This is a genomic window from Streptomyces sp. NBC_01454, assembly GCF_036227565.1.
Classification (GTDB): Bacteria; Actinomycetota; Actinomycetes; order Streptomycetales; family Streptomycetaceae; genus Streptomyces.
In genome coordinates this window covers 1646662-1704332 of the sequence record NZ_CP109460.1, presented here as the reverse complement: position 1 = coordinate 1704332, position 57671 = coordinate 1646662, and the positions used below count along the sequence as shown (strand labels likewise).

Genomic DNA, 57671 nt, shown 5'->3' with positions numbered 1-57671 from the left:
CGAAGGCCTCGAACGCCTCCGGCCACTGCGCGTACCCGAAGTAGGACAGTGCCTCCTCCGGCGGCCCGTAGTAGGCGATGGTGCCGCCCGGCGCCAGGATCAGCAGCCGGTCACAGACATCGAGGCTCAGCACGCTGTGGGTGACGACGATGACCGTACGGCCGTCGTCCGCCAGGCCGCGCAGCATATGCATGACGGAGCGGTCCATTCCGGGGTCGAGCCCGGAGGTCGGTTCGTCGAGGAAGAGCAGGGACGGCTTCGTCAGCAGCTCCAGCGCGACGCTCACCCGCTTGCGCTGACCGCCCGAGAGGCTGTGGATCGGCTGGTTCACCCGCTGGTCGAGGCCCAGTTCATGGATCACCTCGTCGACCCGCGCCTGCCGCTCGGCCTTCGCGGTGTCCTCGGGGAAGCGCAGCTCCGCGGCGTAGCCGAGCGCCCGGCGCACGGTCAGCTGCAGATGCAGGATGTCGTCCTGCGGGACCAGCCCGATGCGCTGCCGCAGCTCGGCGTAGTCGCGGTAGAGGTCACGGCCGTCGTAGAGCACCGTGCCCTCGTCCGCGGGGCGCAGCCCGGTCAGCGCGTTGAGCAGCGTCGACTTGCCCGCGCCGCTCGGTCCGACCACGGCGAGCAGCGACTTCTCACCCACCGGGAAGGAGACCTGCTCCAGCAGCGTCTTGCGGCCCTTGTCGACGCGGACGGCCAGGTCCTGGACGTCCAGTGACACCTCGCCGGTGTCGATGAACTCCTGGAGCTCATCGCCGACCAGGGCGAACGCGGAGTGCCCGATGCCGACGATGTCGCCGGGGATCATCGGGGCGCGCTCCACCGGCTGGCCGTTGAGGTAGGTGCCGTTGTGGCTGTCCAGGTCGACGATCTCGAAGCCGTCCGGGCCCGCGCGCAGCTCCGCGTGCCGGCGGGAGACCGTGAGGTCGTCGACGACCAGGTCGCTGTCGGGGGCGCGGCCGATCCGGGTGGTGCGGGCGGCCGGCAGCGGCCGTACCGCGCTGGGGCGGCGGAAGGTACTGGTGCCGGCGGGGTGGGAGACGGCGGAGGGCCGCTCGACCCGGGTCGGCCGGGGCACGACGGAGAGCACCGCGCTCGGCCCGTCGGCGGGGTTGCCGAACCGGATCACACTGCCCGGCCCGACGCCGGACTCGTGCACCCGCCGCCCGTCGGTGTAGGTGCCGTTGGTGCTGTCCTCGTCCTCCACGGTCCAGTGCCCGGCCTTGGTGCGGAGCACCGCGTGATGCCAGGAGACCCGGGCGTCGCTCAGGACGACCTCGCCCTCGGGGTCCCGTCCGACGTGGTAGACGCGGCCGGGGTCCATCACCTGGGTGCTGCCGCCGGACTCGACCACGAGTTCCGGCGCGGTGGACGCATCCTGCCGCTCGGCCATACCAGAATTTTACGGCGGAGGAACCCGCTCCGCCTCTTCGCGCGTCCTCGCCGCGGCCCGCAATGCCCCTGCCCAAAGCGGTATTTCGCGGCGTGATCCACCTTTATCCGAGCGAATACGACCGGTCACTCGCGAGAAAGGGCACAGGTCAACTAGGGTGAGCGATCCGATTGGCCTCACCTGCAAATTCCATGGAAATGCCGGAATTTGTTGCGCTGATCGAAGGAAGTCCTGTCGAACCAGGACGATAAGTACAGCGCAGGGCTGCGTGGTGCCGGCAAACACCGCAGAGCGTCGGCTTTGTAGGACCCAGCCGGCCCGTCCGCCCTTTGTGGTGCGGCGGCGCCGGTCCCTTCTTATTCACCTACCTCCTGAAGGCAAGGCAGAGATGGCACGAGTCTCCCGACAAGACCCCGAGCAGTTCTCCCGTGAAGGCACGCACCCGGTCGACGAGGTGCTCCCGGTCGCCAAGCTCACGCTGTACGGATTCCAGCACGTTCTCGCCTTTTACGCGGGCGCGGTGATCGTCCCGATCGTCGTCGGGAACGCCTTGGGCCTCTCCCATGAAGAGCTGGTCTATCTGATCAATGCGGACCTGCTGACCTGCGGTATCGCCACGATCATCCAGGCCCTGGGCATTTGGAAGATCGGCGCCAGGCTGCCGCTGGTCCAGGGCGTCACCTTCACCGCCGTCTCGCCGATGATCGCGATCGGCCTGGGCGCCGGCGGCGGCACCGCGGGACTGCTCGTCGTCTACGGCGCGGTGATCACGGCAGGCATAGCGACCTTCCTCTTCGCGCCGTTCTTCAGCAAGCTGGTGAAATACTTCCCGCCGATCGTCATCGGCACCATCCTCACCATCATCGGCCTCACGCTGATCCCGCAGGGGCTGCAGGACGCGGCCGGCGGGGCGAAGCTGATCGGACACCCCGGGTACGGCGACCTCAAGAATCTCGGATACGCGCTGGGCACCCTGCTGTTCATCCTGGCCGTGGTCCGCCTGGGCAAGCCCTACCTGAGCAGCCTCGCCGTCCTGCTCGGCCTGGTCGCCGGCACGGCCGTCGCCTGGTGCCTCGGTGACGCGGATTTCGGTGCGGTGAAGAGCGCCGACTGGTTCGGCGTCAGCACGCCGTTCCACTACGGAATGCCGAAGTTCGAACTCTTCCCGATCATCGCCATGGTCGTCGTCATGCTGATCACCATGGTGGAGACCACCGGAGACGTCTACGCCATCGGGGAGATCACCCGTAAGCGGGTCGACAACGCCACCGTCGCCAGCGCCCTGCGCGCGGACGGTATCGCCACCGTGCTCGGCGGCGTGCTCAACTCCTTTCCGTACGTGGCATTTGCCGAGAACATCGGCCTGGTACGGATGTCGAAGGTGATGAGCCGGTTCGTGGTGGTCGCGGCCGGCTGCTTCATGATGGTGATGGGGCTGCTGCCCAAGGCGGGCAGTGTGGTGGCCGCGATTCCGCATCCGGTGCTCGGCGGCGCCGCGATCGCGATGTTCGGCATGGTCGCCACGGTCGGTGTCCAGATCCTGGGCAAGGTGGATCTGCGCGAGGAGCGCAATGCGCTGATCCTGGCCGTCAGTTTCGCCGCCGCGCTGCTGCCCAACGCGGTCGGGCCGTTCTTCCAGCGGATGCCGGAGGACGTCCGGGCGGTCCTCGACAGCGGGATCACCCTGGGCAGCCTGACGGCCGTCCTGCTGAACCTCTTCTTCAACGTCTTCACCCGCCGCAAGACGATGGAGATCGACTGGGACGAGATCGAGGCCGACGAGCCGGACGAGGCACCCCGGCCCATGGACGCCTACGCGCCCACCGACCCGTACGGCCCGGCCGACCCGTACGGCGTCCCGGGCCCGCACACCCAGCACGGCGCCCCGGGCCCGCACACCCCGCAGCAGCCGCACGCCCCGCAGTACCCGCAGCAGCCGCAGGGCCCCCAGTGGGGGGCATCCGGCCACTGAGTCCGCCAACGGCCGCGGGCGGGGCGGGACCTGTCACCAGGTCCCGCCCCGCCCGTTTCCGCTTTCCGTCCGTCGGCCCCTCCGCCCCTCCGCCCCTCCGCGCCCCGCCGCGCACCGTCCCGTCAGTGCGTGGTCACGGTGTTGAACGGCGGTGCCTCGCCCGCGTCCCCGATCAGCTCCCAGAAGTGGTCGACCAGCCGGCGCAGATACGCCGAACGCTCGGCGGCGACCTGCTTGAGGCGGGAGTCGTCGTTACGCGCCACCACGTGCCCCATGTAGCGCTCGGAGAACTCCGCGAACTCCGCATGCATCGTGCGCAGCGCGTCGCCCACCCGGGTCTTGTTCAGTGTGGTGATCGTGACGACCGGGCCGACATGCGACTTCCAGCGCCCGTCGATGGCCGTCCGCAGATGCCCGGCCAGCTCCTCGTTGTGCCCCATCACGCCGATCAGCTTGCGCAGCGACAGCCCGAGCGCGTCCACCAGCGCCTTGGTCTGCCGGTAGTCACCCGTCCACTGCTGCGCCGCCTCGGCCGCATGGTAGCGGGCCGGGTCCATGTCGATCAGCTGCGCCAGCCGCTCCACGCTCAGCTGGCGGGCCATCCGGTGTTCGGCCAGGGTCCGCGGCTCGACACCCATCAGCACCGTCGGCGGGCACCACAGGACGTCGGCCAGGGCGAACAGCTGAGGCTCGGTCGGGAACTGCGCGCCGTACTCCCAGGCCTCGACGAGCTCGGGACGCACCGGCGCTCCGCACGCCGTCATGGCCTGGGCCACCTGAGCCGTGCTCAGGCCCACCCGGGCCCGCGCGGATCTGGCTTCTGCGGGGGAGAAGGGAGTGCTGTACACGTTCGGGACACCTCGCTGCACCCGGCGGACGAAGGGTGCTTGGGGGGGACTGGAGATGGAGGAACATCCAGGAGCGGGCAGATTAACAGATGGTCCATACGTACGAATCTCCAGTTCGCCCTTCGGATTGAAGGCGTGCGGGGCCCTGGAGACCGTGGTGCGGGGGATGTGCGCTATCTGTCCGATTTCACGCCTCAACTCGCTTACCGGGTATAGCCGATGGCTCGTCATTTACCGGGCGGTAGCGATTCTTGAGACCGGGTGGTCGACAGGACGTGATGGGAGCGTGATGCGGGCGACGGGGCGGCATCGACGCGAGCGGCCGGGGTGATCTCGTCGAACGGCGCGGCGCTCACGTCGTGCGGCGCGCGGACCGGGGCCACGGAGCGGGGTGCGCCGCCTCTCATCGGGCGGGCCGTGCCGCCGGTCTCCGGGCGGGGTGTGGCGAGTGGTGCCTCGCGCGGCGCCGCGCCGGCCCGTGGCCGGGGGCGGCGCCGCGGCCGGGCTCAGAACGCGGAGTTGGCGAACCAGCGCGCCAGCAGCTCCTCGTCGCCCGTGGTGTCGACGGTGTCCGCGTCGCGGTCGAGGCGGCCGTACAGGAGGAGCAGCAGGTCCGCGGCGGGTGCCTCGACACCGGCGTCGGCAGAGCCGGCTTCGGCCTGCGGGGCGAGGCCGAAGCCGTCGGGCCCCAGGCGGACCAGCCAGTCGCCGGCCGTGTCCGTGCACCGGAAGCGGAGCGTCTCGCCGTTGCCGCGCAGGTGCGCCACCTTGGGGGCGAAGGAGGCCGCGAACGGCAGATTGACCAGGAACTCGTCCACGCCGTCGGCCGCGAGCACGGGATCGACCACCGCGCGGAGACCGAGGGCGCGCTCGGCGTCGGTGCGGTGCACCAGCGTCTCGAACAGCATCCGCCGCATCCAGAAGCGGGCGTGCTGGTCGACGCCCCAGGCCCACATCGCGGCGTCCGGGTCGGTCCCGGCGAAGGCGTCGGCCGCCTCCGCCGCGCTCGCCGCCAGCCAGTCGGCCCAGCCACGGTCGTCCGTGCCGTCCGTGGGCAGCTGCCAGTCCACCTCGCGGCTGCGCGGCGGCTCCTGGACGCGCCGGCGCAGCAGGCCCGAGAACATCCGCTGCACGTTCCCGGTGTGCCCGACCAGGTCCACCAGCGTCCAGCCGGGGCAGCCCGGCACCGGGACCGAGAGGTCCGCGCCGTCCAGTACCGCCACGAACCGCGCCGTCTCCGTCGCGACGGCGGCGCGGTGCACGGCAGGGGTGACGGCCGTCCGGCCCGGGGTGTCCGAGGTGTTCATGGGTGCCGCTCTTCCGCTCTGTACGGCCCGGCGACCTCACCGGCCGGGCCTCTGCGCGCAGCCTGCCACAACCGGCCGAGGGGGACGGCGGCCGCCCGGATCAGCCGACGTGGACCCGCGGGCGCCGGGCCCGGTCGGGCTCGGCGCGGCGGAGGACCTCCCGGGTGACCGGCGCGACCTCACCGTCACCGAAGACCAGGAAGCGCAGCAGATGGCTGAACGGATGGCCCTCGGTCCAGTTGAAGTAGGCGTGCGGGACCTGGCCGGAGTGCGCGCGCAGCTGCATCAGGACGGCGGCGATGGTGTTGGCCACGCCGGCGCCCTCGACGCGCAGGATCTGCGCCCCGTACCGCTCCTCGCCCGTCACGTGCAGATCCGTGGTGAAGTCCGAGGAGTCCCGGACGGTGACCTCCAGGAACAGCACCGGCCGGCCGTCGGGGATATGGGTCTCCTCGCGCTGGCTGTACTCCTTCTCCTGGTACCCCGCCGCGTCCCGCTCGTTGGGCTCGTTGGCGATGACCCGCAGCGGTCCGGCCGCCATCGCGGCGCCGATCAGCCGCTCGGCCGTCTCGTCGAAGTCGACGTGGACGGCGCGCAGTTCGAAGGCCCGGTGGACACGTGAGGCGAACGAGGTCAGCAGGATGCCGAGGATGAACAGCAGCGCGATCTTCAGGCCGTCGGGCCGCTCGATGACATTGGTGACCAGGGTGTAGCCGAAGACCAGGGTGATCGTGCCGAACCCGAGGGTGGCCGCGCGCAGGCGGCGGTGGCGGGCGGCGACGGTGGAGGCGAAGGACGCCGAGAGCATCAGCACCAGCACGCCGGTGGCATAGGCGCCGCTCTGCGCGTCGACGTCGGCGTCGAAGAAGAAGGTGATGCCGAAGGCCGTGGCCAGGAAGATCAGCACCAGCGGACGCACCGCCCGGGCCCACTCCGGCGCCATGCCGTAACGCGGCAGATAGCGCGGCACGAGGTTGAGCAGTCCCGCCATCGCCGAGGCACCGGCGAACCAGAGGATGGCGATGGTGGAGATGTCGTAGACGGTGCCGAAGGCCTCGCCGAGGTGCTGGTGCGCCAGATAGGCCAGCGCACGCCCGTTGGCCGAACCGCCGGGCTCGAACTCCTTCTGCGGGATGAGCAGGGTGGTCGCCAGGCTCGACAGCAGCAGGAAGCAGCTCATGACCAGCGCCGCGGTGGTCAGCAGCCGGCGGGTGCCGCGGATCCGGCCGGCCGGGCGCGCGGGGGTGTCGGTGGCGTCGCCCTGGATCTGCGGCATGACGGCGACACCGGTCTCGAAGCCGGACATGCCCAGCGCCAGCTTGGGGAAGACCAGCAGCGCCACCCCGACGATCGCCAGCGGCGAGGAGTGCGCGGCGGTCATGGCGCCCCACCAGTTGTCGATCACCACGGGGTGCGACAGCACCTGCCAGGCCGAGGTGGCCAGGACCACGATGTTCAGCGCCAGATAGGTCCCGACCAGGCCGACGGCTATGCCGATCGCCTCACGGAAGCCCTTGAGGAACACCGCGCCCAGGGCGGCCAGCAGCACCAGGGTGATCCACAGGTTCGCGCCGTGCAGCAGCGGAGGGGCGAACGGATTCTCCACCACGTGCGCCGAGGCGTCCGCGGCCGACAGCGTCATCGTGATGATGAAGTCGGTGGCGGCGAACCCCAGCAGCACCAGGACCAGCAGCTTGCCCGCCCACCACGGCAGCAGCCGCTCCAGCATCGCGATCGAACCCTCGCCGTTCGGGCTCTCCTTGGCGACCCTGCGGTACACCGGCAGGGCACCGAACAGGGTCAGCGCGATCAGGACGAGGGTGGCGAACGGCGAGAGCAGCCCGGCCGCCAGCGCGGCGATCCCCGGCTGGTAGCCCAGCGTCGAGAAGTAGTCGACACCCGTGAGGCACATGACGCGCCACCAGGAGTGCCCCTTGTGCTCGGCCGGCGGGGTGCCGTGCGGGCCGGGGTGGCGGGCGGCCTGGCTGCTCAGCCCGTCCAGGAGCCAGGCGCGCCACCGCCGGGAGGTGGTGGCGGGAGTCGTGGGGTCCGCCTGGACAGTGGTGGTCATCTGAGTACGTCCTGCCGGTGATCGGTCGTCGGGTTCGGGCAACGAGCAGCGAGTATGCATCACCGTGCGAACGGTGCCGCGGCCCGCCCCGCACCGGACGGCATCGGCCGCGCGCTCCCGGCGTCAGTGGCGCGTCAGTAACGCGTCAAGAAGCGTCCGCCGCCCGTACGCACGGTGTTAAGGTCCGGGCCGCGGCGCTCCCGCGCGGCGGGCGGCGCGCAGTCTGGCGGCAAGGGTCCACCGCGGGTCCACGGGACCGGACCGGTCCGCCGCAGGGGCCGCAGCAGGAGGTGTTCCCCGTGGCCGTCCTCCACCGGCCGGTGTCCGTGCACCGCCCCCGCTGTCACCTGCCGCTGTCGCGGGCGACGGCGCTCCGCGCGCGCCCGGCCCGCCCGGCGCTGCGCCGCGGCACCCTCGTCCGTGATCTCGCCCTGCCGCTCGGCGCGGTGGGCGCGGCGCTGCTGGTGACCGCCCTGACGCTGGCCGGGCCCGGTGCCCGTGCCCCGGTCGCGCCGGCCGTCTTCGTCCTGCTGACGGTGGCCGTCGCCGCGCTCGCCCGGCCGGTCGCGGTGCCCGGCGTGGCCCTGGTGTCGTGGCTGTTCTACGACGGCTTCGTGCTGAACGGGCACTCCGACCTGGCGTTCCGGGCGCAGGACCGGACGGGTCTGCTGGTGCTCTGCTGCGCCGCTGCCGCGGGCGCGTGCGGGGCCGCCGCCCTGCGCGCCGTCCGGCGCCGCACGGCGGGCTGACCGGTCATGGCGGGGGCGGCGCCCGCCCGTCACCGTCACAGCTCGGGCACGTCGTCCCACTGGTCGAGGATGTCGTCGGCCGACTCCGGGCCGGTGTCCGGCCGGCGGCCGTCGAGGGACTGTTCGGTCCAGATGACCTTGCCGCCGGGGGTGTAGCGGGTACCCCAGCGCTGGGCGAACTGGGCGACGAGGAAGAGCCCGCGGCCGCCCTCGTCCGTGGTGGCGGCCCGGCGCAGATGCGGCGAGGCGCTGGTGCCGTCGGAGACCTCGCAGATCAGGCTCCGGTCGAGCAGCAGGCGGACCCGGATCGGCTGGGTGCCGTAGCGGATGGCGTTGGTGAGCAGCTCGCTGAGGATCAGCTCGGTGGTGAACTGGACCGCCGTCAGGCCCCAGGACGCCAGCATCTCCAGACAGGCCGCCCGGACGGGCGCGACCGCGGCCGGGTCGGAGGGCACCTCCCAGTCGGCGACGCTGCCGGGGCCCAGCAGCCGGGTACGGGCCACCAGCAGGGCGATGTCGTCGCTGGGGTGGTCGGGCAGCATCGCGTCGAGGACCGCCGTACAGGTCTGCTCCGGGGTGCGGTCCGCCCCGGCGGCCAGGGCCGTACGCAGCAGCTCCAGGCCGGCGTCGATGGCGCGGTCACGGTTCTCGACCAGCCCGTCCGTGTACAGCACCAGCCGGGAGCCCTCGCGCAGGGTGAGCTCCGCGGTCTCCACCGGCACGCTGCCGCCCAGGCCCAGCGGCGGGGAGACGGGCACCTCGGGGAACGTGACGGTGCCGTCGGGGCCGATCACGGCCGGCCCGGGGTGGCCTGCCGTGGCCAGGGTGGTCCGGCCGCCCACCGGGTCGTAGATGGCGTACAGACAGCTCGCGCCGGTGATGCCGGGGCGCCCCGCCCCCTCCGGCCCGCCGTCGGCGTCCGCGGGCACACCGCCCGGCCACACCCCCTCGTCGCAGGTGCCGGCCGCCCGCGCCTCGTCGGTGTCGATATGGCTGACCAGTTCGTCCAGATGGCTCAGCAGCTCGTCGGGCGGCAGGTCGAGGGCGGAGAAGTTGTGGACCGCGGTACGCAGCCGGCCCATGGTGGCGGCGGCGTGCAGCCCGTGTCCGACGACATCGCCGACCACCAGCGCCACCCGGGCGCCGGGCAGCGGGATGACGTCGAACCAGTCGCCGCCGACCCCGGCGTGCGCCGGCAGATAGCGGTGGGCCACCTCCAGGGCGGACTGCTCGGGCAGGGTCTGCGGCAGCAGACTGCGCTGCAGGGTGACGGCCGTGGTGTGCTCACGGGTGTAGCGGCGGGCGTTGTCGATGGCGACCGCGGCCCGCGCGGTCAGCTCCTCGGCGAACGCCATGTCCTCCTCCTCGAAGCGGCCGGAGAGGTCGGACCGCCAGAAGTTGGCGACGCCGAGGATCACCCCGCGCGCCTGCAGCGGTACGGCGATCAGCGACCGGATCCCCTGCTCCAGCACGCGCCGGGCGCCCGCCACGTCCTGCCGCCGCCACTCGTACGTCGTGCGCAGGTCCCGCAGGAGAACCGGCCGTCCGCTGGTCAGCACCTCGGCCATCGGGGCGCCGGGCACCGCCGAAATGGCGTCGCCCAGCCGGTAGATCGCCGACTCCTCGGGGACGCCGCAGACCGCCATCCGCCGCAGCCCCGGAGCCGCCCCGGCCACCGGTTCGTCGCCGTGCAGCACGGGTTCCAGCAGTTCGACGGTGACCACATCGGCGAACCGGGGGACCGCGACGGCCGCCAGCTCCTCGGCGGTGCGCCCCACGTCCAGCGTGGTGCCGATCCGCAGCCCCGCGTCGTAGATCAGCTTCAGCCGCTCCTGTGCCACCCCCGCCCGCCCGGCCAGGGCCCGCAGCTCGGTGCTGTCCCGCAGCGTCACCACGGTCCCGGCCGGGCCGCTGCGGGGCGCCGCCGGGCGGACGTTCACCGCGAGCAGCCGGTCGCCGGCCAGATGCACCTCGTCGCTCGCGGTCCGGCCCGAGGTCAGCAGGGCGCTCATCCGCGCCGACAGGTCCAGGTCGGCGACCGGGCGCCGCTCCGCGTCCGCGGGAAGTTCCAGCAGCCGCCGGGCCTCGTCGTTCGCCAGCAGCAGCACCCCGTCATGGCTGATGATCAGTACGCCCTCCCGCACGGCGTGCAGCACCGCGTCGTGGTGGTCGTACATCTCCCGCATCTCGGCCGGATGCAGCCCGTGCGTCTGCCGCCGCAGCCGCTGGCTCACCCATGCCGCCCCGCCGGTGACCAGCAGCAGCGCCCCGGCGGCGGAGCCGAGCAGCAGCGGCAGCTGGTGCACCGTCCACTCGTCCTCCTGGTGGACGCGGATCCCGACGGAGACCAGTCCGGCGATCGAGCCGCTCTTCGCGCGGACCGGCACCGTGGTGCTCACCGCGGGCCCGAGGGACGTGGTGAACGTGGCGGTGTGCGTCCGGCCGTCGAGCGGCGGCCGGACGACGACGTGCTTGCCGATCAGGCGGGGATCGGGGTGGGTCCAGCGGACGCCGTCGGGCCGGAGCACGACGATGAAGTCCACACCGGAGGCCTTGCGGGCCGCCTCCGCCGCGGGCTGCAGGACCGCCGTCGGGTCGGCGGAGCGCATGGCAGCGAGGGTTCCCGGCGCCCGGGCGAAGGTCTCCGCGCCGACGAGCGAACGCTGCCGGGCCGCCTGCGAGCCCGCGCGCTCCGACTGGAGGAAGAGGGCCAGCAGCGCCGCGACGACCAGCAGCACGGTGAGCGCGAGCTGGAGTAGGAACACCTGGCCCGCGACGCTGTGGGTGGTCAGCAGCGAGCGCAGGTGCCGTCCCCGGGAGCGTGACGACCCCGGGGAATCGTCACCTTCTCGCCGGAAGATTCTCCTCATGACCCATATTTAGCATTGTGTCCAGCTATGGGGTGTTCGGCTCTCTCGGCGCCGGGCTGCGGCAAACCGGCACGCAGGAGTCGCCGGACGAGGGCGCGCCCCCCCGTGCGGTGCCGGTCTGCCCCGTGCGGAAAAACCCGTGGCGCCCCTGACGGGTACCGCGCTAGCGTCTGCGGCGTTCGGGACGGCGGCAGGAGCCGCCGTCGTCAGCCGTGCGAGCAACCGGGAGGTGAGGACATTGACGACTGTCACTGCGGTGGGCACTGCCCGCATTCAGGAGTTCATCCACCTCACCCCTGTGGTCTCCGGCTGACTCGATTTCCGCTCTTTTCCGCGCGTGGCGCGCGGCGCCGGGACCCACCCTCTGAAGGGCCATCCCGTTGTTCCCTCTCACTTTCTCCGCTGCGCACCCGCTGTCCGCCTACGGCTGGGACCAGGGGTTCGCGGAGAGTTTCGTTCCCTTTGCCGAGCAGGGGCTCCGCCCCGGCCGGATCGTCCGCGTGGACCGCGGGCGGGTGGATGCCGTCGTGCCGGACGGCGACGGCGTCCGGACCGTGCTGGCCGACACCGCGCCGGTGGCGACCAGCGACCCGATGCGCGTGCCGTGCACGGGGGACTGGGCCGCGCTCGACCTCGGCCGCAGCAAGGCCCATGTCGACGGCGTCGTACGGGCGTTGCTGCCGCGCCGTACGGCATTCGTGCGGTCCACGTCCTCGAAACGGGCCGAGGGCCAGGTGCTGGCCACCAACCTCGACCACATCGTCATCTGTGTGTCGCTCGCGGAACCGCTGGACCCCGGGCGGATCGAGCGGTTCCTGGCGCTGGCGATGTCCAGCGCGGCCGACGAGGGGCCGCTGGACGCCGCCGCCCTCTCCCCGGCGGGCGGGGCGCGGCCCGTGGTCGTGCTGACCAAGGTGGACCTGGCCGGGGCCCCGGAGGGCGTCGCGCATCTCGTCACGGATACCGAATCCGTGGCCCCCGGTGTGCCGGTGCTGGCGGTCAGCGCGGCGACCGGTGACGGGCTCGATGTGCTCCGTACCGTGCTCGCCGGCGGCACCTCCGTCCTGCTGGGCCGGTCCGGAGCGGGCAAATCCACGCTGGTCAACGCCCTCGTCGGGGAGGAGGTGCAGCGGGTGCAGGAGACCCGCGACCGCGACGGCAAGGGGCGGCACACCACGACCACCCGCGATCTGCGGCCGCTGCCCGGCGGCGGGGTCCTCATCGACACACCGGGGCTGCGCGGCGTCGGGATGTGGGACGCGCGGGCCGGGCTCGCCCGGACGTTCGCGGACGTCGAGGAGCTGGCCGAGCAGTGCCGCTTCCACGACTGCGCACACCGTGCCGAACCGGGCTGCGCGGTGCAAGAGGCCGTCGAGAGCGGCGAGTTGTCCGTCCGCCGGCTGGAGAGCTACGGCAAGCTGCAGCGCGAGAACCAGCACATCGTGGCGAAGACCGACGCCCGGCTGCGCGCCGAGATCCGCCGGGAATGGCGGCAGAAGCAGGCGCTGGGCCGGCACATGATGGAGCGGAAGCGGGGACCGCGGGGCTGAGACGGCGGACGGGGGAGGGGCCGGTCCCTCCCCCGTCCGCCCGCTCCGATTCCCGCCGGCCCCGGGGAGTCGCGACCGGCGCACGCCGCGGGCGCGCGGGACGACGAGGCCGGGTACGAAGCGGTGTCCGGCCGAGCTGCCCCGCGGTGACTCCCCGGCGGGGACTACTGCCGTCGGGTGAGCCGCCCGGGGCGGCCGGAGAGACCGGGCGGCCGGGGAGAGCGGGCGGCCGGGGAGACCGGGGAGACCGGGGAGACCGGGGAGACCGGGGGGGCCGGGGTGGCCGGGGCCCCCGGTGCCGTGGCGCGCCCGGCGTACGCCGTCGCCGTGCGAGCCGGGTGACGCCTCAGCCCGCCGCCACCGCCCCGGCCCAGGCGCCGGCGACCAGCAGGCAGGCGAACAGTTCGACCAGCACGCTCAGGCCGGTGGCGCGCAGCGCCGTACGGGTCGAGGCCCAGGCCTCGCCGTGGCCGCCGAGCCGGACCCGTTCCAGCAGGTAGAGACCGCCGACGGCGCCCAGCGGGCACCCCAGGACCGGGACCACGAAGAACCCCACGATGCCGGCCACCCCCGCCAGGAACAGGGTCCGGTACGGCGCGCCCGCGGCCCGCGGAGTGCGGGGCGGCAGCAGCCACTTCACCACCTGGTTGAGGAGCAGGACGGCGGTGGCGCCCATGAGCACCGTCCAGGCCAGGCCGGACTTCTCGGACAGCGCCCACCACATCGCGCCCGCCCAGACGATCAGCGGCCCGGGGATGCCGGGCACCAGCACCCCGAGCAGCCCGAGCAGCATGACCAGGCCGACCGCCACCAGCTGCCACACATTCATGCGCCGGCCCCGCCCCGCCCGCCGTCACGGGGCGCGGCGCGCCTCCCGGCCCGCTCGCCGCCCGCACTCACCCGCCGGCCTCACTCCCGGCGGGCGCGGGCCCCGTGACGGCCCGTCCGCTGCACGCTCTCATGGGCCCAGCGTGCCGGACGCGGCCCGGAAGCGCTTGCCGGCGGACCCCCGGGCGGGGTGCTCGGCGGGGCCCGCGCGCCCGCGCCGGCCGTAACGTGCCGTGCGCCCGCGGGACTTCGACGGCCCGCAGCGGGACGCCGCCGGATCCCCCCGGCTGCCCCGATCAAGGCCGCGCCGCCCCGTGCCCCCCACGGGGGAACGCTCTTTCGCGCCCTGTCTGAGCCGTGGCCGTCCGGGGACAATACGGTCCATGAAGCAGCAGGGGACCGGGCGCGGCCACGAGGACGACTGGTGGCGGCGGTTGTACGGCGACGGCGGCAGCGGTGGCGGGGGCGGGGGCGCGGTGGGCGACACCGGGGCGTCCGACGCCCCGGACACCCTCGACGACCGGGTCGCGTCGGCGTTACGGGCGGTGGCGGCGCCGGGACGGGCGGACCGGGCGCCCCGCCGGCGGTCCGGGAGGGCGGAGCCGCCCCCGGCGCAACCACCCCGGAGGATGGATACCGTGCCTCCCCAGGAGCCGCCACGGTGGGCCGAGCCGGCCACTGGGGACACGCCGGGCCGGGCGGAGCCGGCCACCGGGGACACGCCGGAGCGGCCGGATCCGGCCGCCGGGGAGCCACCCGGCCGGTCCGCGTCACCACCCCCGCCCGCCTCGCCCACCCCGTCGGCCCCGATCCCGCTCCAGGCCACCGGACCCGGCTCGCGCCCGGCAGCCCCCCGCCGGCCCGCCCCGGCCCCGCGCAGGCACGAGCCGGTGACGCCCGAGCCCGGCGGAAGCGCACCGAACGGTGACGAGCCGAAGGGTTACGCACCCGGCGGCTACGAGCCGGGGGGCGCTGACACCGCCGGCTACCGGCCGACCGGAGACGCCCCCACCGGAGTCGCCTCGACCGGAGACGCCCTCACCGGCCCCGAGCCGACCCGGTACAGCCCCGAGCCCGGCACCCTCCCCGCCGCCGACCCCGCCGCCCTCGACGAGCTGGTACCCGACACCGCGCTGGACGGCGCCCGTTACGGCTCCCTGACCCTGCGCGCCGCCTCCCGCCGCGGCGATCTGGCCCGCCACCGCGGTGACGTCCGCCGCGACGCGCTGCTCACCGTCCGCTTCGGGTCCGGCCGGCACGCGCTGCTCCTGGTCGCCGTCGCCACCGGTCCGCCGGCCGGCGAAGGCGCCCCGCGTGCGGCCCGCGACGCCTGCGCCTGGATCGGCGGCGCGGTCGGCCGCATCTGCACCCGACTGGCCGAGGACATCCGGACCGACCAGCGCGACGCCCTCAAATCCGGCCTGCAGCGGCTCACCGACCGCAGTTACGGCCAGCTGCGCGCCCGGGCGGAGGAGCGGGGCCTGCCGCCGGAGCGGTACCCGGCCGCGCTGCGCTGTCTGCTGCTGCCCGCCGACCCGGAGTGCCGCACCCGGGTGTTCTTCGGGGTCGGCACAGGCGGCCTCTTCCGGCTGCGGGACGGCGCCTGGCAGGACCTGGAGCCCGCCGCGCTGGACCACCTGCCGCGGCACGCCCCGGCGGACCCGGGCGACATGCCCCTACTCGCCGCCGGCCGGCGTCCGGACGGGACCCGGGCGCGGACCGAACCGTTCCTCTTCCGGACCGCCTTCGCCCGTCCGGGGGACATGCTGCTGCTGTGCAGCGCCGGATTCGCGGAACCGCTCCAGCAGGAGCCCGCGTTCGCCGCCCGGCTGGCCGCCGAGTGGTCCGCCCCCGGGCCGCCGGGACTCGCGGACTTCCTCACCGCCGCCCAACTGCGCGTCGAGGGCTATCCGAAGGACCGTACGGCCGTCGGGGTGTGGGAGTCGTAGCAGGGGGCATGCGGGCTACCCGGAACGGCCCGGAGGCCGACGCCCAGCGGAGGCGCCCCGGGACGGCGCATGGGTTCATGGGAAGCGGACCCAGCAGCCACCCACCCGTCGAAGGAGCGGCAGCGACATGGCGAAGCAGACCGTGGCCGAGCAGTTCGTGGACATCCTTGTGCGGGCGGGGGTGCAGCGGCTCTACGGCGTCGTCGGCGACAGTCTGAACCCGGTGGTGGACGCCATCCGCCGCAACTCCGCGATCGACTGGATCCAGGTCCGCCACGAGGAGGTCGCGGCCTTCGCCGCCGGGGCGGAAGCGCAGCTCACCGGCTCGCTCGCGGCTTGTGCCGGGTCCTGCGGCCCCGGCAATCTGCACCTCATCAACGGCCTCTACGACGCCCACCGCTCCATGGCCCCGGTCCTCGCGCTGGCCTCCCACATCCCCTCCAGCGAGATCGGCACCACCTTCTTCCAGGAGACCCACCCCGACCGGCTGTTCACCGAGTGCAGCCACTACAGCGAACTGATCTCCAGCACGAAGCAGATGCCCCGGGTGCTGCAGACCGCGATCCAGCACGCCATCGGGCAGCGCGGCGTCTCGGTGGTCTCCCTCCCCGGCGACATCGCCGCCGAGCAGGCCCCCGAGCGGGCCATCGAACATGCGCTGGTCACCTCCCGCCCGTCCGTGCGCCCCGGGGACGCCGAGATCGACACGTTCGCCCGGATGATCGACGAGGCCCGGAAGGTCACGCTGTTCTGCGGCAGCGGCACCGCGGGCGCCCACGCCGAGGTCATGCAGTTCGCCGAGCGGGTGAAGTCCCCGGTCGGCCATGCGCTGCGCGGCAAGGAGTGGATCCAGTACGACAACCCCTACGACGTGGGCATGAGCGGGCTGCTGGGCTACGGCGCGGCCTATGAGGCCACCCATGAGTGCGATCTGCTGATCCTGCTCGGCACGGACTTCCCGTACAACGCGTTCCTGCCCGACGAGGACGACGTCAAGATCGTCCAGGTCGACGTCCGGCCCGAACACCTGGGCCGCCGCTCCAAGCTCGACCTGGCGGTCTGGGGTGATGTCCGCGAGACGCTGCGCTGCCTGACCCCGAAGGTCCGGCCCAAGACGGACCGCACGTTCCTGGACCGGATGCTGAAGAAGCACGCCGACGCGCTGGAGGGCGTGGTCAAGGCCTACACCCGCAAGGTCGAGAAACACACCCCGATCCACCCGGAGTACGTCGCCTCCATCCTGGACGAGGAGGCCGCCGACGACGCGGTCTTCACCGTTGACACCGGGATGTGCAATGTCTGGGCCGCCCGCTATCTCAGCCCCAACGGCCGCCGCCGGGTGATCGGTTCGTTCAGCCACGGCTCGATGGCCAACGCGCTGCCGCAGGCGATCGGCGCCCAGTTCATCAACCGCGACCGGCAGGTCGTCTCCATGTCGGGCGACGGCGGGTTCTCCATGCTGATGGGCGACTTCCTCACCCTGGTCCAGTACGACCTGCCGGTGAAGGTCGTGCTGTTCAACAACTCCGCGCTGGGCATGGTGGAACTGGAGATGCTGGTCTCCGGCCTGCCGTCGTACGGCACCACCAACCACAACCCGGACTTCGCGGCCATCGCCCGCGCGGCCGGGGCCCACGGCATCCGGGTGGAGAAGCCCAAACAGGTACGCGGCGCACTGCGCGAGGCCTTCCGGCACAAGGGCCCGGCACTGGTCGACATCGTCACCGACCCCAACGCCCTGTCGATCCCGCCGAAGATCAGCGCGGAGATGGTCTCCGGCTTCGCGCTGTCGGCCGGCAAGATCGTGCTGGACGGCGGGGTCGGCCGGATGCTGCAGATGGCCCGCTCCAACCTGCGCAACATCCCCCGCATGTAGCCGACGGGTGCGGTCAGCCGGCCGGTGGGTGCTGGGGGCGCAGCCGCAGCGTCAGGATCTGGAACGGCCGCAGCTCGACCGTCAGATCGGCGGTCGGCCCCTCCTCCTCCCGGTGCAGCGGACGCTCCAACAGGTCGGTGACGGTGGCCCGTTCGACGGCGAAGCCGGGGGAGAGAGTGCCGCTCGCGCGCCCGCCCTGGGATTCGTACAGCCGCACCACCACATCGCCGCTGCGGTCCTCGGCGAGCTTGACCGACTCCACGGTCAGGGCCGGGTGGTCGACGCGGATCAGCGGCGCGACGGGCGGGGTGGCGGCGGTGCGCAGGGGGAGGTTGAGGGCCAGGCCCTCGGCGACGGCCTCGCCGGTCCCGGCGCCCGGCAGCAGCGCATAGGTGAAGCGGTGGGTGCCCTGGTCGGTCTCGGGGTCGGGGCTGTGCGGGGCGCGCAGCAGGGTCAGCCGCACCGTCGTGCCCAGGCCCTCGGCGTGCGGGGAGCGGGTGACGTCATGGCCGTACGTCGAGTCGTTGAGCAGCGCCACGCCGTAGCCGGGCTCGGCGACCCGCAGCCAGCGGTGCGCGCAGATCTCGAAACGGGCCGCGTCCCAGCTGGTGTTGGTGTGGGTGGGGCGGTGTACGTGGCCGAACTGCACCTCGGCGGTGGACCGTTCGGCGTGCACGTCCAGCGGGAAGGCGGCCTTGAGGACCTTCTCCGACTCGTGCCAGTCGATGTCGGTGCGGATGTCCAGGCGGTGCGAGCCGGCCCGCAGGGTCAGCTCCTGCCCGATCCGGGACGCGCCGAACGCCCTGGTCACCCGTGCCGTCGCGGACAGTGGCCCGGCCGCGGCGAGCTCGACGGACTCGGCGTCGGTCAGATCGGTGTGCCGGTTGCGGTAGTGCCGGTCGAGGTCCCAGGCGTCGTACTGGTTGGGGTGGTCGGGGTGCAGCTGGAGCAGATTGCCGCGGGCGCCCGGCGCCAGGACCTCGCGCCCGGCGTGCAGATCGAACACGGACACCAGCAGCCCGTCGGTGTCGAGCCGCACCCGCAGCAGCCCGTTGTCGAGGGTCAGACCGCCGTCGGGGCCGGTCTCGGTACGGACGGGCGTTGGGGGCGGGGTGGGGGAGTGGCGGCTGGGTTGGGTGGGGGAGTGGGGGCTGGGCTGGGTGAGCGAGTCCGGAGCGGGCGGGCGGACGACGGCCGAGCCCAGCGCGGGGACATGGACCGCGACGGCGGACTGCCCGCCCGCGTCCGGGGCGGTCGCGGGCAGTTCGACGATCTCGTGCCGGTCGTAGGGCGAGGCGTTGAACACCGTCGGCGGACCGGCGCTCCCCGCTCCCGCCCCGCCCAGCGCGCCGATGGCCGCCTCGATGATCCCGGTGAGTTCGGCCTCGACCACCGCATAGGTGTCACGGGCCTCGCGATGCACCCAGGCGATGGACGAGCCCGGCAGGATGTCATGGAACTGGTGCAGCAGGACGGTCTTCCACAGCCGGTCGAGCGCCTCGTACGGGTAGCGGTACGCGGCGTCCCCATCCGACCGCGCCGCTTCCCCGTCCGCCCCTGCGCCACCCTCGCCCGCCCGCACGGCGGCCGTCGCGGCCCACAACTCCGCCTCGCGCAGCAGATGTTCACTGCGCCGGTTGCCCTGTTTGGTCTTCGCCTGCGAGGTGTACGTGCCGCGGTGGAACTGGAGGTACAGCTCACCCGACCAGACCGGCGCCGCCGCCCCGTACTCCTCGTGCGCGGCCTCGAAGAAGCGCTCCGGCGGCTCGACCTCCACCCGCGGTGAGCCCTCCAGCGAGCGCAGCCGCCGGGCCCGCTCCAGCATCTCGCGGGTCGGCCCGCCGCCCCCGTCGCCCCAGCCGAACGGCACCAGGGAGCGGGTGGCGCGGCCCTTGTCGGCGAAGTTCCGCTCCGCGTGGGCGAGTTCGGCAGCGTGCAGACCGGAGTTGTAGGTGTCGACCGGCGGGAAGTGGGTGAAGACGCGGGTGCCGTCGATGCCCTCCCACCAGAAGGTGTGGTGCGGCATCCGGTCGGTCTGGTTCCACGACAGCTTCTGCGTCAGGAACCACTTCACCCCGGCCAGCCGCGCCAGCTGCGGGAAGGCGGCGGTGTAGCCGAACGAGTCCGGCAGCCAGATCTCCTCGGTCTCCACCCCCAGCTCCTGGAGGAAGAACCGCTTGCCGTGCACGAGCTGCCGGGCCAGCGCCTCACCGCCGGGCATATTGGCGTCGGACTCCACCCACATCGAGCCGACCGGCGCCCAGTTGCCCTCCCGTACGGCCTCCTTGATGCGCTCCCACAGGTGCGGCTGGTGCTCCTTGACCCAGGCGTACTGCTGCGCCTGGGAGCAGGCGAACACCAGCTCCGGGTAGTCCTCGGCGAGCTGGGTGACGTTGGCGAAGGTGCGGGAGGCCTTGCGCACCGTCTCGCGCAGCGGCCACAGCCAGGCGGAGTCGATGTGGGCGTGGCCGACGGCCGAGACGCGGTGGGCGCTGGCCGCGGCCGGGCGGCCGAGCACCTCCGCCAGCGCGGCCCGGCCCGCGGCCGCCGTGCCGCCGACGTCGTGCAGATCCAGCGCGTCCAGCATGTCCTCCAGGGCCCGCAGGATCTCGTGCCGGCGCGGACGGTCGACGGGCAGCTCGTGCATCAGCTCGGACAGCACCTCGATGTCGAGGATCAGCTGCCAGACGGTTTCGTCGAGCACCGCGAGATCCGCCCCGGCGAAGCGGTACAGGGGCGCACGGGGCGCGGTGCGGACATCGCCGAGGTCGGTGGGGGAGAAGTCCCGCAGCACCGCCGGGTTCGCCGCGGCCTCCAGCAGCAGCCGCACCTCCTCACCGCCGCTGACCGGGTTGCCGACGGGAACGTGCCGGTTGTACGGATGGATGCCCTTGAGCGGTACACCGTCGGCGTCGTGGACCATCCCCTCGGCCTGGAAACCGGGCCCGTCGCCGCTGAAGCCGGGATCGATCACGGCCTCCACCCGCCGCCCCGCCCACTCCTGCGGCACCCGGCCCGCCAGCCGGAACCAGCTGGTGGACCACGGCGGTCCCCACGTCTCACCGGCGGTGAACGGTTCGTACGCCGCCGCCAGCGCCTCCCCCACGGGAACGGGCTCGCCCGGCGCATGCCAGACCGAGAGCGGCAACGGCACCCGCGCCGCGTACTGCGCGGGCCGGATGAACTGCCTCAGCGCCCGCTCCAGGCGCCCCTCCACCAGCAGTCGGTCGTCGTGCACAGCGGCTCCTCACGCTCGTTGTCCCCGTGCGCCGGGGGTGCGCCCCCCGGCGGGTGGCCGGGGCGCCCCGGCGCGACCCGGTCCGGCCGGGGTTCCGCGACGGGCTCTGGTCAGGCTTACCCACGCGGAGACGGGGGGCTCACCCGGCGCGCGGGGCGTGCACCGGTGACCCCGCGGGCGGAAGCATGGCGGCTGATCCGATGGGCATGCTGACCGTGAGGCTGTTCGAGGCAGAGCGCCGAAGTTCGTTGGGGGCGGGGGAGAGCATGCGTCAGCCTGTGCGGCGCGAGGAACGGGACAGAGGAGAGCAGGACGTCGAGGGGAGCCGGAGCGGGGGAAGTGCCGGGCGGGCGCCGGGCATGCTGGAGCGCAAGGTGCGCCATGCGGACCTGAAGGCGGTCGGCGAGGTCCGCCGGGAGCTGCGCCAGCTGCTGAGCCGCTGGACGGTACCGGGCGGCGGCGAACTCATGGAGGTCGCCACACTGCTCACCAGCGAGCTGGTCACCAACGCCCTGGTGCACGCCGAGGGCGGTGCCGTCGTCACCGCCCGGGTCGATGACCGGCTGCGGGTGGAGGTCCGGGACTTCGTCCCCGGCCGCCCCGAGCCGCGCGCACCGACCACGGACGGGACCTCCGGCCGCGGGCTGATGCTGGTGCGTTCCTTAGCCGATGCCTGGGGGATCCGCACCGAGAGCCTCGGCAAGAGCGTGTGGTTCGAGCTGGGCGGCGGACCAGCCTGACCCGGACCGGACTGTCCCGGACCGGACTGTCCCGGACCGGGGCTGCCGGCCGGTACGGTCCGCCACCGGTCAGCCGAATTGCCGTTCGATCTCGGCGAGCTTCTCCTCCAGGGAGTCCAGACGCGGAATCGTCTGGGTATCGTCCTCGGCGGTGAGATCGACGGTCCGCCGGGGACCGGCAGCGTCCTCGGCGCCCCCGGCCTCGGCGCCGGACACGGCCTTCAGCGCCGGACGGGACTGCGCCGACGGCTCCCCGGCGAGCGGCAGCTCCGGCTCCCCGGCTATGGCCGGGTCCGCGCCGGCCACCTCCGCGGTGGCCGAAGCCCCCTGTGTCACCGCCAGTTGCCGGCCGCCACGGCCCCAGCTGCGGTGCTGCCGGTTGATGGCCTTGATCCTCGCCCGGTCGAGCTTGCCCTGCTCACGCCTGCGCAGACGATTCTGCTCGCTCTGCCGCCGGTCCTCGCGCACCTCCTCGACGGCCTCGTCCAGCGTGCGTACGCCCTCCAGCAGCATCAGCGACCAGGCGGCAAAGGTCTCCCGGGGCGCGCGCAGCCAGCGGACGATCCGGATCTGCGGCAGCGGACGCGGCACCAGACCCTGCTCGCGCAGCGCCGCCCGGCGGGTCTGCTTCAGCGCCCGGTCGAAGAGGACCGCCGCCGACAGCGACATCCCGGCGAAGAACTGCGGCGCACCGGCATGGTCCAGGCCGCGCGGCGCATGCACCCAGTTGAACCAGGCGGCGGCGCCCGCGAAGGTCCACACCAGCATCCGGGAGCCGAGCGCCGCGTCGCCGTGGCTGGCCTCCCGCACGGCGAGCACGGAGCAGAACATCGCCGCGCCGTCGAGCCCGAACGGCACCAGATACTCCCAGCCCCCGGAGAGGTTGAGGTTCTGCACGCCGAAGCCGACCAGCCCGTGGAAGGACAGTGCGGCGGCGACCGCCGCACAGCAGAACAGCAGCAGATAGGAGGCCGAGGCGAAGACGGTCTCCTTGCGGCGCCGACGCTCCTCGCTGCGCTCCCATGAGTCGTCCCCGGCAGACCGCGCAGCCGCCCGCCGCCCCCGCACCACCAGCGCCGCGGTCACCGGCACACCGATCAGCAACAGAGCTCCGGGAACCAGCCAATCCAGCGATATGTCGGTCATTCTCATTCAGGGATCCCTTTGCGTCGCGGTCCGCGTTTTCGCGCGCCATCCTGACGGAAGCCGCCGCCGTAACCGAGGCATTCGAAGCAAGACGACGCCAAGGGGTGCGAGAAGGTCACCTTGATATCGAACTGTCGCTCTTTAAAGGCAAGTTGCGTTCGAGTCGGATCGTCCTGACGGGTGAGGTAGGGGATCGGGGCGCAAGGCCGAGCGTCGATTCATGGCTGCGTACCGTGCCGTGGGGTGGATCGAATCCTTGATCGACGGTGTACGTACATACCGGTGGTGCCGTCCTGGCAGTTCAGCGCCACCCGGCACGATGCTTGATCCGGCCCATGACGGCTGGTGCTGCACCGTCCGCGCACGCAAGACGCAAGAAGTGCGGACACATCGACGCTGCCACCGCTGCCCATCATGGGTGGATCGACGCGCTGGGATCGTCGTGCCGCACCCTTCAGACCAGCCACTTCCCGTCGCGCATCAGAGTCCGTCCGGCCATCTCGGGAACCGTGCCCCACGCCTGCAGCACCTGCGGGGTGACCTGGAAGAAGACGTACGAGGGGTGGTCCTTGCGAGGGTCCCAGCCGTCCTTGGCGGCGAAGGCGTCGCCCACCTCGGCCGGAAGCTCCTCGCGGGTCAGCATGCGTGCGGTGCCGTGGACCAGGACCACGTCCCGGGTATGGCCGAAGCTGAGCCGGACCCGTCCCGAGGCACGCAGGTTGCGCCCGGTCGGGTTGGTGTCGCGGGTGGACAGCCACACTGCCTCGCCATCCCACCAGAAGGCCAGCGGAACGAGGCACGGCTCACCGGTGGCGTCGGCCGTGGCGGCCCATACATCGTTGTCCCGCGCGAGCCGTTCAAGCGCCTCGCGCTTGCGCTGTTCCGGGCTGCGGGGGCCGCTTGGGCGCGGGTCAACTGCCGTCATGTGGGGAGGGTATGGCGTGAGACGCTCCGTCACATCCGGCGGCGGAACTAGGTCGCAAGGCCGAGGGCCGTCCTCGTACTGGGCGTACTCCACGCACACGACAATGCAGCAGCGAGCGTGCCAGTCGGGACTTCTCTCATCGGATTCTCACTGTGTCGCGCACTGCGCGACTGTCCTTTGACAGCAACCCGGTCGCTGCTGTCCTGTCGCAGTCCAGTTGGCAGATTCGCGGTCTTTCGCGTTCGCCGTTGCCGGTTCGCATTGGATCTTGCTGATCCTGCCACCCAGGGGCCCGCGGATGTCAGTGCTGCGGGTCATACTCGTGCCGCGGCGCCGCCCGGGCATCGCAGCACGAGGGGATCGACATGGCTGAGGTGCTGGTTTTCCACCACGGGCACGGGCTGACCGCCGGCGTCCGCGAGTTCGCAGAGCAGCTGCGACGGGCCGGACACACCGTCCATGTCCCGGACCTGTTCGAGGGGCGGGTGTTCGACAAGCTCGAGGACGGCATCGGCTACGCCCAGAACGCCGGGTTCGGCACGGTCATCGCGCGCGGAGCCGCCGCCGCCGAGGAGCTGCCTGCGGGGCTCGTCTACCTCGGGTTCTCGCTCGGCGTCCTGCCGGCGCAGAAGCTGGCCCAGACCCGCCCCGGCGCAAAGGGTGCGCTGTTGCTCGAGGCATGCCTACCGGTCTCGGAGTTCGGCGATTCCTGGCCCCAGGACGTCCCCGTCCAGGTCCACGGCATGGATGCAGATCCGTTCTTCGCCGGGGAGGGCGATGTGGACGCGGCCCGCGTGCTCGTCGAGACGGCGGCGGATGCCGAGTTGTTCCGCTATCCCGGCCACGGGCACCTGTTCACCGACAGCAGCCTGCCCTCGCACGACGAGCACGCTGCAACGCAGGCCACCCATCGGGTGCTCGGCTTCCTCGACCGCATCAAATAGCCCGACACCCTCGCAGCTCAGGGGCTACCTCGCCAGAACCGACGCCGCACCGACCTCAGCGCCCGCCTTACCGAACCAGGATCAAAAACCTGACCCTGCCCTGCTGGCTGCACCACGGAGCTGAGCCGACGATTCGCCCGGATCTACGCCACCCTCGGAACCCCGGGACCCTCTCTACCGGCGGCGCGGCGCCGACGGCCCGGGGCGTCCGGGCGGCTGCCGGAGTGCCTTCCGGCCATGGCCCGACCGGTTCGGACAACGCCGCCTTGATCAGCACCGGCTGGGCGACTACAGCCTCTTCGGACACGCCCTGTATCAGCAGCCGACCCTCAACGGGCGGCTTCACTGGGCGTCGACGGAGACCACCACCGGCTACGCCGGACACGTCGAAGGCGCGCTGGCCGGCGGCGAGCCCGCGGCCCGTGCCATCCTGACCGCCCGGTCCGCCCCGGCTGCGAACACTCCCGTCCACGCGCAGAGCCCCGCCCCCCTCACACACAGGTGATCCCATGCACGAGGTAGCAGCACTGCTGCGCGAGTACGACCGCGCCCGCGCCTACACCGACGAACTGTGGAAGGACCTCAGCCCGGACGAGGTGACCTGGCGGCCCAGCGAGAACTCCAGCGCCATCGGCTGGCACCTCGGCCACCAGGCCCACGTCGCCCACTTCATGATCCGCAACCTCACCGCGGCCGAACCCAGCCCCGACCCGGAACTGGACCTGCTCATGGACTCCGCGCAGCCCGAGAAGTTCCGCGGCGCGCTGCCCACCGTCGAACGGCTCACCGCGTTCCGCGACACCGTCGCCGAACGCGTACACGCCCGGATGAACGACATCGCCGCCGGTCGCGTTGCCGCCGCGGCCCAACTCACCGTCGTCGCCACCCACCTCCTGGTCGTCCTGATCAACCACGAGTACCAACACGACCAGTGGATCGGCGAAGTCCGCGGCAGCGACCTCGGCCACGCCCTCCCCGCTGACCCGGACACCGGCCAGGTCTCCCGCCTGGACGGATACCTCGTCCTCAACCCCCTCGCGTGAGCCACACGCCCCCGGCGAGCTGCCCACCGACAACCGAGGAACACACGGACCAGCACGTGAGCTACCACGAGCACACCGATCACAAGTACGTCAGCAATATCCGTGCCGGCGTGCCCGAGGCATTCGATGCCTTCATGGAATGGGACGCGCAGGCAATGCGCAACGCTGACAACGCCATTCCCCTCAAGTACACCGAACTCATCACCATGGCGGGTCCCTGACCAGCCAGTGCGCCATGCACCACATCGTCAGGGGACGGATCTACTCTTGTCCCGCAGCTGGCACCGGATCTCGATCCCGGACGCTGCGGAGGTCTGGACCGCAGCGTGCCGCATGGCCCCCGGGAGCTGGCCCGTTTCCCGGCGCGACGCCGGGCGATGCTGACTTTGCGCTGACTTGCTGACCCCGAAATACCCCCTGACCCGCAACGCTGCCTTGCCATATCTCTTCGGTTTCCACTGGTACAAGGATTGGGGCAACGTTGCGGGCGTAGTGGGCTGGCCAGCATCAAGAAGTGTCATGTCGACGTTGGCTTTGTACGCCCAGCGCGATCTGCGGCACCGATAATTATGGGGTGTGCCGCGGACAGGGATCAGCGAGTGACAGTAACCTCCGGGCGAGGTTGGATACTGCTGCACTTCCAAGGTGATCTGCAGTGGTTTCCGAAGGCGGCAAGACCGGTCATCCTCCCCGCGCCGACACTGCGGACGTCGACCTCATCATCTCTCCCCGGCCACGTCGAGAGCCGAGTGAGGAACGGAATTTAAGGACGAGCTGGACAGGGTCCTCGCCCTCCAGCGCGCTACGAGTGCTACATCCGCGTCCACTTGAAACCACATCTCGGCCGCCTGCCCCTCGACAAGCTTCGATGTTCGACGCGAACAACGAACGCACCATCGAGATCCAGGAACAGAACGCCCAGCGGCGCGTGGTGCGCGACGACCTCAAGGCCACACCGAACAAGGGCGCCGAGAACCGCGCCGACGTCATTGGCTACGGGCCCAGTTCGACGCATGCCCCCCTTTCGACGGACCGCCGGCCTCAACACCCAGCCGCATATCCGTGACCACCCGCGCTCGCGCTGAACGTCGCTCTCGCCCAGCAGGTGATGCCCGCTTTCACCTTGGCCGGACGTCGAGCTGTTGCCGGGCACGAGGCCGAAGGCGCTCGTCTGGAGCGATGAGCGCATCGCGCGCTGGAAAGCAACCGGTGAGGAGCCTTCGCCGGTCATGGTCTGGGCCCGAGCGAACCGCAACTCACGCGCCTTCGCGCGCGGTATCCCTGCGCGCCCTATGGCCCGTTCGCATCTCCGGCACCTGAGAGCGCACGAGCAGAGGCGTGCCAGGCGGGGGTACTGGGCCGTCGCCCCCAGCAGCATCTTCCCCCACACGAGGGCCGGTTCGCCCCTGCCGGCCTCATCCGTGGATGCAGCCGGGACGCCTGGCTCCGGCGGTGCCGAGCGCGGCCGGACCCAGGCTGCGGCCGCGGCGTGCTCCCGATCCGGCGGGATCACCGGCATCTCGCTCGCCCAATCACCTTGACCCCAAAGGTCATTACTCATACCTTTAACTTCATCGAGACGTCGCCCCAACGGCAGACGCGCCTCTGTGCAGGCACCTCAAACGAATCTCACATGCGGATTGCCGAGCAGAGAGATGTCTTCTCTTTCACCTCCCAGATCCGCTGGACAGCGCCCACCACCGATGCCCGGGACAACCGTTTGAACGGACCCGGCTTGCTCAAGGGAAGAGCGAGGACCACGTGCAGAAACCGCTCATCGGAATCACCACCTATCTCGAGGCCGCTCGGTGGAGCGTCTGGGACATGGATGCCGCGCTACTCCCAGCGGGATACCCGCGACTGGTACAGCGGGCCGGCGGAGTGGCGGTGATGCTGCCGCCGGACGATCCGACGGCGGCCGGGGAGGTGCTCGCCCGGCTTGACGGACTCGTGATCGCGGGAGGGCCCGATGTGGATCCCGAACACTACGGTCAGCAGCGTCATCAGCGGACGGGGCCGCCGGCCCGGGAGCGGGATGCCTGGGAACTGGCTTTGATCGGGGTAGCGTTGACGGACAGTATCCCGCTGCTGGGAATCTGCCGGGGCATGCAGTTGATGAACGTCGCCTGTGGTGGAACGCTGCTCCAGCATCTGCCCGACGTGGTCGGCCACGAAGGCCATGCGGCACGGCCCGGGACCTTCGAGCAGCACGACGTCCGGGTGGTGGACGGAACGCAACTCGCCTCGATGGTGGCGGACGGCGCCCGGGTCCCCACCTACCACCATCAAGCCGTCGACAAGCTAGGGAAGGGTCTGCGCGCCAGCGCCCATGCCGACGACGGCACCGTGGAGGCCGTCGAAACAGAGCGCGGCGGCTTCGCGATCGGCGTGGAGTGGCACCCGGAAATGGGGGACGACCTGCGGGTCATGCGTGCGCTGGTCGATGCCGCGGCAACCCGGAGCACGACGCAGAGCACAGCGGGGCGATAACAATTCGCGGCGCGCCCACGCCGATGGCGGGCGCGGTGCGGCCGTGCTACCCGGTCTCCACCATCAGGGCCAGGCGCGTCTTCGCATCGACGACCACCCGTTCACCCAGGGAGAGGTCATCAGCCGTGGCGCGGTGCGGCGCAGTGATCAGCGCTCCGTCGGCGATCCATACCGTCTTGTCCTCCCTCTGGCCGGAGGGACGGACCATGAGCCAAGGCCGGAGGTCGCCGATGATCCGGTCTGCCGTGGACTTCGAGACGTCGTAAAGGGCGGCAACGCGTCGCAGGGTGAGATCCGTACGCCAGTAGGCGGCGACGAGCAGCACACGGTCCGTCAGGGGGAGGGACCACGGACGACCACGGCGTAGTCCGTCCGCACCTCTGTCCCGCAATTTAACAATCAACTCGTAGAAGCTTTGGGGGCTCAGGCCCGTGATGATCGAGACCCAGGACGGATCCGACACCGAAGGCGCCCTGCCGGCTACCGCAACATTCTCTTCCGCGCCGGGGTTTCCGGGACGATCGCCGAGCTGTGTCCAGGCTTTCAGGGACGTGACGAGTGCCTTCACCGTTGACGGCGCCTGCGATACGTGGAGGAGTTCCGTCCGTTGCACCAGATGCGGTGAGGCGACGGGAACGCCGACCACACCCCGGAGCCCGGTGCACGCGGATCTCGGAAGCACAGCCAGGCCGAGTCCGGCGGCAACCAGGGACACCAATTGCGGCACATCCGATCCAGCAAAATGGACATCCGCCCGGAAGCCGCCAAAACCGGCAATGGTTCGCAACTGGCCCAATGGCACAGATGATTCGGGAGCGTCGATCCACCGTGCATCGACGAGATCACGGAGATCGATGGTGGACCAGTGAGCGAGCGGATGATGGTGCGGCAAAAGCAGGTACAACTCCTCCTGACAGAGGGGGTGGACCACGATGGGGCCGAGGTCTGGGAGAAGCAGCGGATCGCTGGGGGCAACGGCTCCGGTAACCAGGCCCACGTCATGGGATCCCACCGCCACGCCCATGGGGATCTCGACGGCGGGGACGGTGTCGACCGAAAGTCCCAACCGGGCATTGTCCTTGGATATGTCGGACAGCGCCTGGGCGAGCAACTCCGGTGCCGCAAGCGCTGTGCGAGCGATCGTCAACCGACTCGGCCGGGCATCTGACAGACGCTTCATGTCGGCACGTGCCGCATCGAGACGCAGCAGCAGCGGCTGGGCATGATCCAGCAGGCGCGTGCCGGCCTCGGTCGGCGCCACCGGCCTTCGATGCAGCAGTACGACGCCCAGGTCTTGCTCGAGCGCGGCAATGTGTTGCGACACGGCGGACTGGGTGAGCCCGAGAACGTGCGCTGCCTCACTGAAAGAGGCGTGGTGGGCCACGGCATGAAAGGTGCGCAACAGGTTGTACTCCATGCACATAAGTATCTCTGATGCCATGGGAAGGCGGATTGATTGGCGCTCTCGCGGAATCTCAGTTCACCATGACGGCATGCCTGAGTCTGTAGCCAGTGCAGCGACACCACACGTGCACGCTGCGCGAGTGGCGTTGGTTGGCGACCGCTCACCCAGTGTTCGCTCCCACGCTCGAGTGCCTTTCATCTTCGAATCGTTGCAGGAGCACTACGCCCTTCGCCTGGACGCCTATTGGATCCGGACGCGGGCAGTGGCCAAGGGCGGCTTGGAGGATTTTGACGCCATCTGGCTGATGCCAGGAAGCCCTTACGCCAGCGAGGACGGTGCCTTGACGGCTGTGGCGACTGCGCGGGAGCGCCGAATCCCCTTTCTGGGTACGTGTGCCGGTTTTCACCACGCCGTACTGCAGTTCGCACGGGATACCTGCGGGCTGGATGTAGGGCACGCGGACAACGAACCGGACTGCGTGGCACCGCTCATCGTTCCATTGAAGCGTCCGCTCCTAGGACACCAGCGCATCGTATCGATCCAGCAGAAGTCGCTGACTCACCAACTCCTCGCAGCGAGTTCAGTGACCGAGCGCTACAACTGTTCCTACGGCTTGTCGCGGAATTATGTGAGAGACCTGCGTGACCATGGACTCCGCGCATCCGGAACCTCGGAAAACGGCGAGGTTCAGATTGTCGAGCTTGTGGATCACCCCTTCTTTGTGGCTACTCTCTTCCAACCAGAATTGGCCAGTGACGAGCGCCAGGTGCACCCGATCATTCGTGGCCTTGCTGTGGCAGCCGTAGAACATGCTCGAGCACCGAAGAGACTCGCGTCCTAACAACCGCGCCAGGTTATGCCACAGAACCAAGCAGAAGGAGCTGACGTGACGTCCCCACGCACACTCATTGTTTCCCCACAGAAGACCGGCACCCACCTCATCCAGGAACTGATGCTGGAGCTGGGATATCGAATAGTCGGAGCCACCAGGCCGTCCGAGCACAACATCCCCCAATTCACCGTGGAACAGCGGAAGCAGATCGCCGCTCTCGTATACCGTCCGGAGGAGTGCACCGAGATCTGCGAGGACACCGGCTCCGAGGACTTCATCGAGCGCACGGACGCGGCGTGGACCGCGCTCTGCTGGAGCTGGTACCGCCGGTTCGGCCAGCCTGTCATCAGCCGCTACGGCCAGGAGCGCCTCGACTTCGCCGACGCGGTATCGACCAATCCGCGCATCAATAGCACGCGGTTCGACCAGACCCCCGAGGGACTCTGCTGGATCTGGCACGACCTCGATATGTCCAAGGTCGACGGCAACTTCATCGGAGAGTGGTGCGACACCGGTGAGCCCCCGGTCATTCTCAACTACCGGGACCCGCGGGACGCACTCGTCTCGCTCATCAACTTCGTCGAGGGCAAGACAGCGAAGGGCTTCGGAAACTTCTACGAGCGCAAGATCTTCAACGCCATCCTGCCTACCAAGGCAACGATGCCAGAGAAGATCGACTATGCCTTGCGGGACCCCTACTTCCCCGGTCGCTCAGAATTCGAGAAGTCTCTTTGGCTTCTTAACCACCCGGGTGTCTGCAAGGTGCGGTACGAAGATCTGGCAGGCCCGCAGGGTGGCGGCGACAGCACCCTTCAGGTCCAGGCAGTCGAGCGCGTTCTGAAGCACGTTGGTGCTACCCAGTACGATGCCGAAGGCATTGCGTCCCGTATCTACAACACCGACTCCTGGAGTTTCCACAAGGGGCGTATCGGCAAATGGCGAGAGGCTTTCAGTGAGGAGAACACACGCCTCTTCCAAGAGATCTACGGCGACATCCTCGAGCAGTACGGATACGAGTGACCATGATGACGCCCCAGGGAACCAAGCCGGCTTTCATTCTGCTGGGAGGATTCGGCGTCGTTTGCCGCAACCCCCTCTACCTGACGGAGCTTCGGAAGCGGGGGTACCGAATTCTGCTGGCCACGCCCGAGTCCTGGCGTGATGACGTGGCGAAGGTACACCAGGAACCCGGTCACCCCGCCGCCGACATCGATGAGGTCGCGTTCGTCAAGGGGGCGCTCGGGCTTGACGGATCGTTCACATCCGGCGTGGTCGGGCAGGCACTGAAGTGGTCGGAGCGGTACGACATCGTCGGCGTGTACGCAGTCGGCGAGATCATGGTCGAGCCGACCGGCATCGTCGCTGATGCGCTGAACCTGCGCTCACCCGGTCTGCGTGCGACGCGCGTCTGCCGCAGCAAGTACCTCCAGCGCTGGTACCTCAAGGCATGGAGCCCCCGCTCCACCGTCATCGCGCCGGAGGCCCGGTCGGACTACACGACGCAGGACGCCGACTTCCCGTGTGTCGTCAAGCCGTCGGGCCGGCACTCCAGCTCCGGTGTCGAGACCGCCGAGGACGCCGAGGCGTTGGCGAACGTCCTCGGCTCCTACCCGTCCTACGAGACGGTTCTCGTCGAACAGAAGATTGACGGCCAGGAGTTTTCGGTCGAATCCCTGGTCCAGGATGGCGACATCGTTTTTGCGTCGGTCACCCGGAAAGAGACCACGAGTTCGCACGCCCAGACATTCGTCGAACTCTCGCACAGCGTGCCGACGGCGCCTCACCCTGCGGAGCGCGACATGCTGAAGGCCAATGCGGAGGTGCTGCAGAAGCTGGGATTCGCGGACGGTATCGCGCACTCGGAGTGGCGTGTCGATGCCACGGGGCGGCCCTTTCTCATGGAGATCGCCGCTCGTACTCCGGGCGACGGTCTGCTCGTCCTGTACGAGCTGTCGACCGGGCAGCCGCTGGAATCTCAGATCACGCGCATCGCGCTCGGTGAGCCGGCTTCCTACCCGCGTCCCAGCCGTTTCGCGCGGCAGGTGTATCTCGAACATCGTCCCGGGCGACTGAACGATGTCTCCGTCTCTTGGCCGGGAGTGGAGCCGGTTTGGGTCGGCGCGAGCGGGCTCTGGCCCAAGGTGGGCTCGGGGCCGGTCGGGGACGGGCCGACGCTGCGCGCGGTCTTCGTGCTCGCGAACAAGGGCGCGGCCGTCGGGCCTCTGAGGAGTTCCGACGACCGTGTCGTGACCTTCTTCATCGACGCGGCAACCGTGGCGGAACTCGACGCCCTGGAAGAAGCCGTGCGCTCTTCCATCACCTTGGACATCGACGCCCAATAAGGCAATGCGACCAGTCTCGGACGCTCAATGAAGGTTACGGACGTGGTCCAGCATCGTGCAGACCAGACGTGAACACCGTGAGTGTCGCGGCTGTCGGAACAGAGAAACTGGCGAGAGGTTACCGGACTCGTGATTACCTGTGGACTCAAACTCACCCATGATGGTGCCGTAGCGCTCTACGACGGCAATGAACTGGTATTCAGCGTCGAAGTCGAGAAAATCGCTAACAGCCCGCGCTACAGCGAAGTGGATAACCTGGACACCGTGCTCCAGCTCCTCGCGGACTTCGGTTACTCCCCCTCCGATGTCGATCACTGGGTGATCGACGGCTGGGACGGCAAGGTCAATGGCGAGACCGGTGTCAGGAACGGATTGCACGGCCCGGTCACCCTTCAGCTGGCCCCGTACCGGGAACCCGACGGAGGCGGCGATCTCCTCTGTCCTGCGCCGCCCAAGCCCTTTCGCATAGGCGATCTGCAGACGGAGTACCACAGCTACGTCCACCTGGCGGGCCACCTCGCCAGCGCGTACTGTACTAGCCGTTTCGCGGCCGCCGGCGAAGCATCCCTCGTCCTTGTCTGGGACGGCGGCTGTTTCCCGCGCCTCTACGACGTGAGCTCGGGCGGCAGCGTCAAGGCCGGTGGTGAGGTGTTCCCGCTCATCGGGCATGCGTATGCCATGGGTGCTCACCACTTCGGCCCGTACCGGCGGGAGAACGAGTCGGAGAGCGTTGACGACCTTTCGGTCGCGGGCAAGCTGATGGCTTACATAGCATTGGGCGAAGTACGCACCGCACTGGTCGAAATCCTTGCGGAGGAATATCAGAAGCACTTCGCATCCGACACGGCGGAGGTCGCCCGCTTCCGGCAGGACGTCGGAGGATGGGGCAGCAACGCCGAGCTGTCCCACCCGTACGTCCACGCCTTCTACCGTGCAGTACGTCAGCGCGTTGAGGTACTGGGATACGCGGACGAGGACGTGCTCGCCTCGCTGCATCAATTCCTCGAGGATCTGCTGGTCGAGCGAGTGGTCGAAAAGGTCCGGGAGTGGAAGGGCGACGGCCCGTGGAACCTCTGCTTCGTGGGGGGCTGCGCGCTGAACATCAAATGGAACAGCGCCCTCCGGGCACACCCGATGTTCCGCGACGTCTGGGTTCCGCCGTTCCCAAACGACTCGGGCTCCGCCATCGGTACGGCTGCCGCGCACTTGATGGCCACCAGCGGTGTCCAGGCCATCAAGTGGACCCCTCGCCTCGGGCCTGGTGTGCGGGCGTCGGAGGCGGCCCCGGGGTGGTCCGCCCGGTCCTGCACTCCCGAGGATCTGGCACAGGTCCTACATGAGACCGGTGATCCGGTCGTCGTCGTCCACGGCCGCGCCGAGCTCGGGCCGAGGGCGCTGGGCAACCGCAGCATCCTGGCAGCGGCCACCGACCCTAAAATGAAGGACCGGCTCAACGAAATCAAGGGCCGTGAGGCATTCCGCCCTGTAGCACCCATCTGCCTGGTCGACCACGCACCTGCCATTTTCGCACCTGGCACACCCGACCCGCACATGCTCTTTGACCACGACGTGCGCCCGGATTGGGTCGAGCGTATTCCGGCGATTCTCCACCTCGACGGCACGGCCCGGCTCCAGACCGTCGGACCCGAGGACGACCCCACCCTCGAGGCCGTTCTGCGCGCCTACCACGAGCTGAGCGACGTCCCAGTGCTCTGCAACACCAGTGCCAATTACAACGGTTCGGGCTTCTTCCCCGATGTCGCGTCGGTGATGGAGTGGGGCAAGGTCGACCGCATCTGGAGCGACGGGATGCTCTTCCAGCGCAGCTGACGGCTCTTTGCCGGCTCATGCCTGCCACGTGCCGGTACTGGCTTCTCGCGGGTAGCCGGTACCGGTACCTCCCCGTGTTCTTTCACCTGCAACAAGAGTGGTCGGTTCCCAATGAGTTCGCCCTTGACTGATTTCAAAGCATTCGACGCCTGGTACGAGAAAGCAGGTGTCCGCGCCACTCCACGCCGTGTCCTCGCCGACGATGACGAGATACTCACGAAGGACTTCTTTCCGCAGCACCTGGTGCCTCACCTCCTGCACCCCGAGGTGGCTGCCCAAGAGGATCCACTGCAGCGCTATCTGTCCGCCCAGCACCTCTACCAATGGCTGGTCTTCACCTCTCACTTCGAGGTAGCCGTCGTCTGCCGGGCCACCCAGCAGATCGCCCAGAACCAGTGCGGGCTGGAATTGCCCAACAGCGTCCGCCTCAACGCCTTCAAGATCTGTGCGGACGAGAGCTACCACTCGCTGTACAGCCTTGACGTTGCTGATCAAGTCGAAATGCGTTCCGGTATCAAGGCGCTCGGCTACGACTTCCGCCAGTTCCTCACAAACCTGGACGCCATCGGCGATGGCTTCCCCGGGTACGAGATGCTCATCCAGCTCCTGCAGGTGGTGGTCTTCGAGACCCTGATCACGTCCATCCTCGCGGACATCCCGGCGGACCGTAATGTCCTGACGCTGGTGCGCGACACCGTACGGGACCACGTCGTGGACGAGGGCCGGCATCATGCGTACTTCTCGTCCTTCTTCAAGCATCTCTGGGGCCAACTTCCCATATCGGAACGCACATTGGTGGCACGTGTCCTGCCGGACGTCGTGCTGCGTTCCCTGCAACCGGCGACGCGTCCGGCCCACGCGGCGCTCCTGCAGGCCGGCTTCTCAGAAGACCGCGCGAACAACGTGATCGCGGAGTCCTACGACTCGGAGTCGGTGCTGGCCGGAATTCGGTTCGCGTCGGCCAAGACGGTCGCCCTCTTCGAGAACTGCGGCGTGATGGATCTTCCAGGGGCGCGGGAGGCATTCGTCACGGCAGGTCTCCTGAGCGCTTGACCAGTTGGCCACCGAACGCAGGGAAAGGCAAGGAAAGTTGAGGCACGAGCACTCGGCAACCAGCCGTAATACGCCGCTCCCGCCACGTATGTGTGGCTGCGGGGTGACCGTGTGGATGACAGGTCTGCCCTGCGCAGGCAAGACCACTATCGCCACCGCACTGGCAGAGCGTCTGCGCAGCGAAGGACGCCGCGTCGAGGTCCTCGACGGAGACGAACTGCGCCGTACGTTTTCCTCGGACCTCGGATTCTCGCGGCGGGACCGTAACGCGAATGTGGAACGTATCGGGCTGATGTCTGAGGTCTTGGCGCGGAACGGTGTCACCGTCCTCGTCCCCGTGATCGCGCCGTTCGCCGACGGTCGCCGGGCCGTACGGGAGAGGCACGCCGCATCCAGGACGCCCTATGTCGAGGTACACGTGGCCACTCCGGTCGAGGTGTGCTCCGAGCGGGATGTGAAGGGGCTGTACGCCAAGCAGGCGGCCGGCGAGATCTCCGGGCTGACCGGCGTGGACGACCCGTACGAGGCGCCTGAGTCGCCCGATCTGCGGATCCACACGCAGAGCCAGTCGGTGGCCGAATCGGCCTCCGTCCTATTGGAGTACCTCCTCGAAGAGCGACTGGTCTGAATGATGCAACAAGAAATGGAATCGCAGTTCACAGGCCGTTCCTCCTCCCACCTGGACGCCCTGGAGTCCGAGGCGGTGCACATCTTCCGCGAGGTGGCGGGCGAGTTCGAGCGGCCGGTGATCCTGTTCTCCGGCGGCAAGGACTCCATCCTCATGCTGCACCTCGCGCTGAAGGCGTTCGCGCCGGCCGCGGTGCCGTTCTCGCTGCTGCACGTCGACACCGGGCACAACTTCCCCGAGGTCCTCGACTACCGCGACCGCACGGTCGAGCGGCACGGTCTGCGGTTGCACGTCGCCTCCGTGCAGGACTTCATCGACCGCGGTGAGCTGCGCGAGCGCCCGGACGGCACCCGTAACCCGCTGCAGACGGTCCCGCTGCTGGACGCCATCGACAAGGGCCGCTTCCACGCGGTCTTCGGCGGCGGCCGCCGGGACGAGGAGAAGGCCCGCGCCAAGGAGCGGGTGTTCTCGCTGCGCGACGAGTTCGGCGGCTGGGACCCGCGCCGGCAGCGCCCCGAGCTGTGGCAGCTCTACAACGGCAAGCACTCCCCCGGCGAGCATGTGCGGGTCTTCCCGCTCTCCAACTGGACCGAGCTGGACGTGTGGCAGTACATCGCCCGCGAGAAGATCGAACTGCCCGCCATCTACTACGCCCACGAGCGCGAGGTCTTCGGGCGCGGCGGCATGTGGCTGGCGCCCGGTGAGTGGGGCGGCCCGAAGGACGGCGAGAGCCTTCAGACGCGGCGGGTGCGCTACCGCACCGTCGGCGACATGTCCTGCACCGGTGCCGTCGACTCCGACGCGGACACCATCGGGGCGGTCATCGCGGAGATCGCCGCGTCCCGGCTCACCGAGCGGGGCGCGACCAGGGCCGACGACAAGCTGTCCGAGGCCGCCATGGAGGACCGCAAGCGCGAGGGGTACTTCTAACCATGAGCACGACCACGAACCCGGGCGCGATCGACGCCGTCGACGCGGGTGCCGCCTCGCTGCTGCGGTTCGCCACCGCCGGATCCGTCGACGACGGCAAGTCCACGCTGGTGGGACGGCTGCTGCACGACTCCAAGTCGGTGCTCGCCGACCAGCTGGAGGCCGTCGAACGCGCCTCCCTGGGCCGCGGGCAGGACACGCCCGACCTGGCGCTGCTGACCGACGGACTGCGCGCCGAGCGCGAGCAGGGCATCACCATCGATGTCGCCTACCGCTACTTCGCCACCCCGCGGCGCCGGTTCATCCTGGCGGACACCCCCGGGCATGTGCAGTACACCCGCAACATGGTCACCGGCGCCTCCACCGCCGAACTGGCCGTGGTGCTGGTCGACGCCCGCAACGGCGTGGTCGAGCAGACCCGCCGGCACGCCGCGGTCGCCGCCCTGCTGCGGGTCCCGCACGTGGTGCTGGCGGTCAACAAGATGGACCTGGTCGACTACGCCGAGCCCGTCTTCGCCGCCATCGCCGAGGAGTTCACGACCTACGCGGCCTCGCTGGGTGTCCCGGAGATCACCGCGATCCCGATCTCGGCGCTGGCCGGCGACAACGTCGTGGCGCCGTCCGCCCACATGGACTGGTACGGCGGCCCGACGGTGCTGGAGCACCTGGAGACGGTGTCCGTCGTCGCCGACCCCTCGGATGACCCGGGCCGCTTCCCGGTGCAGTACGTCATCCGTCCGCAGACCGCCGAGCACCCCGACTACCGCGGCTACGCGGGCCAGATCGCCTCCGGTGTGCTGCGCGTCGGCGACGCCGTCACCGTGCTCCCCTCGGGCCGCACGAGCACCATCGAGGCGATCGACGCGCTCGGCCGGAGCGTGGACGCGGCCTGGGCGCCGCAGTCGGTCACCGTCCGGCTCGCCGATGACCTGGACATCTCGCGCGGTGACCTGATCGCCCCGACGGCCACCGCGCCGGCCGTCTCGCAGGACATCGAAGCGACCATCTGCCATGTGGCGGACCGGCCGCTGAAGGTCGGCGACCGGGTGCTGCTCAAGCACGCCACCCGCACGGTCAAGGCGATCGTCAAGGACATCCCGTCCCGGCTGACGCTGGACGACCTCTCCCCGCACCCGGAGCCCGGTGAGCTGGTGGCCAACGACATCGGCCGGATCCTCGTGCGCACCGCCGAGCCGCTTCCCCTGGACGCCTACGCCGACTCCCGCCGCACCGGCTCGTTCCTGCTGATCGACCCGGCGGACGGCACGACGCTGACCGCGGGGATGGCCGGCCACGCCTTCACGGACTGCCACGGCTGGTCGGGGAACAACGGACACGATCGGCAGATGCGGGCCCGGACATGAGGATGAGGGTGTCCCGCCGTGACGCCGACAAGCGGCACGGCTCAGCTGCCGTACGCCGTTTGGTGTCCGCGGCCATGGGCTGCGTCCTCACCTGCGTGCTCAGCGCGTGCGGTTACGGATCCGAGGCGCCGAAGAGCACACAGGAGGTGGCCCCCAAGGGGCCGAGGGTCGACGGCCTGGACTCCGTGCGGGTCGGCTACTTCGGCAATGTCACGCATGCGACACCGCTGGTGGACCGACAAAAGGGCTTCATCCAGCGGGCGCTGGGCGGCACGCAGGTCAAGCCGTATGTGTTCAATGCCGGCAACTCGGAGATCGAGGCGCTCAACGCGGGGACGATCGATATCGGGTGGATCGGTCCGTCGCCCGCCATCAACGGCTACGTCAGATCTCACGGGCGCAATCTCAGGATCATCGGAGGGGCGTCCTCGGGCGGTGCGTCCTTCGTGGTCAACCGCGAGAAGATCAGATCGGTCAAGGGACTCAAGGGCAAACGGATCGCCACACCCCAGCGAGGTAACACCCAGGACGTGGCTCTTCTCGACTATCTGGGCAGAAAGGGCTTCACCGTCGACCCGGCGACGGGGAGGGGCGACGTCAGCGTCCTAAGACTGGACAACAAGGAAATCCTCAACGCCTTCCGGCAGGGCCGGATCGACGGCGCCTGGGTACCGCAACCGGTCGCATCCGAGCTGGTCGCCGAGGGCGGCCGGAAGCTGGTGGACGAGAAACGGCTCTGGAGGAACGGACAGTTCGTCATCACGAACATCATCGCCTCCCAGCGCTTCCTCCAGCAGCACCCCAAGGCAGTGGAGGCTGTGCTGCGCGGCTCGCTTCGGACCAACGCCTGGATCAGGAATCACCCCACGGGGGCGGCAGAAGCCATTAACGCTTCGCTCCGGAATCCGAAGGTGGCAGGCGCTCCGCTCCCAGGCAAGGTGCTCAGGTCGGCCCTCGGTGACATCGACGTCACCGACGATCCTCTGGCCCCCACCCTCAAGGAGGAAGCGAAGCATGCCGAGCGGATCGGATTGCTGAAGAAGCCCGATCTGCGAGGCATTTACGACCTGCGCCTGCTCGACAAATTACTGAAGACCGAGGGTAAACCGCAGGTCGGCGCCGCCGGGCTCGATGCCCGGTAGTCGCGCCACCGCACGCTCTCCAGGAAGTGACACCCATGACGACCTCCACGATGCCCCCGCAGGCCACCGCGACCGGCGCGGATGCCTACGCAGCGCGTCTTCGCCATGTCTCGAAGTCTTTCGGTCGCCCCGGCGCGCAGGAGCTCGTACTGGACGACATCACGGTCGATGTCGCGCCGGGCGAGTTCGTCTGCCTCCTGGGTGCCTCCGGCTGCGGCAAGTCCACCTTGCTCAACCTCCTCGCCGGTTTGGATCGGCCCACGGCTGGGAGCCTCCATGTGCCAGGCAGCCGGGCCGCCCTGATGTTCCAGGAGCACGGGTTGTTCCCCTGGCTCACCGTCGGCAGGAACATCGAACTGGTTCTGCAGTTGCGCGGAATGCCGCGCGCAGACCGCCGTGACGAAGCCCAGCGCCTGCTGGAGCTCGTCCGCCTCAAGGGCACGCATGGGAAACGGGTGCATGAGCTCTCCGGTGGCATGCGGCAGCGGGTCGCGCTCGCCCGGGCGCTCGCGCAGAACAGTGAACTGCTCCTCATGGACGAGCCGTTCGCCGCGCTGGACGCCATCACCCGTGATGTGCTGCACGACGAGTTGACCTGCATCTGGGGGGAGACGAACCTGTCGGTCGTCTTCGTCACCCATAACGTCCGTGAGGCGATACGGCTCGGTCAGCGCATCGTGCTGCTGTCCTCGCACCCCGGACGCATCGCACACCAGTGGATTGTTGATATTCCCCAGCCCCGTCGTATCGAGGACGCCGCCGTCTCCCGGCTCGCCGTGGAGATCACCGAACAGCTCTGTGGGGAGATCCGCCGCCATGCCCAGCACTGATGCCGTCCCGCGCTCAGGGGCTACCGCGGCGCACCGCGACGAGACCGCCGACCTGGAGGCGGGGCTGGAGGCGGGGCTGGACGCGATGGAGCCCTATGCGGTGGGCCGTCCTCTGGGACTACGCACGCTGCTGTCCAAGGCTCTGCCGCCGGCCATCGCGATCCTGATCGTGCTGGCGTCATGGCAGCTTGCCTTCCACTGCGAGGTGAAGCCGCACTACCAGCTGCCGAGTCCGTCGGACGTGGGCCGCGCCTTGCGGCAGAAATGGCTGGAGGGCACCCTCCTCTCCTACGTGTGGGTGAGTGTCTCGCGCGGCGCCCTGGGCTTCGCCGCCTCTCTCGTGATCGGGACGCCGCTGGGCCTGTTGGTCGCGCGGTTCCGGCTACTGCGCGCGGCTATCGGGCCGATCCTGTCGAGCCTGCAGTCTCTGCCATCGGTGGCCTGGGTGCCCGCTGCGATCATCTGGTTCGGCATCACCGACACCGCCGTCTACACGGTGGTCCTGCTGGGGGCTGTGCCATCGATTGCCAACGGGCTGGCCTCCGGCCTGTCGCAGGTTCCACCGCTGTTCGTGCGCGTGGGCCGCACGATTGGCGCCAACGGGCTCAGAGGCGTGCGCCATGTGCTGCTGCCGGCTGCGCTGCCTGGCTACCTCGCTGGGCTCAAACAGGGCTGGGCCTTCTCATGGCGGTCGCTGATGGCCGCCGAACTCATTGCCACCTCGCCCGATCTGGGTACGGGCCTCGGCCAGCTCCTGGACCAGGGCCGGACCAATTCCGATATGTCGCTGGTGCTCGCTGCGATCGTGCTCATCCTGGCCGTCGGCATGGGCGTCGAGCTGCTGATATTCGCCCCGATCGAGCGCCGCGTGCTGTGCCGCCGCGGGCTGCTCCCGGACGTCGGCCCCAGCTAACCGTCCGCTCATTCGTCCTTCACCAGAGAAAGGGGCAAGGCGTTGAAGACACGCCCGGACACAGACGAACGAACCGTGGTCGCCGAGGAGGCCGTGGGGGCCTCGGGCCGCGTGGCGGCAATGTTCAGAGGCTTTCCGAAGCAATTCTGGCTCCAGTGGTCGGGCATCCTCGTCAATCGACTCGGTACGTTTGTACAGCCGTTCCTGCTCCTTTACCTGACGAATGTGCGGCACCTGACGGAACAGCAGGCAGGTGTCATCGCGGCGACCTGGGGCGCCGGCGTGCTCATCGGTCCTCTGCTCGGCGGATGGGCCGCCGACCGCCTGGGGCGACGCAACACCATGGTCGGGGGCATGCTGCTGGCAGCCTTGACGCTGGCGGCGCTGGGGTGCGCCCGCAGCTGGACGAGCCTGCTCATCACGGCGTTCCTGGCGGGCGTCGCGGCAGACATCTACCGGCCTGCTTCCGCAGCCCTGATCGCTGACATCATCCCCGCCGAAAAGCGGGCGCGGGCCTACGGATTGATCTTCTGGGCGATCAACCTCGGCTTCTCCGCAGCCTCTGCGCTCGGAGGATTTCTGGCAGCTGCGGGATATACTCTCCTGTTCGCGGTGGACGCGGGAACATGCGCCATTTTCGCCGTCATCATGTTTTTCTTCGTCCCGCGCGACGTGGCGGTGAAGAAGGAGGAGTCTGACTCTTCCATCGGATACGGAGCCGTTCTTCGGAATCGCTTCATGCTTGCCCTGCTCGCTCTGGTTCTGGTGTACGCAACCGTCTATGAGCAGGCGTACGTCACTCTTCCGCTGTCCATCCGGGATGCGGGGCTCCCGGCCTCGGTCTACGGCGAGGTGATCGCGGTGAACGGCGTCGTCATCGTGCTCTTCCAGCCCTGGATCGCGGCGCGGCTGGAGCGGTACAACCCGTACCTGGTGATGGGAGGCGCCGCGTTCCTGCTGTGCTGCGGTCTCTCGCTCACCGGGCTGGCGAACACGCCTCTCACCTTCGCCCTGACCGTCGTTGCGTGGTCCTTCGGCGAGGCATCCATGGCCGGTGTGCCGCAAGCGATCGTGGCGCAAGCCGCACCTGCCGGGGCACAGGGCAAGTATCAGGGAGCCTTCACCCTCGCCCGTTCGGGTTCCACGCTGACCGGACCGCTCCTGGGCACCGCCGTCTACTCCGGCGTTGGACACGGCGCCCTCTGGGGTGGATGCCTCGCCCTGGGGTTCATCCTGCTGTTCGGCTACTCACTGCTCAGGCGCAGCGCAAGCTCTCTTGATGCGCCCTGAGAACCATCCTGGCAGCGGATTCCTGACACGGCCGGTTCGGAACGGCTCCCTCCCGGCAACTACCAGGACCGCACGGAAACATCACCCAAGAAGGAGGACTTCGACATGAGCGTGATCCAGGAGTATCTGCTCGACGCATACCGAGCCCGTACTCTCGGCAACCCGACTCCTCCGGCGCCAGGGACGAGCGAGTGGCGACTGGCCCGTGAGGTACGGGGGTACTGGCAGTTCCGGGCGGTGCTCCGGAGCGCTCGCGGGCGCGGGCGATGGTGGGATGGCCGATGAGGAAGTAGCGCCCCCCCACAGGGCGGCAGGACCCGTCCGCCGCGACGTGCGGGGGTGGCACCGGTCGGGCTGTCCGTGAGACGTCCATTGGCCAACGCCCTCCAGGGCTGATGACGACACGAGGTCACCGCCGCGGCATTCCAGCGGCACACATGTCATCGAGAAGCCCCGCTCATCCTCGACCGCCTCGTCCACCACGCCGAAGTGATCTCCGTCAAAGGGGACAGCTACCGCATGCGCGGCCGCGGCCTCGGACGGGTTCCCGCGGCCACCACCGGGGAATGATCAACATCAACTGACGCGGCGGGGCTCCACGTTCGCAGTCGAGCACTGGGTCAGCTTTCGAAGGCCGCCGACGCGACGCACCTCATTGCGCGGCTGGGCGTCCGTCAGTGTGGCCGGATCTTCTTGAAGCCGGCCGAGCCGCCGCACGGCCTCAGCGGTGCGGCGCAATGCTGCTTCGGTGAGCGGTCCGAACAGCGAAGCCGTCGTGGGCTTGGAGGCCGTCCTCGATGATCTTCAGGATGCTTTTTCCGCCCTGGGCACCCGCGTCTGCGGGATGAAGACAGCGTTCCTGCTCCGAGCGGGCGGGAACATGGAACGTCCGCGCCGTTACCGTCTCGCCCTGCCCTCGGTCCAGCTCAGCGCATCAGGCGGACGTGCCGGGGCGGCGCGCGGGCTGCGTCGGGTAGATCACCACGGCATGGCACCGATCGCCCGGCACAGCGGTACGTGCGGGGGCCTCATCAGAGTCGACGGTGCCGGCGCCGTGGCCCTGCGGCGTCGTCGCAGGCCGGCGGGCGACGGCCCCGGCAAAGTGAGCACGGCCCCACCGACCGTGGCATGTCCCTCACTGTCCGCGTTCACCGCGCGCGATTCGCCGGCGTGGGCGAAGCGACCCCCGGTGTTATTCAATGAAGTGTGCGGTCAGGGATCTCGGGGCCCCGTCGCACGGGTCCGAGTACGACCCCGGCGCTGCGCCGGGGATTGCTGAGAGAGCCGCATGGACTCCACACCCTCGCCCTCGTCCTCTTCGTCGTTCGACCTGGTCAGCGGCGCCCTGGGGCGCTACATCCCACGCGGCGGAGCGGCCGCGGCCGCCGGGCCTGCCCCCGCGCAGGGCGACCGCACCACCCGCCGACGCGTACCCGACGACCCGGCAGTCAGCCGTCAGGATCAGATCCTCGGCGCGGTCAACCTGGACAGGGATCTGAGAATCACCCGCTGCAATCTGGACGCCCCCGTATTCGCGGGTCTGGACGCCGTGACCGGGAGTCCCTTCGTCGATCTGCTGCCCCCCGGAGACGTACCGACGGTCACCCGGCGGTTGCAGCAGGTCCTGGAGTCCGGTGAGGCGCACGTCGCCCGGATCCAGCGGCTGCGGCGCGGCGACGGGTCGGAGCTGGTGGCCTCGATGAGCATCCTGCCCGCCGCGGCGCCTCAGGAGGGTTTGACCGTCTCCGTGATCGCCATGGCCAGGAGGCTGCACCTGTACGCCGCCGAGACCGCGATCGGCACCTCGCTGGACATCGGCGACACCGCGCAGTCGCTGGCGCAGTCCCTGCTGGCTTGGGGAGACGTGGCCGCCGTTGACCTTGACTTTGCCGTGTGGACGGGCGAGGGCGTCACCGGGCAGGGGCAGGGGCGCATCCGGCTACGGCGGGCGGCCCTGGTGCCGGACCGGGCGTGGCCCGAGGGCTACGTGACCCCGGGCGACGATCTTCCCAGCGACGCGAGTCGCCTGCTGGCGCAGGCGGTATGGCGGGACGACGCCCCGCAGGCCATCGTCATACCCGACCGGGAGGCGGTCGAGCGGGTACTCGGCGGTCCGCGCGTGATGCGTGCCCTGGTGCCCGGCGACCGGTCGGCGGGTGTGGCATGCATACCGCTGGTCTTGGACCGCGCGCCGCCCGTCGTGCTGGGCGTGGCGGAGGTCTGGCGGCGGGCGGACTGCCCCTTCCGCGACAGCGAGCTGTTCGACCTGCAGGAACTGGTGGCCAGGACCGCCCACCATGTCGACCTGGCCCGTCAGCACCAGCGCGAGCACACGCAGGTGCTGGCGTTGCAGCGTCGGCTGCTGCCCCGGACCGGCGGCGACACCATCGACATCGCCAGCATCTACCGGCCCGCCACGCCCGACAGCGCGGGCGTCGGCGGCGACTGGGTGAACAGCTTTCCGCTGCCGGACGGCCGTACCGCGCTGGTGGTCGGCGACGTCGTCGGGCACGGCCTGGGAGCCGCGGCAACCATGGGTCAGCTGAGCATGGAGGCCCGCGCGCTGCTGTCCGCGGGGCTCGCGCCCGACGAGGTACTGGAGCACCTGGACGAAACCGTGACGCTGATGGACGAAGCGGAGTCCGGGCTGGCGGCCGGCTACAGCGCCCTCGGGTCGACCTGCTGCATCGCCCTCTACGACCCGGTCAGCCACCATATGGCGCTGTCCAGCGCCGGCCACCTCCCCCCGGTCCTGGTCTCCCCGGACGGGCACGCGGGCCCGCTCACGGTCCGCCCTCACCCCGGCCTGGGCGCCGAGTTCGCGCTGCGGGAGCCGTTCGAGGTGCACACGTTCGGCGCACCCGCGGGCTCCCTGCTCGCCCTGTACACCGACGGCCTGGTGGAGGATCCGGCCGTGTCGATCGACGAGGGCATCGGCAGGCTGGCGGACGCCGTGTCCAGGGTGCACCCCTGGGACGCTTTGCAGCAGGCCGCACGGCACGTCGTCTCCGCGCTGGCACCCGTGCGCCAGCGCGACGATGTGACCCTGCTGCTCGCGCGGATGATCGGCTACCGCACGGGGGACACCGCGACCTGGCGGCTACCCGCCCGCGACGACGCCCCCGCCCGTGCCCGCGCGCAGGTCTCCGCGCTGCTGCGGCAATGGCGCACCAGGGACGACACCCGGGACAGCGTGCTGCTGCTGGTCAGCGAGCTGGTCACGAATGCGGTGTGCTTCGCCACCGGTCCCCTCACGGTACGGCTGATCAGGGCCGGTCACGGCCTGCTGTGCGAGGTGGGCGACACCGGCAACGGCAGGCCACGTCTGCGCCGGGGCGGTCTCCTCGACGACGGCGGTCGTGGCCTGCACGTCGTGCACAGGCTCACCACCCGGTGGGGGGTGCGGTGGACGGACACCGGCAAGGTGGTCTGGGGGGAAGTCGCGAGGTGACGCGGCTGAGGGGCGGGGGCGCGGCCGGCGTACGGGAGCGCGGCGAGGGCTTGCCCTAAAGCCACTTCCCTTCCAGGGCGGTGGCGGTGAGGCCCGGTGCCGCCGCGTACAGGACGGCGCGATTGCCCGGCTTCTGCCCGGCGTCGTGTGCCCGCCGCAGGATGTCGAACACGGCGGCGCCTCCGCGGTTGCCGCTGGTGTAGCTGTCCCGGCTGTAGTCCAGCAGTCCCGACGGCCACGCGTCGGGCATCGTCTGCTCCATATAGTCCAGCACCCGGGTCCCGCCGGGGTGCGCCAGCAGCACGTCGGGGTGCCAGGAGTCGGGGTCGTCCTGGTATTTGACGCGCAGCCACTCCCACATCGCGGTGACCGTCGCCTGTACGGCGCGCGGCCCGCGCCGGTCCATCACGAAGTGGGTGCCGTCCGCCCGTGTATCCAGGCGGTGCAGGTCCTGGGTGCCGGGCAGGGTGTGGTGCCAGGCGGTGTCCAGCCGCAGTACCGACTCGCGCCTCGGGCGGCCCGTGACCACCGCGGCGACCGCGGTGTCAGCAAACAGCAACCGGACGATCAGGGACTCGAGAGTGTCGTCCGCGGGCTGGTAGGTCGTGCTCAGCGCCTCCGCGATCACGACCAGGACCACCCGGTCGGGGTCCGCGGCCACGAGATCCGCCGCCAGTGCCAGGGAGCGGGTCCCCGCTATACAGGCCCACTGCGTGGCCGGCAGCAGCATCACGTCGTTGCGGAGCGGAAGCTTGTTGGCCAGGGTGATGTCCAGCCCCGGCAGCGCCGGGGTGGTGGAGTGGCTGGTGATGAGGCAGTCGATGTCTGCGGCGTCCAGCCCGGCGATCTGCAGGGCCCCGCGCGCCGCACGCTCTCCGTAGGACTGCACGGCCTCCCAGGCCGGCGCGGTGCGCTCCTGGACGGTCTGCGGCGCGGGTATCGCCTCAAGTGCGGCGATCGCGCGGTCCACGTCCTGCTGGGTGAACCCGTCGCGTGCCAACGCCTCTTGCGCCGACTCGATGCCGACAGCCCGCAGGCCGCCGTTGCCGGGCGCGACGGCGGCCTCCAGCGGCAGCATCCACCCGCGTGTCTCGATGCCCGTGCCGGCCGCGATGCCGTCGATCCGCGGCGCCCACGCCGCGTGCGGATGCCGGTCGCGCACCTCCGTCACGATCTGGCTGGTCTCCACGGTGTGCTCGCCGTGTATCACGGCAGGAGGGCAGAGGTAAGCGGACATAATGGGGCGCCTTCCAAGGGGGGAGGGGTGTCGCGAGTGCTGTGTCATGCGTCACTTTGGGCTTCGCGCCCACGAGGTTGCCGATGGGTCCACTTCGGGATCCGTTATCCGTTGCGAGCATGGACACTAAAGGGACATTTCCGCTGTGATGCAGGCAACTTAGGCGGCCTTTAAGGTGCGTGACACGGCACACACCACTGAAGCGGGGCCCTCGGGGCGGTTCTGCAGATCTGGCCTGACTGTCCGTCAGGTAAGGAGCTGCCTGGTCACTGCTGCCGGAGCCGCGACTCCCGCCCCTGGCAGCACGGACCACTCGACCAGAGAGACTCTCCGCGACCGAGCGGTGGAGGCAATTCACGCCGCCGGGATCGGTTCACCACGATCTGAAACCGCGCCTGGGGACTTGTCGTCGCCTCCGCGGCACTGGGGCGCCATCCCTTCGGTGCAGGGCCCGCCGAGGGTCTCAAGACCCTGGCACGCAAGCACCGTTCAACGGTGTCGAAGAAGTCGAGGACATCGCGGGGGCATCGGACGGGCAGTTGCTGAACGGTTCCCCGATCGATCACGACAGGAATTCCGAAGCCGAAGCCGAAGGCACGTCGACATGACGAACCGTGAAGCGCAAAGCCCGCTGCCCCGGTGTGTCACACCGGGGCAGCGGACGGCTTTCCTTGCTTTCCTTGCTTTTCCGAGCTGGTCCTGCTCAGAGATGTTCTTGCCCCATGTCCAGGGCGGTACCGAGGTGGTCAGCCGATGGGGCTGACGAATGTGGCCGGGTGGGCTGTTACGCGTGGGCGCTGATGATGCCGCCGTTGCTGAGCACGATGTAGATGCCGTTGGCGTCGAGGCCGACGTCGTGCTGGTGGGTCTCCAGCGTGGCGGCGACGCCGTCGTGGCCGATGATCTGTGCGCGGTAGCGCAGCTCACCGAGCTTGGTGACCTTGGCGGTCCAGCCGCCCGCGAGCGTGAAGGTGCCCGGTCCCTGGTGTCCGCCGCCCATCCAGGAGTGCACCTGGCCGTCCAGTGTGAGCGTGACGAACATGTCGTTGGCGTCGAGCCCGTCGTCGTGCCCCTTCGTCTCCAGCGTGGCCAGGACCGCACCACGGGCGACGATCTTGGCACGGTAGTGCTGGTCACCGAGCTTGTAGATCTCGGCCTTGCTCACGCCGTCCGCCAGACGCTGGGTACGGACCGGCGACGCCGCCCTGGCCGCGGCGGCGTGCGCGCTGCCCGACTGCTTGCCCGTGACGTCCGCCTTGGCGTCGGAGCTCTGCAGCCCGGACCAGCCCGAGGCGGTGGACTCGGCGGCGGCCGAGTTCGTGCTCGTGTGGCCCGCCGACTTCGCGCCGGCGGCGTCCGCGCCGGAGCAGGCGGTCAGGGCCAGGGCTGCGGCCGCGGTCAGGGTCGCGGCGGCCACGCGCAGGGTGCGGCTACGAACGGTGCGGACGGTGCTGGTGGAGTTCATCTCGGGTCCCCCGGGGTCAGTCGGTGTCGTGGTTCCTCGGTACGTCACCCACTCTGCTCGGGGCCACTATCGTGAAGCTGCCGCTCCGCTAACAGCCCGCTAACGCGGATGAGCAGTCGACGTCGACGTTCCGTCAGATCCGTTGCGACCGGGGCAGGTTCCTCGCATAGATCGCTCGCGAGCGGCCGCTTCGGGGTGATGGGGGATCAGCATGGTTGGCGGGCTTTGTGGTGGATTCGTAACGGCGTCGGGCGGGGTGCAACGAGCGGGACGGAAAGCTCGTCTGGGTGAACAGCGAGGCGCACCAGGCGTCTTCGTAAGGGGGTGGGTCTCGTTATATGGGAGATCCACGGGAGGGAAGTCCAATGACCAGGACGAAGAAGACCGGGATGAAGGCGCGGGGCGGCCGTGTGGCCGTGATCGGTGCGCTGGGTCTGGCCTCGGTGGCGCTGGCAGCCGGGCCGGCGTTCGCCAAGGGTGGTGTGGACATCACGGCGCCGCACACGGCGCATGTCGGTAAGACCATCACGGTCAAGGCGCACGGCGGCGATGACAGCGCCGGCTACCTGCATCAGCTGTGCCTGGAGGAGAACGGCTTCGGCCAGGGGTGGCACCAGGAGAACTGCAGCGCCGTGGTCAAGGGGGATGCACAGGTCACTGCACACGGCACGTCCGCGCGCCGCGGCGACCTGAAATTCCGTGCGGTGCTGTACGGACTGACCAGCAAGCACGACCAGAAGCCCGTGCGTCTGCACGCCTCTGACGTGGTGACGGTGCACGTGCGCTGATGTCGGCAGCGCGGCGGGCATGTCGGTCCTGGTGCGCCCCGGTGACGTGCCGGTGCCCCCGACCCCGCGGTCGGGGGCACCGGCATGCGGCGCCTCAGAGGATTGTTGCCGCCTGGGCGAGGGACTCGTCGGGGTGCTGGTCGACCGGGGCCGGCGAACACCGCCTGTCGGCGAACACCGCTGCCGCTGCCGCTGCCACGGGTACTGGTGGGACAACTCGGCGAACCGGCAGAAGGCGCAGCACACGCAAGAGCGCCCGGCGGTCAGGTAGTTCCGGTGAGGCGCTCGATGCGGTCCGTGTCGCAGGTGCGGGGGCAGGTGATGCAGGTGTCCTCGGGGCGCAGGGTGTAGTACATGCAGCAGCTGGCGCGGTCGCGGGTGGGTAGTGGGGTGCCGTTCGGGGCGGTCAGGGTGCGGAAGCCCGCGGCGCCGACGTAGGGGGCGGTGGCGCCCGGCAGGAGGTGGTGCAGTGCGGCCACCGCGCGTGGCTCCTCGCCCAGCAGGTGTCCCAGGTACCAGAGGCCCTCGACGATCTCGTCGGTCGCCATGCCCCACAGGGCCCGCGGTCCGCGGCGCATGCGTGGGGCGAAGCCGTCCAGGACGGGGGCGAGGTGCTCGCCGACCGCGGCCCGTACCTCCGCGCGCAGTGCCTCTTCGTCCGGGACGACCCGGGCGCCGGGCAGCGCCGCCGCCGGATCGTCCGGAAGGCAGCAGAACGCGCTGATGCGCACCGCCATCCGTCCCAGCTCCCGCTGGAAGGACACGTCCTGCACGGGCAGCCGCGGGACCCGGCGGTGCAGGAACCAGGGGATGGTGATCAGCAGGCAGGCGGGCCAGGCGTAGCGGTGCAGGGCGAAGCTCGCGACGACGTCCGGCCGGGCGCGCCGTCCGTGCTCCCGCAGGATCTGTGCGTCGTCCCAGGCGAGAAAGGTCTCCAGGGTCTCGCCGCCGGCCGCGAGACCGGCCGCGCACACCCAGCCGTCGCCGCTGGGCGGTGCCCCGTCCCAGGTGGTCACCCGCAGGCCGGGGAAGACCGCCGAAAGCCGGGCGTAGGCGTCGGCGACGGGGTGGGCGGAAGGCGGAGCGGCGGGGGCTGGAGTCATGCGGGAGACCACCGAATCGCGATCGTTGGCAGGTAAGCCTTACCTTATCCGAGGGCTTACCCGCACGCGCTGCACACCAGTCCTCACACCAGGTCCTCACACCGGCCCTCATGCCAGTCCTCGCACCGGTTCTCGCACCGGTCCGCACGGCTCTCCGGGCCGTCCGTCGCCGGTTGCGGATTTGCAGGGCGGCCCGCGCCGCCTATGGTGCTGGGAACGTCAGGAGGAATCGTCATGGAGCAGGGCACAGCGGAACCGCAGCCGTGTGCGCGGGCATGGGTGCCCGCGCAGCCCGGTCCCGCCGTGCCCCGGCGGCACTCCGTCCGCGGCCAGGTGCTGGCCGCGCTGCGCCGTGCGCTGGTGGACGGGGAGCTCACCCCGGGTGAGGTCTACTCCGCGCCCGCGCTCGGCGAGCGCTACGGCGTCTCCGCGACCCCGGTGCGCGAGGCCATGCAGCAGCTCGCGGGGGAGGGCGCCGTCGAGGTCGTGCCCAACCGCGGCTTCCGGGTCGCCGAGCGCAGCGCCCGTGACCTCGCCGAGCTGGCCGAGGTCCGGGCGATGCTGGAGGTGCCCGCGATCGTCCGGCTGGCCCGGGCGCTGCCCCCCGAGCGCTGGGAGGAGCTGCGCCCGCTGGCCGCGGCGGGCGTGGCGGCCGCCGCCGGCGGCGACCGGGTCGGCTATGCCGAGGCCGACCACGCCTTCCACGACGCGCTGATGTCGCTCACCGGCAACCGCCGGCTCACCGAGCTGACCGGCGATCTGCTGCGCCGCGCCCAGTGGCCGCCGGCCACCGGCTCCCGGCGCACGGCCGAGCTGCTGGCCGATGCCGCCGAACACCACACGCTGCTCGACGCCCTGAGCGCCCAGGAGTTCGCCGTTGTCGAGCGGATCGCCCGGGCGCACGTCTCGGTGGCCCACCGCCCGCACTGAGCCGTGGGCCGGCTCAGTCGGGCAGCAGCTCCTCCAGGGGCAGCGCAGCGACATCGGCGGCGGGCCGGGAGAGATAGAGATCGGCGTGGTAGAAGCCGTCGGATTCCTTGCCCGTGGTGGACAGGCCGTGTCCGGCGAGCGCCTCGAACGCCCCCCGCCGCTCGTCCCCGTCGGCGAACCGCCGCTGGCGGAACGTACGGGTGGGGAGCTTCTCGGTGACGAGTCCGGCCCGGGCCAGCAGGGCGGAGACCGGCCGGTAGGACACCGTCCGCAGTACGAACGCGGCGACCCAGGGCGGGGTGGAGACCGAGTCGAAGAGATGGCCGAAGGTCCGCGCGGTGATGTAACCGACGCCGCCGGTGACGGTGATCAGATCCGTGTCCGCCAGCGCGCGCCGCAGCGCCGGACTCGGCGCGTCGATCTCCAGGTTCTCCGCGAATCCCTGGTCGAGCAGACCGACCTCGCGGGCGTAGCCGACGGCGCGGTCCGCCGCGTCGATGCCGGTGATGCGTACGGACTCGGCTCTGCGCAGGCTGGCGAAGAACGTGCGGTCCTCGTCGATGAGTTGACGGGTCGTGGGCACGTCCGGGCGGAGCGTGGTGTAGCGGTCGTAGAGGTCGGAGAGGGACAGCCGGTGGTTGAGCAGTGCGGCGTTGACCCCGTATGAGCAGCAGAGGTCGACGACGTTGAGTGGTGGACGGTCGCTGCGGTGTCGCTGCAGAGTCTCGGTCACGGTGCGGAACACCGCTTGGCCGTGGTGCGGAATCTGGTAGTCCAGAGGCTGCAGTGTGGTGAAGTACCGACGGGGATCCGGGCAGTTGTAAATCGCCTCGAAATCCGCCTTGCCCCAGTCGGTTCCAGCGGTCGTGTTGGTCACTCCTGCTGTCATGTGGCCTCCTGAAAGGCTGAGCCAATGGGTGGGGGCTCAGCTGGTCCCGGACCAGCATCCTGTCCCCGCCGCCGCCTCACAGTGCGACTTGCGGCCATTCTCGGGGTCTGTGGGGCGTGAGAACACACCCCGACCCCGGGCCTTCGCCCCATGGTCCCACCTCCCGGTTCCCCAGGCGCGTCGGCCGCCGGCCGGTCCGGCAACCGTCATGCCCCGGCCGATCCGCCCCGGGGACCGTCCAGATCCAGCCAATCGGCGCGGGTGCCGGCATGGCCGAGTAAGGGGGGTTGACGGGAAGCGGAGGAGTGCGTTTCGCCTCCGGGGAACGGCGACGGCCCACCACCCGCCGTGCACGGGTGGTGGGCCGTCACCGGATTCCCCGAGGCCCTGGCCGGGGTACCGCGCGCCATCCGGCTAGGTCGCCGTCACGGCCGTGGACAGATGGTCCGCGAGCCACGTCGGCACCCCGCCCATGAGACGGAACAGCCGGGCCGCCTCGGCGCGCAGCCGGTCCGCGTCGGCCTCCGGGGCGGCGTCGGCCAGCGCCGCGAGGGCCGGTGCCGTGCCGATGAGGAAGCCCAGCTCCTCACGGATCCGCAGCGACTCGGCGAAACCGTGCCGGGCCTCCGCCAACTCCCCGTCCCGCAGCGCGAGTCCGGCCAGGTGGCGCCAGGTGAAGGACAACAGCAGGCGGTCGCCCCGCGCGGTGGCGCCGGCGTGCGCGCGGCGGTAGGCGGCGCGCGCCGCGTCCGGGCTGTCGGCGACATGCTCGGCCATCAGCCCGCGCCGGAAGTCCAGCAGCGGGCGGCCGGCCGCTGCGGGCGCCAGCAGCGCCGCGGCCCGGCCGAGCGCCGAGCGCGCCTCGTCGGCCCGGTCCCGGACGCCCAGGACCGTTGCGGCGTAGGCGAGATGGCCGCGCTCGCAGGCCGCGCCGCCCCGCTCGTCGTCGTCGGCCGCCAGGGCCTCGGCGGTGCGCAGCGCGTCCTCGGCCTCGGCCCAGCCGGTGGCCGTGAACACACAGCGCTCGGCGAGCAGGGCCGCCCGGCGCAGCGCCGACGGGGCGTGACGGACGGCGTGCGGCTCCAGCAGGGCCGCCGCGTCGTCCCAGCAGCCGCGGGAGCGCAGTCGCCAAACGGCACGGTCGAGGGGATCGTCCCCCTCGACCGTGCCGAGTGCTGGTATGTCCGGTGCGGATGCGGGCCTCGGTACCGTGACCGGCACCGGATCCGCGGAACTGACCGGATCCACGGGATCCGCGGATTCTGGCATGGCGGTATCCGCCACATTGCCCTCCCCAAGCGCGCCATTGAGCTGGAAATCGGAAGCCGTGCGCGCATCTCAGCACGAATCCCGTCGCCGGGCCAAGGGGGCGGGTGAATGATTTCACAATCACCTGGTGCGCGGTCCGGACGGGGCGCGCGGCCCTGATCGGGCGTATTGCGGCGTGAGCGCGGGCGGCCGGGGCCGGACACCGCCGAGGCGAATCCGCCCGATCGAGTTACCCCGAACGGCGGAGGCAGGCCCGCCGGATCGCACCGGCCGGCCGCGGGCAGGGGGCCGGCCGGGACGCCGCCGGACGGGGGCACCGGGCGCCGGCCGGGACGCCGTCGGGCGACGGACCGGCGCGGCGCGCGGTCAGCTCATCCGCAGCGCGAGGAAGAAGTCGAGCTTGTCCTCCAGGCGGGACAGATCGCGCCCGGTGAGCTGCTCGATCCGCCCCACCCGGTAGCGGAGCGTGTTCACGTGCAGGTGGAGGCGGGTGGCGCAGCGGGTCCAGGAGCCGTCGCAGTCCAGGAACGCCTCCAGCGTCGGGATCAGTTCGGCGCGGTGCTTGCGGTCGTACTCGCGCAGCGGGTCCAGCAGACGGGCGGTGAAGGCGCGGCGGACGTCGTCCGGTACGAACGGCAGCAGCAGGACGTGCGAGGCCAGCTCCTCGTGCCCGGCGGCGCAGACCCGGCCGGGGCGGGCGGCGGCGACCCGGCGGGCGTGCCGGGCCTCCTCCAGGGCGCCGCGCAGGCCCTCCGCGGAGTGCACCGCGGCGCTCACCCCGACCGTCAGCCGCCCGTCGTCCGACAGCCCGCGGGCGAGCGGCTCCTGGACGAGCCGGAGCAGCTCCGCGGCGCGCAGCCCCGTCGCCGAGGAGTCCCCGGACTCGTCCGGCACGGGCAGCGGCACCAGTGCCACCGCGTCGTCGCCGGTGTGCGCCACGGCGATGCGGTCGGAGGGCTCGGGTCCGGCGGTGCCGGGGTCGACCAGCATCTCCTCCAGCAGGCTCTGCGCCACCGGGCCGCCGGGGACGTCGCCGTCCTCCCACTCGACCCGGGCCACCACGATCTGCCAGTGCGGCGCGGTGCCCAGACCGGGCAGCAGCACCGGGGCGGCCACCCGCAGCCGGGCCGCGATCTCGGCGGGCGCGGCGCCGGTCTGGACGAGCTCCAGCACCTCCTGGGCGAGCCGGCGGCGCACCGTGCGCGCCGCATCGCGCCGGTCGCGTTCCACCGCGATCAGCTGGGTGACGCCGTGCAGCAGGTCCAGCCGCTCCTCGGACCACTCGCCGGCGTCCGCCTCGACGGCCAGCAGCCAGTCGCTCAGCAGTGTCCGGCGCAGGTCATGGCCCTCCTGGCGGACCGGGAACAGTGAGTAGGTGAGGCCTCCGAGGGTGACGCGGTGCGGGCCGCGCCGGCCGCTGCGGGCGGCCGCCAGATGTTCCCCGGCGAGCCGGGCGGTCAGCTCACCGGAGAGCTCCGGCCCGGCGTCCGCCAGCGTCGAGCCGGCGATCTGCCGACCGGTGGGGGAGAGCACCCAGGCCCGCAGGTCCAGGTCGGAGCCGAGCAGGTCCAGCACGACCTCCGGGCCGCCGCCCGCGGGGCCCGACGTCATCAGCCGCCGGTGGCGGTCCACGACGGCCGCCAGATCGCCGGCCCGCTCGCTGGAGACCTGGCGGACGACGTGCTCGGTGATGGAGGCGAACGAGACGTCCTCGACCACCGAGAACAGCGGCAACCGGTGCCGTGCGCAGGCCTGGATCAGGTCGTCCGGGACCGAGCCCAGCTCCGCCTCGCCCGCCGCGAGCCCGGCGACGCCCGCGGCGGCCAGGATGCGGACGAAGGGTTCGGAGTCCTCCGGCTCGCGGCGCCAGGCCAGGCCCGTCAGCACCAGCTCGCCGCCGGAAAGATAGCGGCTGGGATCGCGCAGATCGGTGGTCATCACTCCGCGTACCGTGCGGTCCAGTTCGTCCTCACCCCCGAGGAGCCGGAGGCCCAGGGTGGGGGTGTCCAGGAGTACGCGGAGCCGCATGACCTCGCCCGCCGTTCTTTGCTGTCTGGTTGTTGCCGGTGGAATGCCGCGAGGTTTCCAAGCCTCGACTTTCGTTCGAATCTACAAGACGGGTGGCCTGGCCAGCCAACCGCTTCATGGTTTCGGTGACTGCACCGGACGGGTGCCGGGCGCGTTCACTGAGCCCACCACATGAACAGAGCATGAATCGCTCCGTGGCGGCGAGCGCGCCGCATCCGCACCATGAAGCACCGAGCGACCGATTACATTCGTAGAAGAGGCCACCCATGGACTTCCTTCGCCCCGCCAGCTGGGAGGAGGCGCTCGCCGCCAAGGCCGAGCACCCCACAGCTGTGCCCATCGCGGGCGGCACGGACGTGATGGTCGAGATCAATTTCGACCACCGCCGCCCGGAGTACCTGCTTGACCTGAACCGCATTGGTGATCTCAACGAGTGGGAGGTCGGCGAGCGGACCGTCCGTCTGGGTGCCTCCGTGCCCTACACCCAGATCATGGAGAATCTGCGGGCCGAACTCCCCGGCCTGGCCCTGGCCTCGCACACGGTGGCCTCCCCGCAGATCCGCAACCGCGGCGGCGTCGGCGGCAACCTGGGCACCGCCTCGCCGGCCGGCGACGCCCACCCCGCGCTGCTCGCGGCCGGCTGCGAGGTCGAGGTGGAGTCGCTGCGCGGCCGCCGGATGATCCCGATCGACGACTTCTACACGGGCGTCAAGCGCAACGCGATGGAGCCCGACGAACTGATCCGTTCGGTGCATCTGCCCAAGGCCGACGGCCCGCAGCAGTTCTCCAAGGTCGGCACCCGCAACGCCATGGTCATCGCGGTCTGCGCGTTCGGTATCGCGCTGCATCCCGAGACCCGCACGGTGCGTACCGGCATCGGCTCCGCCGCGCCCACCCCCGTACGGGCCCGGGCGGCCGAGGACTTCCTCGCCGCGGCGCTGGAGGAGGGCGGCTTCTGGGAGTCGGGCAACGTCCTTCCGCCGTCGCTCGCCAAGCAGTTCGCGCAGCTCGCCGCCGGCGCCTGCAACCCGATCGACGATGTGCGCGGCAGCGCCGCGTACCGCCGGCACGCGGTCGGCATCATGGCGCGCCGCACCCTCGGCTGGACCTGGGAGTCCTACCGCGGCAACGCCCACGGCACCAAGGGAGGCGCACAGTGCGCGTGACATTCACCGTCAACGGCCGCCGGCAGGAGGCCGACGACGTCTGGGAAGGCGAGAGCCTGCTGTACGTCCTCCGCGAGCGGATGGGCCTGCCGGGCTCCAAGAACGCCTGTGAGCAGGGCGAATGCGGCTCCTGCACGGTCCGTCTGGACGGGGTGCCGGTCTGTTCCTGTCTGGTCGCGGCCGGCCAGGTCGAGGGCCGCGACGTGGTGACCGTGGAGGGACTGGCGGACTTCGCCCGGCAGCGTGCCGAGCAGGGCGGCTGTGCCGGCGGGGTCTGCGGCACCGGTCTGGACGAGGCCAAGCGGTGGGCAGCCAAGCCCGCCTCCGCCGATGCGCAGAGCGGCGAGAAGGCCGAACTCTCCCCGCTCTCCCCGATCCAGCAGGCGTTCATCGACGCCGGCGCGGTCCAGTGCGGTTTTTGCACCCCGGGTCTGCTGGTCGCCGCCGATGAGCTGTTGGAGCGCAACGACTCCCCGTCGGACGCCGACATCCGTGAGGCGCTGTCGGGCAACCTGTGCCGCTGCACGGGCTACGAGAAGATCCTCGACGCGGTCCGGCTGGCGGCCGCCCGCGGCGAGTCCCACACCTCCGGACAGGGGGCCTGATCACCATGGCAGGTGTCACCCGCACCCCCACCCACCTCACCCAGGGCGGCAAGACCCGGGCCGGCATCGGTGAATCCACCCTGCGGCCGGACGGCACCCTCAAGGTGACCGGCGAATTCGCCTACTCCTCGGACATGTGGCACGAGGACATGCTGTGGGGCTTCACCCTGCGCAGCACCGTCGCCCACGCCGAGATCCTCTCGATCGACACCGCCGAGGCGCTGGCGACCCCCGGCGTC

Annotated in this window: 46 protein-coding genes and 1 pseudogene (2 of these 47 only partly in view); 31 read left to right on the top strand and 16 right to left on the bottom strand. The window is 70.5% G+C overall.

Annotated features, from left to right (window positions below; all coding sequences use genetic code 11):
* On the bottom strand, positions 1 to 1396 hold the 5' portion of the coding sequence (locus OIU81_RS07305; RefSeq protein ID WP_329145050.1) for an ABC transporter ATP-binding protein/permease. 947 nt of this gene lie to the left of the window's left edge; only the first 1396 of its 2343 coding nucleotides appear in the window; its start codon is at positions 1394 to 1396; the stop codon falls past the left edge of the window.
* Between the two features lie 388 nt (positions 1397 to 1784).
* Here OIU81_RS07305 and OIU81_RS07300 point away from each other — a divergent pair, with 388 nt between their 5' ends.
* Positions 1785 to 3368, top strand: coding sequence for a nucleobase:cation symporter-2 family protein (locus tag OIU81_RS07300; RefSeq protein ID WP_329145048.1), 1584 nt, complete (start codon positions 1785 to 1787; stop codon positions 3366 to 3368).
* A 122-nt stretch (positions 3369 to 3490) separates the two neighbouring features.
* Here OIU81_RS07300 and OIU81_RS07295 read toward each other — a convergent pair whose 3' ends face one another.
* From OIU81_RS07295 to OIU81_RS07285, 3 genes are all read right to left on the bottom strand, one after another.
* Positions 3491 to 4216, bottom strand: a complete 726-nt coding sequence (locus OIU81_RS07295; RefSeq protein WP_329145046.1) for a transcriptional regulator — start codon at positions 4214 to 4216, stop codon at positions 3491 to 3493.
* 506 nt (positions 4217 to 4722) lie between these two features.
* Positions 4723 to 5523, bottom strand: coding sequence for a maleylpyruvate isomerase family mycothiol-dependent enzyme (locus tag OIU81_RS07290; protein ID WP_329145044.1), 801 nt, complete (start codon positions 5521 to 5523; stop codon positions 4723 to 4725).
* 100 nt (positions 5524 to 5623) lie between these two features.
* On the bottom strand, positions 5624 to 7594 hold the full coding sequence (locus OIU81_RS07285) for an amino acid transporter (protein ID WP_329145042.1): 1971 nt from the start codon (positions 7592 to 7594) through the stop codon (positions 5624 to 5626).
* A 299-nt stretch (positions 7595 to 7893) separates the two neighbouring features.
* Between OIU81_RS07285 and OIU81_RS07280 the strand changes: the two genes are divergently transcribed.
* Positions 7894 to 8343: a DUF4118 domain-containing protein gene (locus OIU81_RS07280; RefSeq protein ID WP_329145041.1), complete on the top strand. Its 450-nt coding sequence runs from the start codon at positions 7894 to 7896 to the stop codon at positions 8341 to 8343.
* Positions 8344 to 8378: 35 nt separating this feature from the next.
* Here the strand turns inward: OIU81_RS07280 and OIU81_RS07275 are convergent, their stop codons facing one another.
* A complete protein-coding gene (locus OIU81_RS07275) occupies positions 8379 to 11213 on the bottom strand; it encodes a SpoIIE family protein phosphatase (RefSeq protein ID WP_329145039.1) in 2835 nt (944 codons plus the stop codon).
* A gap of 380 nt (positions 11214 to 11593) precedes the next feature.
* On the opposite strand from OIU81_RS07275, the gene rsgA reads away from it, so the two are divergent.
* Positions 11594 to 12763, top strand: coding sequence for a ribosome small subunit-dependent GTPase A (gene rsgA / locus OIU81_RS07270; protein WP_329145037.1), 1170 nt, complete (start codon positions 11594 to 11596; stop codon positions 12761 to 12763).
* A gap of 346 nt (positions 12764 to 13109) precedes the next feature.
* Here the strand turns inward: rsgA and OIU81_RS07265 are convergent, their stop codons facing one another.
* The gene (locus tag OIU81_RS07265; RefSeq protein ID WP_329145035.1) at positions 13110 to 13592 is read right to left on the bottom strand and encodes a DUF456 domain-containing protein; all 483 of its coding nucleotides are present in this window, start codon (positions 13590 to 13592) and stop codon (positions 13110 to 13112) included.
* 382 nt (positions 13593 to 13974) lie between these two features.
* On the opposite strand from OIU81_RS07265, the gene OIU81_RS07260 reads away from it, so the two are divergent.
* Together OIU81_RS07260 and OIU81_RS07255 are read left to right on the top strand one after the other, a co-directional pair.
* On the top strand, positions 13975 to 15540 hold the full coding sequence (locus OIU81_RS07260) for a protein phosphatase 2C domain-containing protein (RefSeq protein WP_329145034.1): 1566 nt from the start codon (positions 13975 to 13977) through the stop codon (positions 15538 to 15540).
* Between the two features lie 127 nt (positions 15541 to 15667).
* Complete coding sequence (locus tag OIU81_RS07255; RefSeq protein WP_329145031.1) at positions 15668 to 17416, top strand: pyruvate dehydrogenase; 1749 nt, start codon at positions 15668 to 15670, stop codon at positions 17414 to 17416.
* A 13-nt stretch (positions 17417 to 17429) separates the two neighbouring features.
* Here the strand turns inward: OIU81_RS07255 and OIU81_RS07250 are convergent, their stop codons facing one another.
* Entirely contained in the window at positions 17430 to 20654 is a 3225-nt protein-coding gene (locus tag OIU81_RS07250) for an alpha-mannosidase (protein WP_329145029.1), read from the bottom strand.
* A gap of 359 nt (positions 20655 to 21013) precedes the next feature.
* On the opposite strand from OIU81_RS07250, the gene OIU81_RS07245 reads away from it, so the two are divergent.
* Positions 21014 to 21394 (top strand): ATP-binding protein, encoded by a 381-nt coding sequence (locus tag OIU81_RS07245; RefSeq protein WP_329154949.1) that lies wholly within the window; start codon positions 21014 to 21016, stop codon positions 21392 to 21394.
* Positions 21395 to 21463: 69 nt separating this feature from the next.
* Here OIU81_RS07245 and OIU81_RS07240 read toward each other — a convergent pair whose 3' ends face one another.
* Both OIU81_RS07240 and OIU81_RS07235 read right to left on the bottom strand, forming a co-directional pair.
* Entirely contained in the window at positions 21464 to 22546 is a 1083-nt protein-coding gene (locus tag OIU81_RS07240; RefSeq protein WP_329145025.1) for a DUF2637 domain-containing protein, read from the bottom strand.
* Positions 22547 to 22994: 448 nt separating this feature from the next.
* Positions 22995 to 23465 carry a pyridoxamine 5'-phosphate oxidase family protein gene (locus OIU81_RS07235; protein ID WP_329145023.1) on the bottom strand — a complete coding sequence of 157 codons (471 nt, stop codon included), beginning with the start codon at positions 23463 to 23465 and terminating at the stop codon, positions 22995 to 22997.
* Positions 23466 to 23830: 365 nt separating this feature from the next.
* Between OIU81_RS07235 and OIU81_RS07230 the strand changes: the two genes are divergently transcribed.
* The 6 genes and pseudogenes from OIU81_RS07230 (at position 23831) to OIU81_RS07205 (ending at position 27942) form a co-directional block, all read left to right on the top strand.
* The gene (locus tag OIU81_RS07230) at positions 23831 to 24409 is read left to right on the top strand and encodes a dienelactone hydrolase family protein (protein ID WP_329145020.1); all 579 of its coding nucleotides are present in this window, start codon (positions 23831 to 23833) and stop codon (positions 24407 to 24409) included.
* A gap of 247 nt (positions 24410 to 24656) precedes the next feature.
* Positions 24657 to 24914: pseudogene (locus OIU81_RS07225) on the top strand (FAD-dependent oxidoreductase); the annotation flags it as partial.
* A gap of 4 nt (positions 24915 to 24918) precedes the next feature.
* The gene (locus OIU81_RS07220) at positions 24919 to 25452 is read left to right on the top strand and encodes a DinB family protein (RefSeq protein WP_329145018.1); all 534 of its coding nucleotides are present in this window, start codon (positions 24919 to 24921) and stop codon (positions 25450 to 25452) included.
* Between the two features lie 56 nt (positions 25453 to 25508).
* Positions 25509 to 25673 carry a hypothetical protein gene (locus tag OIU81_RS07215; protein WP_329145017.1) on the top strand — a complete coding sequence of 55 codons (165 nt, stop codon included), beginning with the start codon at positions 25509 to 25511 and terminating at the stop codon, positions 25671 to 25673.
* A 647-nt stretch (positions 25674 to 26320) separates the two neighbouring features.
* Positions 26321 to 26518 (top strand): hypothetical protein, encoded by a 198-nt coding sequence (locus OIU81_RS07210; RefSeq protein ID WP_329145016.1) that lies wholly within the window; start codon positions 26321 to 26323, stop codon positions 26516 to 26518.
* A 695-nt stretch (positions 26519 to 27213) separates the two neighbouring features.
* Positions 27214 to 27942: a gamma-glutamyl-gamma-aminobutyrate hydrolase family protein gene (locus tag OIU81_RS07205; protein ID WP_329145014.1), complete on the top strand. Its 729-nt coding sequence runs from the start codon at positions 27214 to 27216 to the stop codon at positions 27940 to 27942.
* 46 nt (positions 27943 to 27988) lie between these two features.
* Here OIU81_RS07205 and OIU81_RS07200 read toward each other — a convergent pair whose 3' ends face one another.
* Positions 27989 to 29359, bottom strand: coding sequence for a LysR family transcriptional regulator (locus OIU81_RS07200; RefSeq protein ID WP_329145012.1), 1371 nt, complete (start codon positions 29357 to 29359; stop codon positions 27989 to 27991).
* 76 nt (positions 29360 to 29435) lie between these two features.
* Here OIU81_RS07200 and OIU81_RS07195 point away from each other — a divergent pair, with 76 nt between their 5' ends.
* The 14 genes from OIU81_RS07195 to OIU81_RS07135 all read left to right on the top strand — a co-directional run bounded on the left by OIU81_RS07195 (position 29436) and on the right by OIU81_RS07135 (position 45952).
* The gene (locus OIU81_RS07195) at positions 29436 to 30188 is read left to right on the top strand and encodes a CTP synthase C-terminal region-related (seleno)protein (protein ID WP_329145010.1); all 753 of its coding nucleotides are present in this window, start codon (positions 29436 to 29438) and stop codon (positions 30186 to 30188) included.
* Between the two features lie 45 nt (positions 30189 to 30233).
* Positions 30234 to 31199, top strand: a complete 966-nt coding sequence (locus OIU81_RS07190; protein WP_329145008.1) for a hypothetical protein — start codon at positions 30234 to 30236, stop codon at positions 31197 to 31199.
* 2 nt (positions 31200 to 31201) lie between these two features.
* Positions 31202 to 32521 (top strand): ATP-grasp domain-containing protein, encoded by a 1320-nt coding sequence (locus OIU81_RS07185; RefSeq protein ID WP_329145006.1) that lies wholly within the window; start codon positions 31202 to 31204, stop codon positions 32519 to 32521.
* Between the two features lie 129 nt (positions 32522 to 32650).
* Positions 32651 to 34351, top strand: a complete 1701-nt coding sequence (locus tag OIU81_RS07180; RefSeq protein ID WP_329145004.1) for a carbamoyltransferase N-terminal domain-containing protein — start codon at positions 32651 to 32653, stop codon at positions 34349 to 34351.
* A 123-nt stretch (positions 34352 to 34474) separates the two neighbouring features.
* On the top strand, positions 34475 to 35404 hold the full coding sequence (locus OIU81_RS07175) for a diiron oxygenase (protein WP_329145002.1): 930 nt from the start codon (positions 34475 to 34477) through the stop codon (positions 35402 to 35404).
* A gap of 88 nt (positions 35405 to 35492) precedes the next feature.
* On the top strand, positions 35493 to 36032 hold the full coding sequence (gene cysC, locus OIU81_RS07170; protein WP_329154947.1) for an adenylyl-sulfate kinase: 540 nt from the start codon (positions 35493 to 35495) through the stop codon (positions 36030 to 36032).
* 15 nt (positions 36033 to 36047) lie between these two features.
* On the top strand, positions 36048 to 36962 hold the full coding sequence (gene cysD / locus OIU81_RS07165) for a sulfate adenylyltransferase subunit CysD (protein WP_329145000.1): 915 nt from the start codon (positions 36048 to 36050) through the stop codon (positions 36960 to 36962).
* 2 nt (positions 36963 to 36964) lie between these two features.
* The gene (locus tag OIU81_RS07160; RefSeq protein WP_329144999.1) at positions 36965 to 38326 is read left to right on the top strand and encodes a sulfate adenylyltransferase subunit 1; all 1362 of its coding nucleotides are present in this window, start codon (positions 36965 to 36967) and stop codon (positions 38324 to 38326) included.
* A gap of 2 nt (positions 38327 to 38328) precedes the next feature.
* On the top strand, positions 38329 to 39468 hold the full coding sequence (locus OIU81_RS07155) for an aliphatic sulfonate ABC transporter substrate-binding protein (protein WP_329144996.1): 1140 nt from the start codon (positions 38329 to 38331) through the stop codon (positions 39466 to 39468).
* Positions 39469 to 39503: 35 nt separating this feature from the next.
* A complete protein-coding gene (locus tag OIU81_RS07150; RefSeq protein WP_329144994.1) occupies positions 39504 to 40298 on the top strand; it encodes an ABC transporter ATP-binding protein in 795 nt (264 codons plus the stop codon).
* Positions 40285 to 41211, top strand: a complete 927-nt coding sequence (locus tag OIU81_RS07145) for an ABC transporter permease (protein WP_329144992.1) — start codon at positions 40285 to 40287, stop codon at positions 41209 to 41211. Before OIU81_RS07150 ends, OIU81_RS07145 begins: the two co-directional genes overlap by 14 nt.
* Before the next feature lie 42 nt (positions 41212 to 41253).
* A complete protein-coding gene (locus OIU81_RS07140; RefSeq protein WP_329144989.1) occupies positions 41254 to 42501 on the top strand; it encodes an MFS transporter in 1248 nt (415 codons plus the stop codon).
* 459 nt (positions 42502 to 42960) lie between these two features.
* A complete protein-coding gene (locus tag OIU81_RS42280; RefSeq protein ID WP_443074126.1) occupies positions 42961 to 43071 on the top strand; it encodes an ATP-binding protein in 111 nt (36 codons plus the stop codon).
* Positions 43072 to 43789: 718 nt separating this feature from the next.
* Positions 43790 to 45952, top strand: coding sequence for an ATP-binding SpoIIE family protein phosphatase (locus OIU81_RS07135; RefSeq protein ID WP_329144987.1), 2163 nt, complete (start codon positions 43790 to 43792; stop codon positions 45950 to 45952).
* A 55-nt stretch (positions 45953 to 46007) separates the two neighbouring features.
* On the opposite strand, the gene OIU81_RS07130 is transcribed toward OIU81_RS07135, so the two are convergent.
* Together OIU81_RS07130 and OIU81_RS07125 are read right to left on the bottom strand one after the other, a co-directional pair.
* Positions 46008 to 47189: a type III polyketide synthase gene (locus OIU81_RS07130; RefSeq protein WP_329144985.1), complete on the bottom strand. Its 1182-nt coding sequence runs from the start codon at positions 47187 to 47189 to the stop codon at positions 46008 to 46010.
* 784 nt (positions 47190 to 47973) lie between these two features.
* Entirely contained in the window at positions 47974 to 48654 is a 681-nt protein-coding gene (locus OIU81_RS07125; RefSeq protein ID WP_329144983.1) for a hypothetical protein, read from the bottom strand.
* A gap of 365 nt (positions 48655 to 49019) precedes the next feature.
* Here OIU81_RS07125 and OIU81_RS07120 point away from each other — a divergent pair, with 365 nt between their 5' ends.
* Positions 49020 to 49442, top strand: coding sequence for a hypothetical protein (locus OIU81_RS07120; protein ID WP_329144982.1), 423 nt, complete (start codon positions 49020 to 49022; stop codon positions 49440 to 49442).
* A 263-nt stretch (positions 49443 to 49705) separates the two neighbouring features.
* On the opposite strand, the gene OIU81_RS07115 is transcribed toward OIU81_RS07120, so the two are convergent.
* Positions 49706 to 50545 (bottom strand): (2Fe-2S)-binding protein, encoded by an 840-nt coding sequence (locus tag OIU81_RS07115; RefSeq protein ID WP_329144980.1) that lies wholly within the window; start codon positions 50543 to 50545, stop codon positions 49706 to 49708.
* A gap of 234 nt (positions 50546 to 50779) precedes the next feature.
* On the opposite strand from OIU81_RS07115, the gene OIU81_RS07110 reads away from it, so the two are divergent.
* A complete protein-coding gene (locus OIU81_RS07110; RefSeq protein WP_329144978.1) occupies positions 50780 to 51475 on the top strand; it encodes a GntR family transcriptional regulator in 696 nt (231 codons plus the stop codon).
* A gap of 13 nt (positions 51476 to 51488) precedes the next feature.
* On the opposite strand, the gene OIU81_RS07105 is transcribed toward OIU81_RS07110, so the two are convergent.
* The 3 genes from OIU81_RS07105 to OIU81_RS07095 form a co-directional block, all read right to left on the bottom strand.
* Positions 51489 to 52364 (bottom strand): hypothetical protein, encoded by an 876-nt coding sequence (locus tag OIU81_RS07105; RefSeq protein WP_443073939.1) that lies wholly within the window; start codon positions 52362 to 52364, stop codon positions 51489 to 51491.
* Between the two features lie 414 nt (positions 52365 to 52778).
* Complete coding sequence (locus tag OIU81_RS07100; RefSeq protein ID WP_329144976.1) at positions 52779 to 53633, bottom strand: hypothetical protein; 855 nt, start codon at positions 53631 to 53633, stop codon at positions 52779 to 52781.
* 366 nt (positions 53634 to 53999) lie between these two features.
* Positions 54000 to 55661 (bottom strand): PucR family transcriptional regulator, encoded by a 1662-nt coding sequence (locus OIU81_RS07095; protein WP_329144974.1) that lies wholly within the window; start codon positions 55659 to 55661, stop codon positions 54000 to 54002.
* 266 nt (positions 55662 to 55927) lie between these two features.
* Between OIU81_RS07095 and OIU81_RS07090 the strand changes: the two genes are divergently transcribed.
* The 3 genes in view from OIU81_RS07090 to OIU81_RS07080 are tightly spaced (at most 5 nt apart) and all read left to right on the top strand, a layout consistent with a single transcriptional unit that may run on beyond the window.
* Complete coding sequence (locus OIU81_RS07090; protein ID WP_329144971.1) at positions 55928 to 56827, top strand: FAD binding domain-containing protein; 900 nt, start codon at positions 55928 to 55930, stop codon at positions 56825 to 56827.
* Complete coding sequence (locus OIU81_RS07085; RefSeq protein ID WP_329144970.1) at positions 56818 to 57432, top strand: (2Fe-2S)-binding protein; 615 nt, start codon at positions 56818 to 56820, stop codon at positions 57430 to 57432. The genes OIU81_RS07090 and OIU81_RS07085 overlap by 10 nt, the downstream gene beginning before the upstream one ends.
* A gap of 5 nt (positions 57433 to 57437) precedes the next feature.
* Positions 57438 to 57671, top strand: partial view of a xanthine dehydrogenase family protein molybdopterin-binding subunit gene (locus OIU81_RS07080; protein WP_329144968.1) — the 5' end (the start) only. It continues 2154 nt past the right edge of the window; 234 of the gene's 2388 nt are visible here — the first part of the coding sequence; its start codon is at positions 57438 to 57440; the stop codon falls past the right edge of the window.

Coding starts and splice junctions, on each gene's coding strand:
- OIU81_RS07300 (WP_329145048.1), top strand. CDS start 1,785: ATGGCACGAGTCTCCCGACAAGACCCCGAGCAGTTCTCCCGTGAAGGC.
- OIU81_RS07290 (WP_329145044.1), bottom strand. CDS start 5,523: ATGAACACCTCGGACACCCCGGGCCGGACGGCCGTCACCCCTGCCGTG.
- OIU81_RS07285 (WP_329145042.1), bottom strand. CDS start 7,594: ATGACCACCACTGTCCAGGCGGACCCCACGACTCCCGCCACCACCTCC.
- OIU81_RS07275 (WP_329145039.1), bottom strand. CDS start 11,213: ATGAGGAGAATCTTCCGGCGAGAAGGTGACGATTCCCCGGGGTCGTCA.
- OIU81_RS07265 (WP_329145035.1), bottom strand. CDS start 13,592: ATGAATGTGTGGCAGCTGGTGGCGGTCGGCCTGGTCATGCTGCTCGGG.
- OIU81_RS07260 (WP_329145034.1), top strand. CDS start 13,975: ATGAAGCAGCAGGGGACCGGGCGCGGCCACGAGGACGACTGGTGGCGG.
- OIU81_RS07255 (WP_329145031.1), top strand. CDS start 15,668: ATGGCGAAGCAGACCGTGGCCGAGCAGTTCGTGGACATCCTTGTGCGG.
- OIU81_RS07245 (WP_329154949.1), top strand. CDS start 21,014: ATGCTGGAGCGCAAGGTGCGCCATGCGGACCTGAAGGCGGTCGGCGAG.
- OIU81_RS07240 (WP_329145025.1), bottom strand. CDS start 22,546: ATGAGAATGACCGACATATCGCTGGATTGGCTGGTTCCCGGAGCTCTG.
- OIU81_RS07235 (WP_329145023.1), bottom strand. CDS start 23,465: ATGACGGCAGTTGACCCGCGCCCAAGCGGCCCCCGCAGCCCGGAACAG.
- OIU81_RS07230 (WP_329145020.1), top strand. CDS start 23,831: ATGGCTGAGGTGCTGGTTTTCCACCACGGGCACGGGCTGACCGCCGGC.
- OIU81_RS07220 (WP_329145018.1), top strand. CDS start 24,919: ATGCACGAGGTAGCAGCACTGCTGCGCGAGTACGACCGCGCCCGCGCC.
- OIU81_RS07210 (WP_329145016.1), top strand. CDS start 26,321: ATGTTCGACGCGAACAACGAACGCACCATCGAGATCCAGGAACAGAAC.
- OIU81_RS07200 (WP_329145012.1), bottom strand. CDS start 29,359: ATGGAGTACAACCTGTTGCGCACCTTTCATGCCGTGGCCCACCACGCC.
- OIU81_RS07195 (WP_329145010.1), top strand. CDS start 29,436: ATGCCTGAGTCTGTAGCCAGTGCAGCGACACCACACGTGCACGCTGCG.
- OIU81_RS07185 (WP_329145006.1), top strand. CDS start 31,202: ATGATGACGCCCCAGGGAACCAAGCCGGCTTTCATTCTGCTGGGAGGA.
- cysC (WP_329154947.1), top strand. CDS start 35,493: ATGTGTGGCTGCGGGGTGACCGTGTGGATGACAGGTCTGCCCTGCGCA.
- cysD (WP_329145000.1), top strand. CDS start 36,048: ATGGAATCGCAGTTCACAGGCCGTTCCTCCTCCCACCTGGACGCCCTG.
- OIU81_RS07160 (WP_329144999.1), top strand. CDS start 36,965: ATGAGCACGACCACGAACCCGGGCGCGATCGACGCCGTCGACGCGGGT.
- OIU81_RS07155 (WP_329144996.1), top strand. CDS start 38,329: ATGAGGGTGTCCCGCCGTGACGCCGACAAGCGGCACGGCTCAGCTGCC.
- OIU81_RS07150 (WP_329144994.1), top strand. CDS start 39,504: ATGACGACCTCCACGATGCCCCCGCAGGCCACCGCGACCGGCGCGGAT.
- OIU81_RS07145 (WP_329144992.1), top strand. CDS start 40,285: ATGCCCAGCACTGATGCCGTCCCGCGCTCAGGGGCTACCGCGGCGCAC.
- OIU81_RS07135 (WP_329144987.1), top strand. CDS start 43,790: ATGGACTCCACACCCTCGCCCTCGTCCTCTTCGTCGTTCGACCTGGTC.
- OIU81_RS07130 (WP_329144985.1), bottom strand. CDS start 47,189: ATGTCCGCTTACCTCTGCCCTCCTGCCGTGATACACGGCGAGCACACC.
- OIU81_RS07125 (WP_329144983.1), bottom strand. CDS start 48,654: ATGAACTCCACCAGCACCGTCCGCACCGTTCGTAGCCGCACCCTGCGC.
- OIU81_RS07120 (WP_329144982.1), top strand. CDS start 49,020: ATGACCAGGACGAAGAAGACCGGGATGAAGGCGCGGGGCGGCCGTGTG.
- OIU81_RS07115 (WP_329144980.1), bottom strand. CDS start 50,545: ATGACTCCAGCCCCCGCCGCTCCGCCTTCCGCCCACCCCGTCGCCGAC.
- OIU81_RS07110 (WP_329144978.1), top strand. CDS start 50,780: ATGGAGCAGGGCACAGCGGAACCGCAGCCGTGTGCGCGGGCATGGGTG.
- OIU81_RS07105 (WP_443073939.1), bottom strand. CDS start 52,364: ATGACAGCAGGAGTGACCAACACGACCGCTGGAACCGACTGGGGCAAG.
- OIU81_RS07100 (WP_329144976.1), bottom strand. CDS start 53,633: ATGCCAGAATCCGCGGATCCCGTGGATCCGGTCAGTTCCGCGGATCCG.
- OIU81_RS07095 (WP_329144974.1), bottom strand. CDS start 55,661: ATGCGGCTCCGCGTACTCCTGGACACCCCCACCCTGGGCCTCCGGCTC.
- OIU81_RS07090 (WP_329144971.1), top strand. CDS start 55,928: ATGGACTTCCTTCGCCCCGCCAGCTGGGAGGAGGCGCTCGCCGCCAAG.